The organism is Xylanibacter brevis P6B11 (assembly GCF_000621825.1).
GTDB lineage: Bacteria > Bacteroidota > Bacteroidia > Bacteroidales > Bacteroidaceae > Prevotella > Prevotella brevis.
In genome coordinates this window covers 288,358-346,028 of record NZ_JHXG01000003.1, presented here as the reverse complement: position 1 = coordinate 346,028, position 57,671 = coordinate 288,358, and the positions used below count along the sequence as shown (strand labels likewise).

General features: G+C 51.3%; 41 protein-coding genes and 1 pseudogene (2 of these 42 only partly in view). 29 read left to right on the top strand and 13 right to left on the bottom strand.

The window, feature by feature from the left end; genetic code table 11:
* The 3 genes from T496_RS0101445 to nagB form a co-directional block, all read left to right on the top strand.
* Positions 1 to 1,352: the 3' portion of a fumarate hydratase gene (locus T496_RS0101445; RefSeq protein ID WP_027449169.1), read on the top strand. It extends 298 nt beyond the left edge of the window; 1,352 of the gene's 1,650 nt are visible here — the last part of the coding sequence; its start codon lies off the left edge, out of view; its stop codon occupies positions 1,350 to 1,352.
* A 93-nt stretch (positions 1,353 to 1,445) separates the two neighbouring features.
* On the top strand, positions 1,446 to 2,927 hold the full coding sequence (locus tag T496_RS0101440) for a M6 family metalloprotease domain-containing protein (RefSeq protein ID WP_027449168.1): 1,482 nt from the start codon (positions 1,446 to 1,448) through the stop codon (positions 2,925 to 2,927).
* 24 nt (positions 2,928 to 2,951) lie between these two features.
* Positions 2,952 to 3,746, top strand: a complete 795-nt coding sequence (nagB, locus tag T496_RS0101435) for a glucosamine-6-phosphate deaminase (protein ID WP_027449167.1) — start codon at positions 2,952 to 2,954, stop codon at positions 3,744 to 3,746.
* Between the two features lie 27 nt (positions 3,747 to 3,773).
* On the opposite strand, the gene T496_RS0101430 is transcribed toward nagB, so the two are convergent.
* The 3 genes from T496_RS0101430 to clpB form a co-directional block, all read right to left on the bottom strand.
* Positions 3,774 to 5,102 carry an inositol-3-phosphate synthase gene (locus T496_RS0101430; RefSeq protein ID WP_027449166.1) on the bottom strand — a complete coding sequence of 443 codons (1,329 nt, stop codon included), beginning with the start codon at positions 5,100 to 5,102 and terminating at the stop codon, positions 3,774 to 3,776.
* A gap of 48 nt (positions 5,103 to 5,150) precedes the next feature.
* Positions 5,151 to 7,739 carry a DUF5686 family protein gene (locus tag T496_RS0101425; RefSeq protein ID WP_044110324.1) on the bottom strand — a complete coding sequence of 863 codons (2,589 nt, stop codon included), beginning with the start codon at positions 7,737 to 7,739 and terminating at the stop codon, positions 5,151 to 5,153.
* A 126-nt stretch (positions 7,740 to 7,865) separates the two neighbouring features.
* Positions 7,866 to 10,373 (bottom strand): ATP-dependent chaperone ClpB, encoded by a 2,508-nt coding sequence (clpB, locus tag T496_RS0101420; RefSeq protein ID WP_027449164.1) that lies wholly within the window; start codon positions 10,371 to 10,373, stop codon positions 7,866 to 7,868.
* Between the two features lie 229 nt (positions 10,374 to 10,602).
* Between clpB and T496_RS0101415 the strand changes: the two genes are divergently transcribed.
* The 6 genes and pseudogenes from T496_RS0101415 to T496_RS13155 all read left to right on the top strand — a co-directional run.
* On the top strand, positions 10,603 to 16,029 hold the full coding sequence (locus tag T496_RS0101415; protein WP_027449163.1) for an alpha-2-macroglobulin family protein: 5,427 nt from the start codon (positions 10,603 to 10,605) through the stop codon (positions 16,027 to 16,029).
* Entirely contained in the window at positions 16,026 to 17,102 is a 1,077-nt protein-coding gene (locus T496_RS0101410) for a DUF1573 domain-containing protein (RefSeq protein ID WP_027449162.1), read from the top strand. The genes T496_RS0101415 and T496_RS0101410 overlap by 4 nt, the downstream gene beginning before the upstream one ends.
* A gap of 8 nt (positions 17,103 to 17,110) precedes the next feature.
* Positions 17,111 to 18,211 (top strand): methylmalonyl Co-A mutase-associated GTPase MeaB, encoded by a 1,101-nt coding sequence (meaB, locus tag T496_RS0101405; protein ID WP_027449161.1) that lies wholly within the window; start codon positions 17,111 to 17,113, stop codon positions 18,209 to 18,211.
* Between the two features lie 6 nt (positions 18,212 to 18,217).
* Positions 18,218 to 19,069 carry a 4-hydroxy-3-methylbut-2-enyl diphosphate reductase gene (locus T496_RS0101400; protein ID WP_027449160.1) on the top strand — a complete coding sequence of 284 codons (852 nt, stop codon included), beginning with the start codon at positions 18,218 to 18,220 and terminating at the stop codon, positions 19,067 to 19,069.
* A gap of 12 nt (positions 19,070 to 19,081) precedes the next feature.
* Positions 19,082 to 22,096 carry a PEP/pyruvate-binding domain-containing protein gene (locus T496_RS0101395; protein WP_027449159.1) on the top strand — a complete coding sequence of 1,005 codons (3,015 nt, stop codon included), beginning with the start codon at positions 19,082 to 19,084 and terminating at the stop codon, positions 22,094 to 22,096.
* Positions 22,097 to 22,122: 26 nt separating this feature from the next.
* A pseudogene (locus tag T496_RS13155) lies at positions 22,123 to 23,262 on the top strand (PIG-L family deacetylase); the annotation flags it as partial.
* Positions 23,263 to 24,057: 795 nt separating this feature from the next.
* Here the strand turns inward: T496_RS13155 and T496_RS0101385 are convergent.
* On the bottom strand, positions 24,058 to 24,327 hold the full coding sequence (locus tag T496_RS0101385; RefSeq protein WP_027449158.1) for a TIGR03905 family TSCPD domain-containing protein: 270 nt from the start codon (positions 24,325 to 24,327) through the stop codon (positions 24,058 to 24,060).
* Between the two features lie 153 nt (positions 24,328 to 24,480).
* Between T496_RS0101385 and era the strand changes: the two genes are divergently transcribed.
* The 6 genes from era (at position 24,481) to nadD (ending at position 29,891) form a co-directional block, all read left to right on the top strand.
* Positions 24,481 to 25,365, top strand: coding sequence for a GTPase Era (gene era / locus T496_RS0101380; RefSeq protein ID WP_027449157.1), 885 nt, complete (start codon positions 24,481 to 24,483; stop codon positions 25,363 to 25,365).
* A 157-nt stretch (positions 25,366 to 25,522) separates the two neighbouring features.
* The gene (der, locus tag T496_RS0101375) at positions 25,523 to 26,836 is read left to right on the top strand and encodes a ribosome biogenesis GTPase Der (RefSeq protein ID WP_027449156.1); all 1,314 of its coding nucleotides are present in this window, start codon (positions 25,523 to 25,525) and stop codon (positions 26,834 to 26,836) included.
* Between the two features lie 6 nt (positions 26,837 to 26,842).
* Complete coding sequence (locus tag T496_RS0101370; protein ID WP_027449155.1) at positions 26,843 to 27,235, top strand: hypothetical protein; 393 nt, start codon at positions 26,843 to 26,845, stop codon at positions 27,233 to 27,235.
* A gap of 25 nt (positions 27,236 to 27,260) precedes the next feature.
* Positions 27,261 to 28,136, top strand: coding sequence for a YicC/YloC family endoribonuclease (locus tag T496_RS0101365; protein ID WP_027449154.1), 876 nt, complete (start codon positions 27,261 to 27,263; stop codon positions 28,134 to 28,136).
* A gap of 77 nt (positions 28,137 to 28,213) precedes the next feature.
* Entirely contained in the window at positions 28,214 to 29,233 is a 1,020-nt protein-coding gene (gene gmk, locus T496_RS14605) for a guanylate kinase (protein WP_081783494.1), read from the top strand.
* Positions 29,234 to 29,270: 37 nt separating this feature from the next.
* Positions 29,271 to 29,891, top strand: coding sequence for a nicotinate (nicotinamide) nucleotide adenylyltransferase (gene nadD / locus T496_RS0101355; RefSeq protein WP_044110320.1), 621 nt, complete (start codon positions 29,271 to 29,273; stop codon positions 29,889 to 29,891).
* A gap of 10 nt (positions 29,892 to 29,901) precedes the next feature.
* Here nadD and T496_RS0101350 read toward each other — a convergent pair whose 3' ends face one another.
* Positions 29,902 to 30,933 carry a hypothetical protein gene (locus tag T496_RS0101350; RefSeq protein ID WP_027449151.1) on the bottom strand — a complete coding sequence of 344 codons (1,032 nt, stop codon included), beginning with the start codon at positions 30,931 to 30,933 and terminating at the stop codon, positions 29,902 to 29,904.
* A 115-nt stretch (positions 30,934 to 31,048) separates the two neighbouring features.
* Here T496_RS0101350 and T496_RS0101345 point away from each other — a divergent pair, with 115 nt between their 5' ends.
* Positions 31,049 to 32,338, top strand: a complete 1,290-nt coding sequence (locus tag T496_RS0101345; RefSeq protein ID WP_027449150.1) for a CDP-glycerol glycerophosphotransferase family protein — start codon at positions 31,049 to 31,051, stop codon at positions 32,336 to 32,338.
* Positions 32,339 to 32,390: 52 nt separating this feature from the next.
* On the opposite strand, the gene T496_RS0101340 is transcribed toward T496_RS0101345, so the two are convergent.
* From T496_RS0101340 to T496_RS0101320, 5 genes are all read right to left on the bottom strand, one after another.
* The gene (locus T496_RS0101340) at positions 32,391 to 33,515 is read right to left on the bottom strand and encodes an acyltransferase family protein (protein WP_081783493.1); all 1,125 of its coding nucleotides are present in this window, start codon (positions 33,513 to 33,515) and stop codon (positions 32,391 to 32,393) included.
* The gene (locus tag T496_RS0101335) at positions 33,499 to 34,959 is read right to left on the bottom strand and encodes a lipopolysaccharide biosynthesis protein (RefSeq protein ID WP_316928890.1); all 1,461 of its coding nucleotides are present in this window, start codon (positions 34,957 to 34,959) and stop codon (positions 33,499 to 33,501) included. Before T496_RS0101335 ends, T496_RS0101340 begins: the two co-directional genes overlap by 17 nt.
* The gene (locus T496_RS0101330; protein ID WP_027449147.1) at positions 34,959 to 35,927 is read right to left on the bottom strand and encodes an ornithine cyclodeaminase family protein; all 969 of its coding nucleotides are present in this window, start codon (positions 35,925 to 35,927) and stop codon (positions 34,959 to 34,961) included. Before T496_RS0101330 ends, T496_RS0101335 begins: the two co-directional genes overlap by 1 nt.
* Before the next feature lie 20 nt (positions 35,928 to 35,947).
* Positions 35,948 to 38,014 carry a methionine--tRNA ligase gene (gene metG, locus T496_RS0101325; RefSeq protein WP_027449146.1) on the bottom strand — a complete coding sequence of 689 codons (2,067 nt, stop codon included), beginning with the start codon at positions 38,012 to 38,014 and terminating at the stop codon, positions 35,948 to 35,950.
* A 520-nt stretch (positions 38,015 to 38,534) separates the two neighbouring features.
* Positions 38,535 to 39,227: an HAD family hydrolase gene (locus tag T496_RS0101320; protein WP_027449145.1), complete on the bottom strand. Its 693-nt coding sequence runs from the start codon at positions 39,225 to 39,227 to the stop codon at positions 38,535 to 38,537.
* Positions 39,228 to 39,436: 209 nt separating this feature from the next.
* On the opposite strand from T496_RS0101320, the gene T496_RS0101315 reads away from it, so the two are divergent.
* Genes T496_RS0101315 through T496_RS0101300 form a run of 4 tightly spaced genes read left to right on the top strand, consistent with a single transcriptional unit; the run spans position 39,437 to position 44,449 of the window.
* Positions 39,437 to 41,041, top strand: coding sequence for a thiamine pyrophosphate-dependent enzyme (locus T496_RS0101315; RefSeq protein WP_027449144.1), 1,605 nt, complete (start codon positions 39,437 to 39,439; stop codon positions 41,039 to 41,041).
* The gene (locus T496_RS0101310; RefSeq protein ID WP_027449143.1) at positions 41,038 to 41,610 is read left to right on the top strand and encodes an indolepyruvate oxidoreductase subunit beta; all 573 of its coding nucleotides are present in this window, start codon (positions 41,038 to 41,040) and stop codon (positions 41,608 to 41,610) included. The genes T496_RS0101315 and T496_RS0101310 overlap by 4 nt, the downstream gene beginning before the upstream one ends.
* Before the next feature lie 26 nt (positions 41,611 to 41,636).
* Positions 41,637 to 43,133, top strand: coding sequence for a sensor histidine kinase (locus T496_RS0101305; protein ID WP_231477971.1), 1,497 nt, complete (start codon positions 41,637 to 41,639; stop codon positions 43,131 to 43,133).
* Positions 43,134 to 43,135: 2 nt separating this feature from the next.
* Positions 43,136 to 44,449 carry an aminotransferase class I/II-fold pyridoxal phosphate-dependent enzyme gene (locus tag T496_RS0101300; protein ID WP_027449141.1) on the top strand — a complete coding sequence of 438 codons (1,314 nt, stop codon included), beginning with the start codon at positions 43,136 to 43,138 and terminating at the stop codon, positions 44,447 to 44,449.
* A 79-nt stretch (positions 44,450 to 44,528) separates the two neighbouring features.
* On the opposite strand, the gene T496_RS0101295 is transcribed toward T496_RS0101300, so the two are convergent.
* Positions 44,529 to 46,685: an acetate--CoA ligase family protein gene (locus T496_RS0101295; RefSeq protein ID WP_027449140.1), complete on the bottom strand. Its 2,157-nt coding sequence runs from the start codon at positions 46,683 to 46,685 to the stop codon at positions 44,529 to 44,531.
* A gap of 126 nt (positions 46,686 to 46,811) precedes the next feature.
* Between T496_RS0101295 and T496_RS0101290 the strand changes: the two genes are divergently transcribed.
* The 6 genes from T496_RS0101290 to T496_RS0101265 all read left to right on the top strand — a co-directional run bounded on the left by T496_RS0101290 (position 46,812) and on the right by T496_RS0101265 (position 52,577).
* Positions 46,812 to 48,119 (top strand): phenylacetate--CoA ligase family protein, encoded by a 1,308-nt coding sequence (locus T496_RS0101290; protein ID WP_027449139.1) that lies wholly within the window; start codon positions 46,812 to 46,814, stop codon positions 48,117 to 48,119.
* Between the two features lie 104 nt (positions 48,120 to 48,223).
* Positions 48,224 to 49,537: a phenylacetate--CoA ligase family protein gene (locus T496_RS0101285; protein WP_027449138.1), complete on the top strand. Its 1,314-nt coding sequence runs from the start codon at positions 48,224 to 48,226 to the stop codon at positions 49,535 to 49,537.
* A 52-nt stretch (positions 49,538 to 49,589) separates the two neighbouring features.
* Positions 49,590 to 50,018, top strand: a complete 429-nt coding sequence (locus T496_RS0101280; protein WP_027449137.1) for an amino acid-binding protein — start codon at positions 49,590 to 49,592, stop codon at positions 50,016 to 50,018.
* A gap of 218 nt (positions 50,019 to 50,236) precedes the next feature.
* On the top strand, positions 50,237 to 50,599 hold the full coding sequence (locus T496_RS0101275; protein ID WP_027449136.1) for a 6-pyruvoyl trahydropterin synthase family protein: 363 nt from the start codon (positions 50,237 to 50,239) through the stop codon (positions 50,597 to 50,599).
* Complete coding sequence (locus T496_RS0101270) at positions 50,599 to 51,189, top strand: 7-carboxy-7-deazaguanine synthase QueE (protein WP_027449135.1); 591 nt, start codon at positions 50,599 to 50,601, stop codon at positions 51,187 to 51,189. The genes T496_RS0101275 and T496_RS0101270 overlap by 1 nt, the downstream gene beginning before the upstream one ends.
* Before the next feature lie 5 nt (positions 51,190 to 51,194).
* A complete protein-coding gene (locus T496_RS0101265; protein WP_027449134.1) occupies positions 51,195 to 52,577 on the top strand; it encodes an alanine/glycine:cation symporter family protein in 1,383 nt (460 codons plus the stop codon).
* Here the strand turns inward: T496_RS0101265 and T496_RS0101260 are convergent.
* Together T496_RS0101260 and T496_RS0101255 are read right to left on the bottom strand one after the other, a co-directional pair.
* A complete protein-coding gene (locus T496_RS0101260) occupies positions 52,550 to 53,545 on the bottom strand; it encodes a YqiA/YcfP family alpha/beta fold hydrolase (protein ID WP_027449133.1) in 996 nt (331 codons plus the stop codon). The genes T496_RS0101265 and T496_RS0101260 overlap by 28 nt on opposite strands.
* A gap of 277 nt (positions 53,546 to 53,822) precedes the next feature.
* The gene (locus tag T496_RS0101255) at positions 53,823 to 54,287 is read right to left on the bottom strand and encodes an Lrp/AsnC family transcriptional regulator (protein ID WP_027449132.1); all 465 of its coding nucleotides are present in this window, start codon (positions 54,285 to 54,287) and stop codon (positions 53,823 to 53,825) included.
* A 205-nt stretch (positions 54,288 to 54,492) separates the two neighbouring features.
* Between T496_RS0101255 and T496_RS0101250 the strand changes: the two genes are divergently transcribed.
* From T496_RS0101250 to T496_RS0101240, 3 genes are all read left to right on the top strand, one after another.
* The gene (locus T496_RS0101250) at positions 54,493 to 55,782 is read left to right on the top strand and encodes an O-acetylhomoserine aminocarboxypropyltransferase/cysteine synthase family protein (RefSeq protein WP_027449131.1); all 1,290 of its coding nucleotides are present in this window, start codon (positions 54,493 to 54,495) and stop codon (positions 55,780 to 55,782) included.
* A gap of 143 nt (positions 55,783 to 55,925) precedes the next feature.
* Complete coding sequence (locus tag T496_RS0101245; RefSeq protein ID WP_027449130.1) at positions 55,926 to 56,567, top strand: response regulator transcription factor; 642 nt, start codon at positions 55,926 to 55,928, stop codon at positions 56,565 to 56,567.
* 59 nt (positions 56,568 to 56,626) lie between these two features.
* Positions 56,627 to 57,671: the 5' portion of a trans-sulfuration enzyme family protein gene (locus T496_RS0101240; RefSeq protein WP_027449129.1), read on the top strand. 125 nt of this gene lie beyond the right edge of the window; the window shows 1,045 of its 1,170 coding nt (coding positions 1-1,045); the start codon lies at positions 56,627 to 56,629; its stop codon lies off the right edge, out of view.

The window sequence follows — 57,671 nt, the reverse complement described above, 5'->3', positions numbered from 1 at the left end:
AGGGCGTTCTGCCTTTCTGTCAGGACACGGGTACTGCTATTATCCACGGTGAGAAGGGTCAGCAGGTATGGACTGGCTTTGAAGACGAAGAGGCACTGAGCCTGGGTGTGTTCAACACCTTCACACAGGACAACCTGCGCTACTCGCAGAATGCGCCTCTGAACATGTATGACGAGGTGAACACCCGTTGCAACCTGCCCGCACAGATTGACATCGAAGCCACTGAGGGTGCTGAATACAAGTTCGTGATGGTGGCAAAAGGTGGTGGCTCGGCCAACAAGACCTACTTCTACCCCATGACCAAGGCTACCATTCAAAATGAAGGCACACTGATTCCCTTCCTGGTAGAGAAGATGAAGTCACTGGGCACAGCTGCTTGTCCTCCTTATCACATCGCATTTGTAATCGGTGGTACATCGGCTGAGAAGAACTTGCTGACGGTGAAGCTGGCTTCTATCAAGTACTACGACTCACTGCCTACTACAGGTGATGAGACAGGTCGCGCCTTCCGCGATATTGACTTGGAGAAGAAGTTGCTGGAAGAGGCCCACAAGATTGGACTCGGCGCACAGTTTGGCGGTAAGTATCTGGCTCACGACATCCGCGTGGTTCGTCTGCCCCGTCACGGTGCAAGCTGTCCTATCGGTATGGGTGTATCTTGCTCGGCAGACCGCAACATCAAGGCAAAGATCAACAAGGACGGTATCTGGCTGGAGAAGATGGACTCTAACCCCTGCGAACTGATTCCTGCAGAATATGCTAAGCCTGGTGAGGGTTCTAAGGGTATCGAGATTGACCTGAATGAGGGTATCGACGCTGTACGCAAGGAACTGTCTAAGTATCCTGTCAGCACTCGTGTTAACCTGAAGGGTACCATCATCGTGGCTCGCGATATTGCCCACGCTAAACTGAAGGCTCGTCTGGATGCTGGCGAAGGCATGCCCGAATACTTCAAGAAGTATCCCGTGCTCTATGCTGGTCCTGCTAAGACACCAGAGGGTTATCCCTGTGGTTCGATGGGCCCAACAACTGCCAACCGCATGGATCCATACGTTGACGAGTTCCAGGACAATGGTGCATCGCTGGTAATGATTGCCAAGGGCAACCGCTCACAGGTGGTTACCGATGCCTGCAAGAAGCACGGCGGTTTCTATCTAGGTACCATCGGTGGCGTGGCTGCCGTTCTCTCGCAGAGTTCTATCAAAAGCATCGAATGCGTAGAGTATCCCGAGTTGGGAATGGAGGCTATCTGGAAGATCGACGTAGAAGACTTCCCCGCATTCATCCTTGTAGATGATAAGGGCAACGACTTCTTCCAGACACTGAAGCCCTGGACACCCTGTCAGAAATAATATCAAGCTCACATGAAAAGGATTCCCGCCTTTTTGATAGGGGCAATTTTTCCCCTTCTTCTCACGGCGCAGAACGTTGAGAGAGGTGGCTGTATGCCAGACTTCGATACAGAAGCAACGCATCAGCATCGTGCAAGAAAGAAGCTTCCTCCTATCAAAAAGGATTGGGATTCCACTCGTGTGTATAAACACCCGGTAGTGCTTTTATCCTTCAAAGGAGACTCTACCTACTTCACTAAAAATCACACCAAAGCCTATTACGACTCGCTTTTTAATGCTCATGGCTTCAACGAGCGTGATGGCAAAGGTTGTATTGCCGACTATTTCCGTGAACAGTCGAATGGCTTATTAAACCTAAAATTCGATGTCTTTGGTCCTTATGAGGTTTCACAGAAAGCACAACGCAGAAAGAACCCGACAGAAAACACCAAAGACTATAATAAAGAAGCCTTAGGAGAAGCCCTGAATGCTTTTGTGGCAGAGAATGCAGACTTGGATTTTAGTCAATATGACTGGAACGGCGACAAGAGCATAGAGCAAGTCATCTTTGTATATGCAGGCACCAGTGGCAATATCAATAGTCCCTTATGCTGGGGCCACATCTGGCCACACACCAGCTTTTTAGACACCACCATTACCACAAAAAGCGGCTATCAACTTTCAGACTATACTTGCAGCGGAGAGATATGGCCTAACAACGCTTCTTACGGCTTAGGCACTATTTGTCATGAATACAGCCACTTTTTGGGATTACCCGACCTTTACCCTGTGAATGGTTGGCGGTATTCTGCCGTCGATGAATGGGACCTGATGGACGGTGGCAACTTCACAAACTACGGATGGTGCCCGCCCAACTACTCTCCCATACAGAAGATGCTGCTGGGATGGGCTAAGCCTATTGAGTTGACCAATCCGACAAGCATCGTCAACCTGAAACCTGTTTCGCAAGGTGGCGAATTCTACAAGATCAGCCATTCGGACGACGAATTCTACCTGTTGGAAAACAGACAATGGGATGGTTGGGATGCTGCTTTGCCAGGAAAAGGATTGGTGATCTATCACGTCTATTACCTTCCCAACGAATGGGCAGGAAATACCGTAAACAACACGGAAGGCCAACTGCACTACGAGCTGGTAAATGCCGACGATCTGGACTTCAGCGAATGGGAACAATTGCTGAAACAAAGAGATTGGAGCGCTTATCAGAATAGCCGCAGGCGAAACAATTATCACCTTAGCTCTTCTGCCTACCCCTGTATCACAGATTCTATTTCTTTGAGGAACGACAGCCTGACAAATACGTCGGTGCCCGCCAGCGTGATGATTACCAGAAATGCTGCAGGCGAGAACCTACTGTCTAAGCCTATTACGGATATACGAATGACGGAAGATGGCCTCATCTCTTTCAACTTCATGGGAGGTGATCCCGAAATACTGGAAGTAAAGCACCCATTTAACAATCGTAAAGTGGCACTTTACTATCAATTAGACGGCACTTTACGCCATGAAAATAGCAAGAAAGGGATTTATATCCTAAGAAGAGAAGACGGAAAAATGATTAAATTCGTAAAATAGCAACCAAACAAAACTGTAAAAATCATGAGATTAATTATTGAACCTAATTATGATTTGATGTCACAATGGGCAGCAAATCATGTGATTGAGAGAATTAACGCTGCTAACCCTACAAAAGAAAAGCCTTTTGTATTAGGACTTCCTACCGGTTCTTCGCCTATCGGCATGTATAGAGCCTTGGTAAAAGCCTATCTGGATGAAAGAGTATCGTTCAAGAACGTGGTGACATTCAACATGGACGAATATGTAGGTCTGCCTGAGGATCACCCCGAAAGCTATCACTCATTCATGTTCAGCAACCTCTTTGATCACATCGACTGTCCCAAAGAGAATATCCATATTCTGAATGGTAACGCCAAGGATTTGGAGGCCGAGTGCGCACACTATGAGCAGATGATTGAGGAAGCTGGCGGCATTGACCTCTTCCTGGGTGGTATTGGTCCCGACGGACACATTGCCTTCAACGAGCCTGGCTCAAGCTTGACCAGCCGCACACGCCAGAAGACACTGACCACCGATACCATCATTGCCAACAGTCGTTTCTTTGACAACGACATCAACAAGGTGCCTAAGACCGCTCTGACCGTAGGTGTTGGAACTGTGATGGCTGCCAAGGAAGTGATGATCCTGGTAAACGGTCATGCTAAATGTCGCGCTCTGCAGGCAGCTGTAGAAGGAAGTGTAAACCACATGTGGACCATCAGTGCTCTGCAGATGCACCAGCACGGCATCATCGTGGCAGATGATGCTGCCTGCGAAGAACTGAAGGTGGGCACCTACCGTTACTTCAAGGATATTGAAAAAAATAACCTGCTGTAATCAAACAGCAGGTTATTAAGATAGAAATTAGTCGAGCTCTTCGTCAGCCTCGTAGCCTCCCATTTCGCGGATGGCATTTTTCAGCATCGTATATTGCTGATAGAGGTGGTTGACGGGGAGCTCGCCTTTTGTATAGTCGTGCATAGGGCTCTTCAGGAAGAAGCTGAGGAAGCGCTGTATGCCATAACGACCGGCACGAGCAGCCAAGTCACTCAGCAGACAGAGGTCCAGACAGAGTGGTGCGGCCAAGATAGAGTCGCGGCAGAGGAAGTTGATCTTGATCTGCATGGGATAGCCCATCCAGCCAAAGATATCAATATTATCCCATCCTTCCTTATTGTCGTTGCGAGGGGGATAATAGTTGATGCGCACCTTATGATAATACTGTGTGTCCTCATCGTTGCCATGACCATAGAGGTCGGGCTGCAAATCAGGACGCAGGATGGTCTCGAGGGTTGACAACTTGGAAACCTCTTTCGTACGGAAGTTAGCAGGCTCGTCGAGCACCAGACCATCGCGGTTGCCCAGGATATTGGTAGAGAACCAACCATTCAAGCCCAGGCAACGTGTGCCAATAATGGGCGAGAAGCCACTCTTCACCAATGTCTGACCTGTCTTAAAGTCCTTACCGGCAATAGGCATCTTTGTCTTTTCAGCCAACTCCCACATAGCAGGAATATCGACAGTGGTGTTGGGAGCACCCATGATGAAGGGAGCACCCTCGGTAAGGGCAGCATAGGCATAACACATAGAGGGAGCCACATGCTCGCGATCGTCGGCCTTCATAGCCTTCTCGAGTGCTTCAAGTGTACCATGTACAGGCTCATAAACAGGCACATAGATCTCGGTAGAAGCAGCCCAGAGCACTACGATACGTGCGCAGTTGTTGGCAGCCTTGAAGTTGCGGATATCCTCACGCAACTGCTCTACCATCTCCCAACGTGTCTTGCAGTCCTTCACGTTGTCACCATCTAGTCTTTTAGCATAGTTCTTGTCGAAAGCGGCAGGCATGGGAACGATCTTCTCCAGTTCCTCATGTACCGGCATGATGTCCTTTTCCTTGAGCACCTCGCAATACATAGCACTCTGGAAAGCATTCTGAGGATAGACATCCCAACAGCCAAACACAATATCATCGAGCTTGGCCATTGGCACGATCTCATCATACTTCAAGTACTTTGCATCTGCACCACGGCCCACGCGCATCTTGTCATACTGCGTCATAGAACCAATGGGCTTAGTCAGGCCTTTACGAGCCATCAGAACACCAGTCATGAAAGTTGTGGCGACAGCACCATTACCCACAACCATGATGCCGAGTTTACCCTCGGCTGGTTTTACAGTTGATTGTTTCATTGTTTTAATTTGTATTGGTTAAATAAACATTACTTACTATTATCTATCTTAGAATGACGCCCTAAACGTAAATTTCACAATCTGCTTATGAGCGGTGGGCAACTCATTATAGCTGAGTCGGCGAATATACTCCACATGGAGGAGTTTGAAAATGTTGTGTATGCCTACAGATACCTCCCAGTAAGGACGGCTCTTATCCATCACATGACTACCCTCGGGGAACATCATCAGGACATCGCTCGACTGGTTCTCTGCCAAGAATGGATTGTTTTTATCCGACAAGCTTCCCCACAACATCTTGGCGCTGATAAACTCGCGCCATTTCAGACGCTTGAGGAAAGGAATGCGGTTAAACAGTTTGCCGTTAAGGTCCCAGTCGGCCATCACAGAGATGTAACGGTCGTTCAGGAACTCCATATTATTAATCAGGTTGAAAGTCTCGTCCTCGAGCACATAGCCTAAGTTAGCCACAGGCATAATCAGCAAGGGATAAGGCACCTGATTCCACTGGGCACCAAACTTGGTTCTGACACCAAACTTACCCCAGTTCATGGGCAGCCAGAAGCGTTTGTAGAACTCACCCTCAGTGAAGTTATAACGATACTGTCCACCCAGCACGCCATCGAAACCCATGGTATGCTGCAAGCGGAACACTGGTGCGTCAAGTGAGAGCGGCCAACGGTGCTGTTTGGTATTGATGAAGGTCTCGCCAGGAGCCAGTCGGAATCCCACAGTAGCTTCGGTATAGCGCATAGACTGATGGCTCAGTCCCGTCATCTTGGGCTGCTCATAATACGTTGTAGGATTAGCCATGTCATGGAGCGTCGTAAAAGACAAGTTGCCAATAGGCTGCAACTTTTCAGTTTTCACATTACCAAAGAGCTTCAGTCCCCACTCCATCTCATAGTCAATACCAAGCTGCTGTCTGTTATAGAGGAACATCTTGTCCATCTCGGCAAACTTCAACGAGGTGAACAGGTTATCTTTATCCGTCTGAATAAACTTATCACTAGCCAGCATCACGTCGCGCATGGACTCTACGTATAATGCCTTACGCGGGAACTCGCGAGGCAGATAGCCAGGACGGTTGAACGTATAAGTGAGCTGTGCATCATAGTAGTTCTGATTCGACTCCATACCACGGGCATAATAGCCTTTCAAGAACAGATGCGGATGCAGGTTTGCCGTTGTCTGGGCCGAAGCACGCAAGCGCCACTTATCAAAGAAATTCTGGGAAACGATCGTATTGATAGGTCCGATATCCACCTTCGATGGATGGTCCTTAGTGCCAGTATCTACGAAGTTCTCTACAAGAGCTCTCAAAGCAAAGATGGCATACTTGAATCCTTTGATCTGCTGCAGGTTCTTCACAAAACTATCCATTGAGCTTTCACTCTTTGTCAGTTCTACCTGTCGATATTTAGCCCAGAAATCATCATCTTGCATCTCGGCATAGGCATCCTTTAGCACCTTCTTCTTACCTCTCAACAACTGGCGCGGCACCTCTGTGAAATCATAGTCACTATGGCGTGTCGTACGCACCACAATGAACTTCGACAATAGCTTAGAGAGATAGAGTTCCACCATCATGTCATCTACCGTCAGGACCCAGTCGCCATTAGGTTGCTTGGTGTATTCCTGAATGCTCTGCATGTTCTCCACCCAGTTCACACTGGTAGTCTTCGGAATGGTCAGCTCGCAACGCTTCACCTGATAACTGGAGTCATCAAGCACATACAAACGACCACGAAAACCAAAGTCCTGCTGATTGTTGGGGGTAAAGTCAAGCATGATACAACGATCAGTGCCTACCATCGTAGTATCCGAGATATAATAACGATAAAATGCTATAGCGTCTTTTCCTATAGGACTAGTAAACGGATATTGGAACAGACGGATATCATCCTCGTAGATGTCGATATCCGTAAAACATTCGGCCATTACCTGATTGATAATATCGCCCGTCTGGAAAAGGTCGTTGACACCCGTTGACGTCTCACCTTTGATGATACTTTTCTCTGTATGCGGGTCGCGACGATAGATCTCCTGCGTTACCTTTTCTTCTACCGACAGTGGCAATATGAGCTTATTGTTATAGGAGCTCACCTCCACCTGATTAAGCAACCAGGGATGACGCTGAAACAGTTTCGACTCGAGGGTATCCAACTTCAGATCGTTCAGTCCGAACATAATCTTCTGATAGTTGTTATACTGATAATAGTCATGATTCTTTAGATCGGTCTTCTTCCTTGCTGCAATCACTTTCTTCATCAGTTCTACAGCAGGGTTGTTCTTACGACTGTACTTCGATCTTTTCTTCGAACTGACCTTCACTTCCTGAAGCACCTTCGAGTTGGGTTTCAAACGAACCACCAGATTTGCAGGTGTCTTACTATCTATATTTATCACCTTGGGGCTATAGCCAACAGCGCTGACCGTCAATCGCCATCCATGATGACGTTCAATCTTAAAATATCCTAAGCTATCAGCGCGAACAGCCACCTTGTTGCTGCGATAAATGATGCTAGCCATTGAAACAGGCTTACCATTACCGGCATCTATTACGTGTCCCGTAATCTGAGCCTGTGCTTCAACAGCTACCATCAGCATCAGCAGTATTAGCAAGATGGCTGACATTCTTAATCTTTGTGTTATCCTTCTCATATGATGCGGCAAAGTTAGCAATTAATTTGCTTTGCGCAAAACTTTTCCGTCACGGAAAGTGTTCTTTTTTACTTTTTTCAGAAAACCAAACGTCTTTTTTTAGTTATGGAACACCAATCCATCTCCAAACTCATCGACCACAATCGGTTTTTCTCGGTCTATTTCCTCTGCCAGAATCTTCTTCGACAGGTCGTTGAGCAGATACTGTTGGATAGCTCGCTTCACGGGTCGTGCTCCAAAGTCGGGATCGTAGCCCTCTTCCGCTAGCCATGCCACAGCATGATCGCTGACTTGCAACTGGAAACCTTGTGGCTCCAACATCTTCTGTACACGTCCTAGTTGCAGACGAACCACCTGAGCTATCTCTTCTTTTGACAGCTGCTGGAAGGTGATGATCTCGTCAATACGATTCAGGAACTCGGGACGCATGTTCAGTCGGAGCTGCTCGCGCGAAGCATTACTTGTCATTATGATAATGGTGTTCTTGAAATCGGCCGTACGTCCCTTGTTATCCGTCAGACGACCGTCGTCCAGCACCTGCAACAAGATGTTGAACACATCGGGATGTGCCTTCTCTATCTCGTCGAAGAGCACCACACTATAAGGCTTGCGACGCACAGCCTCCGTCAGTTGTCCACCCTCATCATAACCAATGTATCCCGGAGGCGCACCAATGAGTCGGCTGACCGTATGTTTCTCCTGATACTCAGACATGTCGATACGCGTCATCATCGTCTCATCATTGAACAGGTATTCTGCCAGTGCCTTTGCCAGCTCCGTCTTACCAACACCCGTGGTACCAAGGAAGATGAATGAAGCAATCGGTCGCTTGGGATCTTGCAGTCCTGCACGTGAACGACGCACAGCATCACTCACGGCCGTGATAGCCTTCTCCTGACCAATCACACGTTTATGCAGTTCCTCCTCCAGATGCAACAGTTTCTCGCGTTCGCTCTGCATCATGCGGGTCACGGGGATGCCCGTCCAACGGCTCACCACCTCAGCTATATCATCGGCCGTAACCTCTTCACGCACCAGCGAGTTACCGCCTTGTGCGCTGGACAGCTGATTTTGAATAGCCTTGATATCATCCTCCAGAACCTTCAGTTTCGAATAGCGGATCTCTGCCACCTTACCATAGTCGCCCTCGCGCTCAGCACGCTCAGCCTCCAACTTCAGGTTCTCCATTTCCTGTTTATCCTGTTGGATCTTATTAATAAGTTGGCGTTCGCCTTCCCACTTGGCACGGAATTGCGTCTCTTGCTCTTTCAGTTCTGCAATCTCTTTATCCAACTGAGCGATCTTAGGCTGATCGCCCTCACGTTTGATCGCTTCCCGCTCTATCTCCAACTGAGCCAAACGACGCATAATCTCGTCCAGTTCCTCAGGCACCGAGTCGCGCTCCATACGCAACTTGGCAGCAGCCTCATCCATCAAGTCGATAGCCTTATCCGGCAGGAAACGCTCTGTGATATAGCGTTCCGACAGTTGTACGGCTGCAATACAAGCATCATCCTGTATTCTCACCTTGTGATGATTCTCGTAGCGCTCTTTCAGACCACGCAGAATAGAGATGGCCGAGAGTTCATCCGGCTCATCCACCATCACCGTCTGGAAACGACGCTCCAGCGCTTTGTCCTTCTCAAAATACTTCTGATACTCATTGAGCGTCGTAGCACCGATAGAACGCAGTTCACCTCGTGCCAACGCAGGTTTCAGAATGTTAGCAGCATCCATCGCGCCTTCACCCTTTCCTGCACCTACCAAGGTGTGTATCTCATCGATAAACAGGATGATGCGGCCCTCAGAAGCCGTGACCTCATTGACAACACTCTTCAGGCGTTCCTCGAACTCACCCTTATACTTCGCGCCAGCCACCAGAGCACCCATGTCAAGCGAGAAGAGCTGCTTGTCTTTCAAGTTCTCTGGCACGTCACCACGTACAATACGCTGAGCCAGTCCTTCCACAATAGCCGTTTTACCCGTACCAGGTTCACCTATTAAAATAGGATTATTCTTCGTACGACGTGAGAGGATCTGCAGCACACGACGGATTTCATCATCACGACCAATCACTGGGTCGAGCTTTCCTGCACGGGCCAGGTCCACCAGGTTCTTGGCGTACTTCTCCAACGACTGATAGTTATCATCTGCACTCTGGCTTTGCACCTTCTGTCCACGACGTAGTTCCAGAATGGCCTGACGCATGTCTTTCTCATTAGCACCGGTATCTTTCAGCATACGACTCACCGTTGAGTTAACGACAAGCAGTGCCAATAGAATGGGTTCACAAGACACATACTCGTCGCCCATCTCCTTAGAAAGATCTTCCGCCTTCTGCAAAACCTTCTGGCTGTCGTTCGACAAATAGGGCTCCCCGCCCTGCACACGTGCCAGGTGCTGGAGCTCTTGCGAAACCAGCACGTCTAACTGCTGCACATTGATACCCAACTTCTGGAACACGAAGTTGGTGATGTCTTGCGCCTTATCCATCAGTGCCTTCAACAAGTGAACAGGCTCAATGGACTGTTGACTGTTCTTGCGAGCTATGTTCACAGCCTGCTGAATAGTCTCCTGCGCTTTGATTGTAAACTTTTCAAATGTCATAATATTCTCCTTTCCAATTATTTAATTCGTTCTACCCAAGTTCCTCAAACTGTATGCCCAAGCCCAAACACAGACAAAACGACAATCATGTATGACAATTTGTCACCACCAGACAAGCGCCCTCAGCAGCCAAGCACTCGTCTTATTTCGTTAAACTTTCTTTTTTTAACGCTACATTCCCCCCGTGTATCAATATTTATTTGTAACTTTGCTCAAAATGTGAGCTCCAATGAAGAAGTATATAATGATTACAGCCATCCTGCTGATGGCATCAACCACCTTATTGTATGGTCAATCCAAATTGACCTATGCTAATCTTTGGAAACAGGCCAACGATGCTGAAGAAAAAGATTTGCCTCGCACACAGATCACCATTCTTAAAAAAATTGCCCATAAAGCAGAGAAAGAAAAGAACTACGGCCAACTGCTGAAAGCCGAACTTTCAGAAGCCAAAGCCATCACCACCATCTCTGTTGACTCACTGAAGTCTGCCGTTGAACGCTTGGAGCAACGCGAGCAGAAGGCAGAAGGCAAGTGGGCGCTTCAAGCCGTCTATGATGCTGTACTCACAACGATATATGAAAACAATGCGCAGTCTTTCGACGATGCCAGACAACAAGCCGCGAGCTATCGCGAGAAGGCACTTTCCCACCCAGACGTTTTAGCCGCCACAAAGACAACAGACTATACGCCTTTTGTCATCAAAGGGAAAGATAGCCATTTCTTCAACGACGATCTGCTGAGTATCATTGGCTACGAAACCGGTCAGACCAAGAAACTTCACAAATACTATCTGACCACGTCCAACCGCGAGGCACAGCTTCTCACGGCCATCGTCGACGCCACCCCCCGGCAGCTCGACTCGCTCATGACCTGCTATGGCGACCTGGACGTTTGCGGCGAAGCAGCCATCAGCCGCTATGAGAAGATGTCGTATGCCGATGTCGCCGAGCGCATTGCCTTCATCGACAATGCGCTGCAGCGCTGGGGCAATTGGCCACGCATGAACGAATTGCGCAATGCCCGCATGCGACTGGTCCAGGAACGGTTCTCCGTCAGTATCGGCAAGCACATCACCATCCCTGACCATGAGCAGAAGATTGCCATCCAAAATCTGAGAGGCATCAACCAGCTGTCGATGCAGATCTACAAGGTGAAAGCCGATGGAAACATCACGTTGAATCCCAACAATGTCGGTGACTATGAGAAACTTAAGCCACTTCTCACCACAACACCTTTCAGTTGTAAGCGTCAGTATTCAGACTGGAAAGGATACGAGCTACTTAACGACTCCCTCACACTTCCTGGTCTGCCAGCAGGCATCTATCTGCTTGAGTTCACATCGCGTCCCACTACATCTACCGCACGATTTCTCTATTTCGTCAGCAACGTCCGTTTGCTTTCGCAAAGCCAGCCCAACAACTACACGCGCTATGTGGTTGTCAACGCCACCACGGGCCAACCTATAGCTGGTGCTTCTGTCCGTCTGACTACAAATGACAAGGTCACCACACTCACCACTGGCGCAAAGGGTGAATGTTTCTATCAGTTCAAGGACGATCAGCGCGCAGAAGCATATGCTTCGACTAAGGACGACCCATTCTTTCCAAGTTCTTACTCCTACCGTCTTTATTCCTCCAAGAAAGAAACACGCGACATCAACTTTGTCGAGATCATGACCGACCGGGCCATCTATCGTCCTGGTCAGAAAGTTCACATGGCTGCCATTGCCTATCTCACCACTAAAGACAACGCCCACCGTGTGCTAAGCGGCAAGAAGCTCACAGCCTCTTTATATGATGCCAACAGCACCCTTTTGGAGGAGAAACAACTTCTCACCGATTCGTTTGGCACCGTCAGCACCGAATTTGCCCTGCCCACCAAGGGCATGACAGGTCATTATCACTTGCGTGTTGACGGCAAGAACCATTACTTCCGCGTGGAAGAATACAAGCGCCCCACGTTCCTGGTCGAGTTTCCCAAGGTGGAGCAAGACTACAAAGCTGGCGATACACTTACCATCAACGCATCGGCCAAGAACTATGCCGGCATACCTGTTCAAAACGCCAAGGTGACCTATCGCGTAGAGCGTCGTCGTGCCTGGTGGTGGTTTGCCAACATGCGCTATTGGGACACCCTGTGGTTTGGCAACCAACTGCAAGACGAGACCATCGCCACGGGCAAGGCCACGACCGATACCAACGGCCAGTTCGAGGTCAAGCTACCACTGACGATGCCCGAAACCGAGCATCCTTTCTTCTGCAACTTCATTGTGACTGCCGACGTCACAGACATGGCTGGCGAGACACGCCACGGCGAACTCACGGTTCCTCTTGGCAATCGCAAGACTGCACTGAGCATTGACGTGGAAGACAAGATGCTGGCCGAGAAGATGACACTGCCCACATTACACCTCAGAAATGCTGCTGGCAACGACCTTATACGCAAGGTTCGCTACCAGTTGGATGGCGGAAAATGGAGAACCATAGAGACCCGTGCAGCTATCAACCTGCCCCACCTGAAGAGCGGTAAGCACACACTCAAGGCTGAATACGAAGATGAGGTCGTTGAAAAGTCGTTCGTCATCTTCTCACTCAACGATACGAAGCCGGCAGAAGAGACCGACGACTGGTTCTACCTCTCCGACGAACGTTTCCCGAATGACGGCACGCCCGTTACCCTCCAGATAGGCTCTTCTGCCAAGGATGTACACATCATCTACACCATTGCAGCAGGCGACGCCATCATCGAGCAAGGCTCTGTTGACAAGTCCAACGAGCTTATCAACCGCAAGCTGACCTACAAGCCCACTTATGGCGATGGTCTATCCCTGAGCTACGCATGGGCCAAGGAGGGACGCGTTTACACTCACAGTTTCACCATCCTCCGCCCGATGGAAGACAAGAAACTGAAACTGCACTGGGAGACGTTCCGCGACAGGCTCACACCTGGTCAGCAAGAGGAATGGACCCTGAAGGTTGACCCTGTCACAGCGGGAGGTACCCAGCTCATGGCCACCCTGTTCGACAAGAGTCTCGACCAGCTCACCAAGCACGAATGGAGCTTCGAGCCCTTCACCAGTTTCTCTGTGCCATTCCTAAGCTGGAACTATAAGGAGGGATATAATGCTCAGAGATTTGCCACACGCAAGCTCACCCTTCTGAAAGTAGAGGATCTCAAGTTGAGTCATTTCGACAACTCATGCTATCCCAGCATGTGGTATCCTCACGCCACGACCGTGACAAGACGTGGATTAAATCTGGCCGAAGTTCCTGTCAAAAGGACTAATGCCGACTCCAAAGTATATGCATGCCTTGAGGCTTCCGATGCTCTAATAGGCTCTTTCGGCAATGTTATTACCACCGGAAGTGCTGGTTTAAAGAAAAATACTGCCAACAATGCACAGTCAGCACAGGCCACAAGCGCTACCCCTCAAGTTTCCATGCGTGAAAACCTGCAGGAGACGGCCTTCTTCTATCCACAGATGCTGGCAGATGCTGATGGTCGCATCTCTATGAAGTTCACTTTGCCCGAGAGTCTCACCTCCTGGCGCTTCATCGGACTGGCTCATACCAAAGATATGAAATATGGACTGCTGGAGGGTGAAGCCGTGGCTAAGAAGGATGTGATGATCCAGCCCAACCTGCCCCGCTTCATTCGCATGGGCGACGAGGCCACCATCAGCGCACGCATCTTCAACACCAGCGACCACGCTGTAGAGGGCACCGCCCAACTGGAATTGCTCGATCCCGAAACGATGCAAGTTCTGCACGCCGACAGCCGTACCACTTTGGTTACGGCAAACTCCACCTTTGCCGTAACTTTCCCTTATGTTTGCCGTAACCAAAGTCAGGGTTTGGTAGTAGCAAAGTTATCCTTTGCCGGCGAAGGCTTCAGCGACGGCGAACAGCACTACCTTCCCATCCTGTCCGACAAAGAGCAGATGACCGTCACCATCCCATTCACACAGACGGTTCCTGGCACCAAGACCATCGACCTGGCTGCCATGATCCCTGCCGATGCCACACATCCCCGACTCACGTTCGAATACACCAATAATCCTGCATGGCTCATGATCCAGGCCCTGCCCACCGTGGCTCATGCCGACGACCAGTGCGCCATCTGCCAGGCTGCTGCGCTCTACTCTAATACCGTGGGACGCCACATCCTGGAGCAGAACCCGCAGGCCAAGCACCTCATCGAGGCCTGGAAGCAAGAGACTACCGACGAGACATCGCTGATGAGCGCTCTCGAGAAAAACGAAGAACTGAAGGATCTGCTACTCAGCGAGACGCCCTGGATGGCTGATGCCCGCCATGAGACCGAGCAGAAGCGCCAGCTCTCCGACTTCTTCGACAACTCACTGATGAACGCCCGCATCGCATCGGCCACCAGACAGCTCGACATGCTACAGCAGTTTGATGGTTCATGGAGCTGGTGGCCTGGCATGAGTGGGTCGTTCTTCATCACCGTTGAGGTCAGCGAGATGCTGGTACGCCTGAACCAGATGGCAGGCGAGCAGGAAGATGTCAAGAAGATGCTGAAAGCCTCGTTCTCTTTCATGGATCAGGAAATCATCAAGATGGTCAAGGAGATGAAGCAAGACGAGAAGAAGGGTCATCGCCAGTCGTTCCCCTCCTACAAGGCGCTGCAGTATCTATACATGTCGAAGCTCAGCGGCAGAACGCTCTCTGCCAAGGTCAGCGAGGCACAAAGCTACCTCAAGAAACTACTGAAGAAAGACATCAAGCGCCAAACCATCTACGAGAAAGCGCTCACCGCCATCAGCCTCGAGTCGCCTGCTTACCTCAAGAGTATCAAGGAGCACACGGTATACAAGGAGGACATGGGACGCTACTTCGACACGCCACGCGCCACCTACTCTTGGCGCGACTATCGCATTCCCACCCAGGTGGCTGTCATCGAAGCCCTGCAACGCCTGACGCCTGCCGACACGACGACGATCGACGAGATGCGCCGCTGGCTCCTGCAGCAGAAGCGTACACAGGCTTGGGACACACCTATCAACAGCGTCAATGCCATCCATGCCTTCTTAGGTCAGCAGTCTTCACAGACCTTACAGGGCAACCAGCGTTCTCAGACCGTCTTAAAAGTAGATAATCAGCTCATCGACATGCCAAAGGCCACCGCTGGTCTGGGCTACGTCAAGAGCACACAGGACTATCAGGGTGCTAAGACCTTCACCGCCGAAAAGACCACCACTGGCACCAGTTGGGGAGCCGTCTATGCACAGTTCTTGCAGCCTGCTGCCAACATCCAGTCGGAGGGCAGCGAGATCAGCGTGAAGCGCGAGATCATCGCCGACCAGCCCCTGAAGGTGGGCAACCGCGTAAAAGTGCGCATCATCATCAAGACTGAGCGCGATCTGGACTTCGTCGAGGTCATCGACAAGCGTGCCGCCTGCATGGAGCCCGTCAACCAACTGAGTGGCTACCGCAATGGCTACTACTGCGCACCCAAAGACAATGCCACCTATTATTATTTCGACCGTCTGCCCAAGGGCAAGCGCGTCATCGAGACAGAATACTATATCGACCGCCCCGGCACCTACGAGACAGGCGCGCTCACCGCTGGCTGTGCCTATGCTCCCGAGTTCCGCGGCCAAACAGCATCAGAAACAATCATCGTAAAATGAAAAAGATACTGACTCTCACCTTGTTTTGCCTGACTGCATTCACCATTCAGGCACAGAAGCTGACCATCAGCAAGCAAACGATAGACGTAGGCAAGACGGCCTACGAAGTCCCCATCACCGGCACCTTTGAGCTGAAGAACAGAGGTCCCAGGAGCATCGTCATCACCAATGTCAAAGCCGACTGTGGCTGCACCAAGACGGAATGGCCCAAGAGGAGCATCTCTTCGGGCGAGAAGTTCACCATCTCGATGACCTACGATGCCCGCATGCTGGGACATTTCAACAAGCAGATCGCCGTTTATTGCCGCACCAGCGGTCGCACGTCGAAGACGGAGATAAAACCTGTCTATCTGAAGATGAAAGGTGTGGTCCTGGCCGAGGCTTCTACCGAGAACATGGCCGAGAAATATCCCTACGACCTGAATGGACTGCGCGCAGACATCAACAATCTGGAGTTCGACGATGTGAACAAGGGCGATGTGCGCCAGGCTGAGTTCAACATCTACAACAACACCAGCTCGGTCATCACACCCAACATGCTACATCTGCCTCCCTACCTCGCGGCAAAGGCCATCCCCGAGAAGCTGAGCCCTTATCGCACGGGTAAGATGATTGTAACGCTGAATAGCCAGAAGGTCTATGGCATGGGACTCACCCAGACATCCATCTATCTGGCCAGCACTCTGGGCGAGTCTATCCGTTCCGAGATTGAGATTCCCGTATCGGTGGTGTTGCTGCCCGACATGTCTAAGTTCGACGGCAACAACAAGCAGTTTGCGCCCAAGATGCAGCTGTCATCCAGCGAACTGTCACTGGATGCCAAGCACAAGAGCGGCGTCATCACCATCACCAACCAGGGACGCACCCCACTCAAGATTTCGTCCATGCAGCTCTTCACCAAGGGTGTGAAAGTGCAACTCAACAAGAGCGAGCTGCAACCTGGCGAGGTAGCCACCCTGAAAGCCAAGGTCTATCCTAACGACCTGAAGAAGGTGCGCTCTAAGCCACGTATTCTCATGATTACCAATGATCCTGACCATGCGAAAGTGGTCATCAGCATCAACTACAAATAAAGAAGACTATGGAGCACCCCGAGAACAGTTCTGAATATGCAGGTCTGCAGGTGAACAGCGGTGTGGAGCAACCCTCCATCATCAATCCTTACCTGAAGCGCAACCGCATACGCCGTCGTGAACTCACGGCCGACGAGATGGTGGAGGGCATCCTGAAAGGCGATGTCACCATTCTTTCGCAGGCTGTCACGCTGATAGAGAGCACCAACCCCGCCCACCAAGCTAAGGCTCAGGAGGTGATCAACAAATGTCTGCCCTACAGCGGCAAGTCGGTGCGCATCGGCATCAGTGGCGTTCCCGGCGCCGGCAAGTCCACCTCTATTGATGAGTTTGGCATCCACCTGCTGAAAGAGAAAGGCGGTCGCCTGGCCGTACTGGCTATCGACCCTTCTTCCGAACGAACCAAGGGAAGCATCCTGGGCGACAAGACCCGCATGGAGAAGTTGGCCGTACATCCCGACTCCTTCATTCGCCCTAGCCCATCGGCAGGGTCACTGGGTGGCGTAGCGCGTAAGACGCGCGAGACTATCATCCTCTGCGAGGCCGCCGGCTTCGACAAGATTTTCGTCGAGACCGTGGGCGTAGGACAGAGCGAGACAGCCTGTCACTCGATGGTCGATTTCTTCCTGCTCATCCAGGTGGCTGGCACTGGCGACGAGCTGCAAGGCATCAAGCGAGGCATCATGGAAATCAGCGATGGTATTGTCATCAACAAATGTGACGGCGACAATGTGGACCGCTGTCAAATGGCAGCCACCAACTTCCTCAACGCGCTGCACTTCTTCCCCATGCCCGAAAGCGGTTGGACGCCCAAGGTGCTGTGCTACAGTGGCTTCTATGGCACTGGTGTCAAGGAGGTCTGGGACATGATCTACGAGTATTTCGCCTTTGTGAAGCAGAATGGCTATTTCGACCATCGCCGCAACGAGCAGGCTAAATACTGGATGTACGAGAGCATCAACGAACATCTGCGCCTGAGTTTCTACAACAATCCGCAGATCAAAGCACAACTCAACGCTGCCGAGCAGACGGTACTGGCCGGGCAGAAGACGTCATTCGTTGCCGCCCAGGATCTGCTCGACGATTATTTTAAATTGCTAAAACAGTAAAGCTTAATGTTACAAGTTGAAATAGATGAAGGCAGTGGCTTCTGCTTCGGAGTGACCACCGCCATCAAGAAAGCTGAGGAGGAACTGAAAAAAGGCAAGACGCTCTACTGCCTGGGCGACATTGTCCATAATGGCATGGAGTGCGAACGACTGAAACAGATGGGCCTCATCACCATCACGCACGAGGATATGAAGCAGCTGCACGACGTGAAAGTACTATTGCGTGCGCATGGCGAGCCCCCCGCCACCTACGAACTGGCGCGCCAGAACAACATCGAGATCATCGATGCCACCTGCCCAGTGGTACTGAAGTTACAGAACCGCATCAAGCAGCAGTACGACACGGCCAAGAGCCAGATTGTCATCTTCGGCAAGAAAGGTCATGCCGAGGTGCTTGGACTTGTCGGTCAGACCGAGGGCTCGGCCATCGTCATCGAGAACTTTGAAGAGGTGAAACAGCTTGACTTCACGCACGACATCTATCTGTATAGTCAGACCACCAAGTCGCTCGACGAGTTTCATCGCATCATCGAGTATATCCAGGCGCATATCTCGCCCGAGGCCACCTTTAAGAGCTTCGACACGATTTGCCGCTCGGTGGCCAACCGCATGCCCAACATATCGCAGTTTGCCACCCGCCACGACCTGATTCTCTTTGTCTGCGGGCGCAAGAGTTCTAATGGCAAAGTGCTGTTCAACGAGTGTCTGCGCGTGAACCCCAACTCGCACCTTATCGAAGGACCTGAAGAGATCAACTCCGAATGGCTGAAAGACATCGAGACCATTGGCATCTGTGGTGCCACCAGCACACCTAAGTGGCTCATGGAACAGTGCCGCGATGCCCTGCTAAAACTATAAATACGACTCATTATGGCTAACATACCACAAGAATTCAATTCTTTCTACCTGAAGGATGTATCGTTCATCAACCTGATGACTCGCCGTATCTTCAACGTACTCATCGTGGCTAACCCTTATGATGCCTTCATGCTGGAAGACGACGGGCGCGTCGATGAGAAAGTGTTCGACGAATATACCGAACTGGGCATGCGCTACCCACCCACCTTCACGCAGGTTTCTACCACCGAAGAGGCCAATGAGGTGCTGAAGACCACCGACATCGACCTGGTGATTTGCATGCCTGGTAATGCCGACAACGATGCCTTCACCGTGGCTCGCGAGGTGAAACAGGTTCACCCGCAGATTCCTTGCGTGGTGCTGACGCCTTTCTCACACGGCATCACACGCCGCATGCAAGACGAGGATATGTCTATCTTCGACTACGTGTTCTGCTGGTTGGGCAACACCAACCTCATCCTCTCCATCATCAAACTGATTGAGGACCAGATGAACATTGACCACGACATCCGCGAGGCCGATGTGCAGATGATTCTGCTGGTGGAGGACAATATTCGTTTCTACTCGTCTATCCTGCCCAACCTCTACAACTATATCCTAGCACAGAGCAAGCGTTTCTCGACCGAGGCACTGAACCCTCATGCTGCGGCCCAGCGCAAACGCGGACGCCCCAAGGTGGTGCTGGCCACCAACTACGAGGAGGCCATGTCTTTCTACCTGAAGTATAAAGACAACGTGCAGGGCGTCATCAGCGATACCCGCTTTCCCATGAAAGCATCGGTGAACCGCCTCTCGCACATGGAAGAGGGCGACCCCGAGGCCGGACTGAAACTGTTTCGCGAGATTCGCAAGCACGACGAGTTCGTGCCATTGATTCTGCAGAGCTCAGAGACCGTCAACAAGCAGAAGGCTGAGGCCGAGGGCTATGACTTCATAGACAAGAACTCTAAGAAGTTCAATGTGGATCTGCGCAATCTGCTGGAGGAGCATCTGGGCTTTGGCGACTTCATCTTCCGCGACCCGGAAACCAAAGAGGAGGTGATGCGCGTGCGCTCATTGAAAGAGTTGCAAGACAACATCTTCAAGATTCCTCACGACTCGCTGATGCACCACATCCGCCGCAACCACATGAGTCGCTGGTTGTGTGCACGTGCCATCTTCCCTGTATCGCAATTTCTGAAGCACGTCACCTGGCACAAGTTGCAGGATGTTGATGCCCACCGTCAGATCATCTTCGATGCCATCGTGCAGTATCGCAAGATGAAGAACATTGGCGTGGTGGCCGTCTTCGACCGTGCTAAGTTCGACCGCTATGCCCACTTTGCCCGCATCGGCGATGGTTCGCTGGGCGGAAAAGGTCGTGGTTTGGCTTTTCTCGACAATATTATCAAGCGCCATCCCGAGCTCAACAAGTTCGAGAATGCACCTGTACAGATTCCGAAGACGGTGGTGCTCTGCACCGACTTCTTCGACGAGTTCATGGACTCCAACAATCTGTGGAGCATTGCCCTGAGCGATGCCCCCGACGATGTCATCCTTCAACACTTCCTGAAGGCGCAGTTGCCCGATGCACTGATAGAGGACTTCTTCATCTTCTTCGAAGCCATCAAGAAGCCTATCGCTATCCGTTCGTCATCGCTGCTCGAAGACTCTCACTACCAGCCTTTCGCTGGTATCTATTCCACCTATATGATTCCCTGGCTCGACGACAAGTACGAGATGCTGAGCATGCTGGCATGCGCCATTAAGAGTGTCTATGCCTCGGTTTACTATCGCGACTCGAAAGCCTATATGACGGCCACGCAGAACGTCATCGACCAGGAAAAAATGGCAGTCATCATCCAGGAGGTGGTGGGCCAACAGTATGGCGACCTCTACTACCCCACCTTCTCAGGTGTGCTGCGCTCGCTGAACTACTACCCCATTGGCGACGAGACGGCCGAAGAGGGCATTGCTTCACTGGCGCTGGGACTGGGAAAATACATCGTGGATGGCGGACAGACGCTGCGTGTATCGCCCTATCATCCGCATCAGATTCTGCAGACCAGCGAGATGGAGACGGCGCTACGCGACACGCAGACACGCTTCTATGCGCTCGACATGTCGCACGTAGGCACCGACTTCAAGGTCGACGACGGATTCAACATCAAGAGCCTGCGCGTGAAACAGGCCGACCAGGACGGTTCGCTGCGCTACATCGCTTCTACGTTCGACCCTATGGACCAGATCATCCGTCCTGGCATCTACGAGGGCGGACGCAAGGTCATCACCTTCGACGGTGTGCTGCAGCAGGGTGTATTCCCACTGCCCGAGATTCTGCAACTGGCTCAGAAGTTCGGTGCCGAGGAGATGCGTCGCCCCGTAGAGATTGAGTTTGCTTGCAATCTGGACACCACTTCCACCAATCCTTCGGGCGGTGCTACTGGTTCGTTCTATCTGCTTCAGATTCGTCCTATCGTTGACTCTAAGCAGGTGCTTGACGAAGACCTGCAGAAGATTTCCGACGAGCAGTGCCTCATGCGTTCTCACAACTCGTTGGGACACGGCATCTCCGAAGATGTGGTCGATGTGGTTTACGTCAAAACCGACGAGAACTTCACGGCCTCTAACAACCCGATGATTGCTTGCGACATTGAGAAGATCAACCGCAAGTTCCTGGACGAAGGCAAGAACTACATTCTGATTGGTCCAGGTCGCTGGGGCTCCAGCGACTACTGGCTGGGCATCCCCGTGAAGTGGCCGCATATCTCTGCCGCTCGCGTCATTGTAGAGGCGGGCTTGAAGAACTATCATGTGGACCCCTCGCAGGGCACTCACTTCTTCCAGAACCTCACCTCTTTTGGTGTGGGCTACTTCACCATCAACACCTACACAGGCGATGGTGTGCTGCAAAAAGACATCCTCGATGCTATGCCTGCCGTCGAAGAGACCGAATACGTGCGCCACGTGCGCTTTGACCGGCCGCTGAAGATCATGATGGACGGCAAGAAGCAGCAGGGCGTCGTCCTGTTACCTGAAGAAAACTAAAAACAATACCTATGTTGAATCTCAATCTAACTACTACTATTCAGATGCCCGACCACGCCTTGCGTCGGGCCGTCATCGAGCTATGCCGCAAGGTGGGGAAACCCGTGCTGAAGCTATCGACAAAAGACTATGAAGACAACGGACTGGGGCACCTGGTGCAACAGTTCGACGGACAGGCCGGACTGGTCAACATCGCCGTGTTCAACGAGCTGCAGCACACCATCACCGGATGGCCTGGCGGCAAACCGAATGCCGACGACAGCACACGCCCTGAGCGGGCACTGCCCTACCCCAAGCGCGTCATCGTGTTCTCGCCGCATCCCGACGATGATGTCATCTCGATGGGTGGCACCATCCGCCGACTGATACAGCAGCATCATGATGTACACATTGCTTATCAGACCAGTGGCAACATTGCCGTGGCCGACGAGGAGGTGCGCCTCTACATGCACTTCATCAACGGTTTCAATAAGCTCTTTGCCAACGATAGCGACGAGGTCATCAAGAGCTACTATCGCAACATCATGGGCTATATCAAGCAGAAGAGCGAGGGCGACCTCGACACGGCTGCTGTGCTCACCGTCAAGAAGTTGATACGCCGTGGCGAGGCACGCAATGCCTGTGGCTACAACGGCATCACCAAAGACCACACACACTTCCTCGACCTGCCTTTCTATGAGAGTGGAAAGATAGAAAAGTTGCCCGTCACCGAGCGCGACGTGCACATCGTACAGAAGCTCATTGCCGACATCCAGCCACACCAGATCTACGTGGCTGCCGACCTGGCCGACCCACATGGCACCCACCGCAAGTGTACCAACGTGGTGCTGGCCGCCATCGACCAGGAGAGACAGGCTGGTGCTGCCTGGCTCAACGACTGTCGCATCTGGATGTATCGTGGTGCGTGGGCAGAATGGGACGTGGCCGACATTGAGATGTGTGTGCCCATGTCGCCTGAGGAACTGCGCGAGAAGCGCAATGCCATTCTGCGCCATCAGAGTCAGATGGAGAGTGCCCCCTTCCTGGGCAACGACGAGCGCCTGTTCTGGCAGCGAGCCGAAGACCGCAACCGCGACACCGCCCGCCGCTACGACGAATTGGGCCTTGCCTGCTACGAAGCCATGGAGGCATTTGTGGAATATCACTTTCCATCCGGATCCAAGTAAAAATCATCTACGGAATTTGGCACTTTAAGATAATTGTCCTATCATTGAACTTGCATTTACAGTTACTTTTCGTAGGATATATGACAAAAAAGAGTTGCACATCAATGCAACTCTTTTTTTATGGAGTAGTGTCGATAAAGGCTTGCTCCTCTCGGATTTACCGGATAGTCAAAAAAGGAAACTTTTGACGTTGCAAAGATAAGAACAATTTCTATAAGTTCCAAATTTTTGCTGTTCTTTTTATTTTTTGTTATTCTTTTTACGCAGAGAATAAAGCATCAACACATAACAATAGTGGCACTTTTGCATGCTAAGAGTGGCACTATTGATGCTTAATACTGGGGCTTTCTAGTTGCGGAAGCGATTGTTTGAATTTGATTCTAGGGGCTAGAAACGGTATTTCTAGGGGCTAGAATGAGGGCGTCCAGGGGCTAGAATGGATGTATCTAGGGGCTAGAATCGACATTTCTAGGGGCTAGAACGAGGACAATAGTGCCACTTTTGCACGTCAAGAGTGGCACTATTGATGTGCAAAAGTGGCGCTTTCTGCTTGCAAAAGTTACTGTTTTGATTTGAATCTAGAGTTTAGAAAGGAGGTTTCTAGACTCTAGAATGCACGTTTCTAGACTCTAGATGAGGGCTGTCTAAAGTCTAGAAATGACAATTCTAGACTCTAGAACGGAAACAAGAGCGCCACTATCGCACGTCGAGAGTGCCACTACTACACGTCGAGAGTACCACTATTGGCTGTTCAAACGGCGTGGATGAAGTAAGAAAAAGGGCTAACAAATATCGTTATGCCAAAGGAGCAGCCTTGAGTTGTTCCAGCGCACGACAGAGCTGATCGGGGCACGAGGTGCTGCGCGCACCGCAATGGATGCCATTGAGCTTGCTGATGACATCGTCGATGTGCTGACCGGTGACCAACTTGCTGACGCCCTGCAGGTTGCCATTGCAACCACCCACAAAGAACACCTGCTGGATGATATTGTTCTCATCGGCTGTGACGTCAATCAGTTTTGAACAGGTGCCCTGTGTCTCGTAGAGGATATGTTTTGTTTTCATTGATATGCTGTTTGGTGATTCTTTTGATAATCAAGTTTGCCGGTGCAAAGGTACAAAATAAAACGGAAGAAAGGCGATTATTGTGAAAAAGGATGCACATAATTTGCATATTACAAGAAAAATACCGAAATTTGCAACACTTAAACAGATGATATGAAACATAAAGCAGGATTTGTAAACATTGTAGGAAACCCCAACGTGGGTAAGTCGACACTGATGAACCAGCTGGTGGGTGAGCGCATCAGCATCGCCACCTTTAAGGCACAAACCACACGCCACCGCATTATGGGTATTGTGAACACCGACGACATGCAGATTGTGTTTTCTGACACCCCCGGTGTGCTGAAACCCAACTACAAGTTGCAAGAGTCGATGCTGGCTTTCTCGGAGAGTGCGCTGACCGATGCCGACGTGCTGCTCTATGTGACCGACGTGGTGGAAAACCCCGAGAAGAACATGGACTTCCTGGAGAAGGTGCAGAAGATGACCATCCCCGTGATTCTGCTGATCAACAAGATTGACGAGAGCGACCAGAAGACGCTAGGCGACATTGTCACGAAGTGGCACTCGCTACTGCCCAACGCAGAGATTCTGCCCATCTCGGCCAAGAACAAGTTCGGCACCGACATCCTGCTGAAGCGCATCCAGGAGTTGCTGCCCGAGAGTCCGGCCTTCTTCGACAAAGACCAGTTGACCGACAAGCCAGCCCGCTTCTTTGTCAGCGAGATTATCCGCGAGAAGATTCTGCTGTACTACGACAAGGAGATACCCTACTCGGTGGAGGTGGTGGTGGAGCGTTTCAAGGAAGACGACCGACAGATACACATCAACGCCGTGATCTACGTGGAGCGCGACTCGCAGAAGGGCATCATCATTGGCCATCAAGGGGTGGCACTGAAGAAGGTATCTACAGAAGCCCGCAAGACGCTGGAGAAGTTCTTCGACAAACATATCTTCCTGGAGATTTTCGTCAAGGTTGATAAGGACTGGCGCTCGTCGAAAAAAGAACTCGACAATTTTGGCTATAATCCTGATTAACAATAAGAAATATTCTGAAGCACGATGTGTTTCGGAATATTTTTCGTAACTTTAGCTTCACTGAACTTACTCAGCACTCGGAAATGAAAAGAAAAGCTTGCTTTCCTTTTGCGTTTCACTCGTTTTTTCGTAACTTTGCACCCAAATAATACGTATTATGGGAAATTTAGTAGCAATTGTAGGACGTCCCAATGTGGGAAAGTCCACGTTATTCAATAGACTGACTAACAGCCGACAGGCTATTGTGAGCGACGAAGCTGGTACCACACGCGACCGTCAGTATGGTAAGTGTGAGTGGTGCGGACGCGAGTTCTCGGTAGTAGATACCGGCGGTTGGGTAGTCAACAGCGATGACGTTTTTGAAGAAGAGATTCGCAAGCAGGTGCTGGTGGCCACAGAAGAGGCCGACCTGGTGCTGTTCCTTTGCGACATCAAGAACGGTGTGACAGACTGGGACATGGATGTGGCTCAGATTCTGCGCCGTGCCAAGCTGCCAGTGATACTGGTGGCCAACAAGGCCGACGATGGTAAAGACCTGTACGGCCAGTACGACTTCTACAAGTTGGGACTGGGCGATCCCTACTGCATCAGCGCTGCCACAGGTAGCGGTACGGGCGACCTGCTGGACAAGGTGCTGGAGGCACTGCCCGAGAAGCAGAAGGACGAGGCTGAAGACGGCATCCCCCGCTTTGCGGTGGTTGGTCGTCCAAACGCTGGTAAGTCGAGCATCATCAACGCCTTTATCGGCGAGGACCGTCACATCGTGACCGACATTGCCGGCACGACACGTGACTCTATCTATACTCGTTACGACAAGTTCGGATTCGACTTCTACCTGGTGGACACCGCCGGTATCCGTCGTAAGAACAAGGTGTCGGAAGACTTGGAGTTCTACAGCGTCATGCGCTCTTTCCGCGCCATCGAAAACAGCGATGTGTGCATCCTGATGATCGATGCCACACGCGGCATCGAGGCTCAGGACATGAACATCTTCCAGCTGATTCAGAAGAACAACAAGAGCTTGGTAGTGGTGGTCAACAAGTGGGACCTGGTGGAAGAGAAGTCACAGGTGGTCATCGACACCTTCGAGCAGGCCATCCGCAAGCGCATGGCTCCATTCGTTGATTTCCCCATCATCTTTGCCTCGGCACTGACCAAGCAGCGCATCTTCAAGGTGCTGGAAACTGCTAAGGAGGTTTACCTGAACCGCAAGGTGAAGATTGGCACCTCGAAGCTGAACGAGGTGATGCTGCCCATCGTGGAAGCAACACCCCCACCCTCAATCAAGGGTAAGTATATCAAGATTAAGTACGTATCGCAGGTGCCCGACACACAGATACCTACGTTTATCTTCTACGCCAACCTGCCACAGTACATCAAGGAGCCCTACAAGCGCTTCCTGGAGAACAAGATTCGTGAGAACTGGACGCTGACAGGTTCGCCTATCAACGTGTTTGTGCGACAGAAATAAAAGCCGATGAAGAAGACCATTTTTGCAATTGCCACACTGGTGCTGGTCTTCGCAGGCTGCAGCAAAGAGCTGACGCCAGAGGAGAAAGCGCAGGAGGCAGCACTGGCCTACTATAACAGTCTGCTGGCAGGCGACTACGCAGCATTCCTGGGCGGACGTGCCTTCACAGACAGTCTGCCCGACAGCTATCGCGAAGGACTGCTGAAGATCTACCAGCAGTTTCTGGTCAGACAACAGGAGGAGCATGGCGGCGTGGTCAGCATCGAGGCAAACCGCGCCTGCATGGACTCTACGCTGAATGTCATGCAGGTATTCATGAACCTCAACTTCGCCGACTCTACCAAGGAAGAGATTGTTGTCCAGATGATAGAGCACGAGGGAGAGTGGAAGATGAAATAAGAATATTTTTTAGCAATAAAGGATAATGATACAATCAATGACGGGCTACGGCAAGGCAGTCGTAGCATTCAAAGACAAAAAAATCACTGCCGAAATAAAATCACTCAACTCCAAGCAATTGGATTTGACCACACGCATCACCCCACTCTATCGCGAGAAGGAGATGGAGATACGCCAGATGATTGCCGCCCAGCTGGAACGCGGTAAGGTGGACTTCGCACTCTGGATAGAGAAAAATGCTGGCGTAGATGCCACACCTATCAACACTGCACTGGTGGAGAACTACTACCACCAGCTGAAGAGCGTGGCTGAGAAGGTGGGCATACCCGAACCAACCGACTGGCTCTACACGCTGACCCGCATGCCCGACGTGCTGACAAAGACCGAACAGGAGGTGCTCAGCGATGAGGAATGGGTGGCTGCACGCCAAGCCGTAGAGAGTGCCATTACTGCACTGGTGGACTTCCGCAAGCAGGAGGGTGCCGCACTGGAGAAGAAGTTCACCGAGAAGGTGGACAACATCGAGCGTCTGCTGGCAGAGATTGAGCCCTACGAGAAGAGCCGCGTAGAGAAGATTCGTCAGCGCATCGTGGAAGGCCTGCAGCAGATTCCCGGCGTGGAGTACGACAAGAACCGTCTGGAACAGGAGCTCATCTACTATATTGAGAAGCTGGACATCAGTGAAGAGAAGCAGCGCCTGACCAACCACCTGAAATACTTCCGCGAGACCATGGCTAACGGTCATGGTCAGGGCAAGAAGCTGGGCTTCATTGCTCAGGAGATGGGTCGCGAGATCAACACCACTGGTTCGAAGTCTAATCAGGCCGAGATGCAAAACATCGTGGTACAGATGAAAGACGAGCTGGAGCAGATCAAGGAACAGGTGCTGAACGCGCTGTAAGAAGCGGGGCCTCCCCCAACCCCTCCGAAGGAGGGGATCTATAACTCCCATGGACCATCAGAAAGTTTCATATAGAAATGGGGAAAGACATTTGTTACGGATACGAAACAGCAGGACTTGGCTATGATCTCCTGCGTCGATTCTCTAAAGACAATCGACGATACATGACTCCAGCAGAGTCGGCATTATGGGAGGTGCTACGCGGAAAACAGTTCGGCTATCGATTCAGACGACAACATCCTATTGGTGAGTATATTCCCGATTTCGTTTGCCTACCTAAACGACTGGTGATAGAAGTAGATGGAGGATATCATTATATCGGTGACCAACTGTTAAGCGACCAAGAACGTACTGATTATCTGAATCAGCGTGGATTTGAAGTGCTTCGTCTTACCAACGATGAAGTGATAGGCAACACAGAAAATGTAATCAAAAAGATTAGAGAAATAATGGATAGTCAACCAACAATAACGACAAACAATAACGCGACAGCCACTCCCCTCCCTCGGAGGGGTCGGGGGAGGCTCCTAATTGTCTCTGCCCCCTCCGGCAGCGGCAAATCAACCATCGTGCAGTGGCTGATGAAGGAGCATCCTGAGCTGAAATTGTATTTTTCAATCTCTTGCACCTCGCGTGCACCTCGTGGCACTGAGCAGAATGGTGTGGAATACTTCTTCCTGACACCCGAGGAGTTTAAGGCGAAGATTCAGAACGATGAGTTTCTGGAGTATGAAGAGGTTTATCAAGATCGCTTCTACGGCACCTTGAAGCAGCAGGTGGAGCGCCAACGCGAGGCCGGACAGAACGTGGTGTTCGACGTTGACGTGAAAGGTGGCATCAACATCAAGAAGTTCTATGGCGAAGAGGCACTCAGCCTGTTCATTCAGCCACCCTCGGTAGAGGAACTGCGCCGCCGCCTGGAAGGTCGTGCCACGGATACACCCGAGGCTATTGCCGAACGACTGGCAAAGGCAGAATACGAAATGACGTTTGCGCCCCAGTTTGACCATATCATCGTGAACGACGACCTGGAAAAGGCCAAGCAGGAGACACTGGAAATCATAGCAAGATTCCTAAACGCGCCCGAGCTCATCTAAGAGGAGGGAGTGTAAACAGAATCAGGGGCTTGAGGAAATGGAAAGCGAAAATTACACATACCCGCAAGGCGCTCCCCTCCTTGGGAGGGGCCGGGGGAGGTCCATCGGCCTCTTCGGCGGTTCATTCAACCCCATACACATAGGCCATATCTCGTTAGCCAAACAGCTGAAGCAACTGGCTGGACTCGACGAGATATGGTTTATGGTTTCTCCACAAAACCCACTGAAGGAAAGCAGCGACCTGCTCGACGAAAAGCTGCGCTTTGAAATGACAGAAGTAGCCCTTCTCGGTGAAGAAGGACTTAAGGCCTGCGACTATGAGTTCCACATGCCCAGGCCTTCTTACACATGGAACACACTGCAACGACTACATGAAGACTTCCCCAATGACACCTTTATATTATTAATAGGTGGCGACAACTGGCAGAACTTCTCGAGATGGTATCACGCCGACGACATCCTGAAGCACCATCAACTGGTGGTCTATCCCCGCAGGGGCAGCACCATTGCCGAGGTGCCACAGAACGTGAAGGTGGTGGACACGGAACTGCTGGACATCAGCAGCACCGAGATACGCCAGCGAGTGAAAGCCGGCAAGAGCATAGCAGGGATGATACCAACGGCCATTGAACCATTGGTAGCACGCTATTACAAATAAAGCAAAGGGATTAGTCGAACTTAGAATGCCCCGTCCAGATTTTTACGCGGTTGGCGATTGCCTCCACGATGCGACGCAGGTTGCCATGACGCAGATTCAGCCATAGTTCCTCCACAGAGCGCCACATCTTCACCCAAGGATGTCCCCACGCCATGATGCGGAAAGCACGTTGCTTATACTCCACATTCTCGATGACATACTTAGGATGGCGCAACGGGAACGTCAGCTCGTGATGGCGCATGGTGAAGATGCGTCGCAGTCCGCTCGGAATGGTATCGTTACTACCGGAATAATGTGTACCCTCGTCTGTAGCGCCAGCATTAGAAATCATGTTCACACGAGGTATGATGCTCAGGCCGGAGTTGAAGAACATAGACGCGTGGAAGAGGGTCTCGTAGTAGGCCTTGCCAAGAGAACGGTGATAGCGGCAGAACTTCACGAAGTCTTTCTGATACTTTCTCTCCTTGATGAGTGCCTCCAGCTGGTGCATGTTGTATGCATCATCCAGGAAGGCATAATGCTCGTCGTCCCACTGGTCAACAACACGGCGCCAGGTGGCCCAGCCGTTGATGCTGAACGTGGTGGTGAAGAAATAGTCGTAGGGCATGTCGGGTGTGCGCTCGTCGTAGTTCATACCCGTGATGATGCTGATGCGCTGGTCATTCTCGTAGCGATCGAGCATCTCTTTGCAAAAGGGGAAAAACGAGAGTGAAGGACAGTCGTCGTCCTCAAACTTGATACACTTGTCATAGAGCGAGAAGGCCCATTTCACCGACAGATAGTTGGAGGGATCGCATCCGCGGTTCACCTCGCTATAGTTTCGATGCACCTTGCAGTGCCAGTCTATCTGCGCATCGGCCACAATCTCCCTGCACTGCATCATCTTCTCCATATCAGCCTCGTTGCGCGGACCGTCCTGATACAGCAATAGCTTGGAAGGGCGTGCCTTCTTAATCTGTTCGAACAGGCGCTGAAGCATGTCGGGTCTGTTGAAAAACAGAACCAGCACTGCAATATCAGTCTTGGCTGAATAGTACTCCATGATATTTCTGTAAAAATTAGTAGGTGCAAAAGTACAAATAAAATTTTGAACTTCAAACAAATTATAGTACTTTTGCACACCAAACCGCATCAATAAAGATTCAAAAAACTTCCTTATGGCAACATCGTTCAGAGACAAACTGACCATCCTTGGCCAATACGTAGAAGAGTACTGGTTGGAGCATTGGGGCTTCAAAGTGATGCCCGCCAGACAGAAACGATTCATCAAGAAGCTGCAGAAGCGACAGACCATCCGTGTGGCTTTCTTCGTCACCGACATCGCCATGTGGAAGTATCAGGGACTGTACCGCCAACTGGAGGCCGACAAGCGATTTGAACTGCACATCATCCTGTCGCCAGCCATCTATCATGAATACAAGCAGAAGCTGAGCAACCTGCAGAAGATGCGCACTTTCTTCACTGAGCAACACATGCCTTTCCACGACTGGCGACTGGAAGACAACGAGCCACCCATGGACGTGAGACGCGACATCGACCCCGACATCGTGCTCTACACGCAACCCTACCATGGCGTGTTCCATCCCAAGCACTGCTTCCTGCAGTTCACCGACCGTCTGATTGCATATTATCCCTATTGCTATCTGCAGGCATCAACAGCCTATAACTACGATGGACCTTTCCAGAACATTGCATGGAAATTGTTCTACTTCGACCGCTATAGTCTGCAAGATGCTCAGCACTTTGCGAAGAACAAAGCACGCAATGCGGTGGTTACGGGCTATCCAAGTTCGGATATTTTCACGCAAGACGCCCCCTCCACGGCCTGGCACGACGAGCATCATCAGCGTAAGCATCTGATCTGGGCGCCACATTTCACCCTGGCAAATGCCGGAACCTCGTTCTCACGATCAAACTTCCTGAATCTTTGCGACTTCATGGTGGAACTGGCCGAGCGCAACCAGGACCGACTGCAGATAGCGTTCAAGCCTCATCCCAGTCTCTATCGCGAGCTTTGCAAACATCCGGAATGGGGACAGGAGCGTGCAGATGCCTACTACCAGAAATGGGCCACGATGCCCAACACGCAGTTGGAAACTGGCGACTTCGTGGATCTCTTCCGCGGTTCAGACGCCATGGTCCATGACAGCGGTTCGTTTGTCATTGACTATCTGTACTTCAACAAGCCCGTCATGTTTATCAGCAGGGACGTCAGCCTGATTAAGAGAGAGGTGAGCAAGCTCAGCCAAATGGCCTACGACGAGCATTACATCGGAAAAGATCAAAACGACATTCAAAGATTCGTTGAAGAGGTGGTGCTGGCTGGCAACGACACCAAACGAGAGGAACGTACAGAGTTCCTGCAAAAGACGCTGCTCCCAGGCAACGGCAAGAGCGTTGCAGAGAATACCTATGAAGAAATCATTCGTTCGCTGGGACTTCAATAGGCGGCGAATGATGCTTCGTCTTTTTTCCTTTTGGGGTTTCCTATTGCCTTCCTTAACGATTACCAGTGAGCAGACGAAGGAAGCCTGGCGTAAGCTTCTGCATCAGCCAATAAGCACCCACGCTGATAGCATAGATAACAACGGGAACCAACAAATACTGGAAGAGCAGCAGGTCGGCAGGAAGATGCTTGAAGACAGCCTTTACCACGAAGAAAGCCAACGGCAATGAGAACTCAATGTGCAAGGCATATACAAAGAAGCTGCTGTCATTGAGTATCTTTGGGAACCGGAAATCGGGACGATGCTGTAGCAACTTGTGAGCCAAACAAAAGGCTGTTGCCATGCCTGAAAGCGCATAAAGCGTGATCAGCTGGAAACCCCAGAAATGCTCGTAGCTTCCCACAGCCGTGAGGAATAGCAGCAAACCAACGGTCAACAGGTAGTTGAGCTTTCTCAACACCTTATTCTCTATATACAGATTGTGCTTGTTCATGCTCCAATAGCCACCCAACACGAAGTAAAGACATTGCACACGCAACGTCATGTAGGGCCACACCCTGAAGCACAACAGCAAAAGAAGGAGCATGGCGCCATACTTTCCCGTGCGCTTCAAGAACCAATAGAAGACTGGCGAAAGCAGAACAATCAATATCAAGTCTCGCACATACCAAAAGGTGCCTAATACAGGACCATTGAGGAGCAAGGGCATGCCAAGTAGATTGGGATATTCGGCATGGTGCGAGGTGTAATCCCAGAAGATGTGTCCCCACGGGATGTTGTTCCAATAGTCAACAGCCTTTGTGGGAAGACTGGTTCCCCCAAGACTCTCGCCATAGAACACGAGCATCGTCAGAGGAATACACAACAGATTCCACAAGACGAAAGGCACGAAGAGCGTGTGGAAACGACTCTTCAACTTGCGCTTGTAAGTGGAAAGGTCGAGCTTCTCCAACTGATAAAAGAACAGATAGCCTGAGATAAAAAAGAATGTGGGCACGGCTATCTGGGCAACACCATCACTCAGGAACACCTTGACCAAGCTGCAAACATCCGCCATCGTGAGATGCGACCAATCTGAGACGTGCGTCACTTCGCCTCGCGAGTGTATCACTACGACCAGAAAGGTCAATGGGAAACGCAGTATGGATATGATCTTGGAGTTAATGGTTGGCATCATTCTTTCTTATCTTTTGTAACACGAACTGCTGGCACTCGTCCAGTATCTTCACCTTTGCGATGCGCATCACGGCATAGTATAATAGTGCAGCAATCAAGATGCGACTCGACAACAGCAGATAATCATTCTCAAGACCACACGTCAGCAGATAAGTAAGTCCCATCACGCCAAAAGCCGAGAGGGCAAAAGGTGCAAAGTCGGCAAAGAACGACGTCCAGCGATAGCCCGTCAGTCGCTTCAGGAAGAAGAACCAGATGGGCACCCACAGCAGATTGACAGCCACGAACACACAAACCATCACCCTGAGACCGTAGGGCCAGAGCGTATAGAGCAGTGCCAACTGAGCCAATCCCAACAGACAGGTATTCACCATATAGATGTTGCTCTTGCCACGCGCCACGATGGCATCCTGCATCAGTGTGACAAGCGGAACAAAGGCACAACTGAGACAAAGGTAGGGCAAAAGCTGAGCAGACTGCTCCCACTTCTGACCAATGGTGATCATGATAAACTCGTGAGACACCAATGCGAAACCGAACAAAACGGGGAATGAGATAAAGGCCGTGAAGCGCATCATCTTGCGCAGCACCCGCAACTGTCGTTCGCGCTCGTCCTGCAAACCGGCCAGCACGGGCACATCTACCTGCTTGAGCATGCCTTGCAACAGCAACATGCTCATGGAGCTCCACTTATAAGCCTGACTATAATCGCCCGTCTCCTCTTTAGTGAAATAGCGCCCCAGCAAGATACTCATGATATTGGCGTTGACCTGCATGAGAATGGCCGAGAGCATGATATTCACACTGAAGGGGAACATACGCTTCACGGGACCGAAGTCGATATGCAGCGTTGGGCGCCAAGGACTGTAATACCACAGAAGCAGGGTGTTGATGAGTATCAACGTCAAGCTCTGCGTAGCCAGCGACCAATAGGAGCAATGACAGTAGGCCATCACAACACCAATGACGCATGATGCCAATGTAGCTATCATCGTACATTTGGCCACCTCCTTGATCTTCAGGTTTTTCGTGAGATAGGCCGACTGAGCCATTCCCCAACTAGAGAACACAAAGCCCAGGAAAGCATAGCGACAAAGCAACACCAGTTCGGGCTTATGATAGAAGTCAGCAATGAAAGGCGCAGAGAAAAAGAGGATCGCATAGAGTATCAATCCGGCAAAAACATTGAACCAGAACACCGAGTTGTAATCCTCGTGCTGCGGATTCTTTGTCTTCAGCAAAGCCGTCTTGAAGCCGCTGGACTGCAGTTCTGTGGCTATCACCGAGAAGATGGCAATCATGGCAATCATACCATAGTCACCACGATCCAGCTTTCGGGCAAGGATGATGCCGAACACCAATGCCAACACCTGCTGAACGCCATTGCTCAGCCCACCCCAGAATAGACCTTTAGCAGTTTTCTCTTTCAGCGTCTCAGCCATCATTAAACCCAGATTTTCTTATCTTGAATTGACAATTCAAAGCCTACAGAGTGACCTTTTATACGTTCATAAATCTTTGTCGCAAAGACAATATCATGAAGTGCCATGCCGTAATTATAGCTAATGATTCGCTCTTCATCGTCAGCACGTCCTATGATCTTTCCCTCCAAGACCTCTTTTAATTCTGCATATTGACGAAATCTACTAAAGTACTTGAACTTTTGTATTTGCTCCGTATCATCTCCAAATACCTTATCAAAGAAAAGATCGCAATTCTGGAAGCCACGTGTATGCACAGGAACAAGTGTCAAGCCTGGCTTAAACCACGCATCATCGGGGAAAAGCAATTCTGTAGCCACAGTGACACACGATAAAAGTACGTCGGCTTCAGATAAGAATGTCCGTCTATCATCAATGATTTCAAAAGACACATTCTTAAAAGACTTAAAGCGATCAACAAACAAGTCCGCCTGATTCTTATAGCGCATCAGGCGGAACTTGATTGGTCTTTCCCTATTATCATCTATCAGACATAATGCCACAGCACGAGCAATATTGCCCAATCCCATCACTGAGTAGGTGTCAACTCCCTTGCGCTGCAGTTGTCTGACAGCCAATGCTGCTACAGCCCCGGTACGCATCGCTGTTATCCAGTTACCATCGATAAGCGCCAGGAGTTGTCCTGTTGCAGCCTCATATAGGTAAATGATACTCTGCAAGGTGGGTGTTTGTCCCTCAATACGATTTACCACTTTAATTCCAAAATATCTATTTCCGCCCTCATCAGGAAGCAAACAAGGCATAGACGTGATAAAATCAGAACGCTGAGGCACAACACTCAGTTTAGCTGGCATTTGGGCTTTATCCTTGATGAGGAAAGCATACTTAGCCCATTCGATACAATCTGAAGGAGAAATGCCTAATTGCTCGATTTGAGGTTGTTGTATGTTTGTTACCCAAATATTCTTCATTTACTCGCAGTTTCTCTTATTTATCCCACCTGACTACCAGGTTTCACATCTTTTGTTGTGGTTACAACGCTCAGACTCTCGTCGGCATCAACGGCAGAAAGAATCATGCCCTGGCTCTCGATGCCCATCATGGTGCGAGGAGCAAAGTTGGCCACGAAGAGAATGCGCTTTCCAATCAGTTCTTCGGGGTTCTCGTAGAAGGCGGCAATGCCCGAGCAAATGGTGCGATCGGTGCCTGAACCATCATCAATGGTGAACTGCAACAGCTTCTTCGACTTCTTCACCTTCTGACAATCCTTCACCAGACCTACACGAATATCAAGCTTCTCGAAGTCCTCGAACGATACGGTATCCTTGATAGGAGCGGCCTTATAAGCAGCTGCCTGGTTTGCCTTCTTGGTAGCCTCCAACTTGTCGAGCTGCTTCTGGATGACCTCATCCTCGATCTTCTCGAACAGCAGTGCAGGCTCGCCCAATTGGTGTCCAGCCTCCAGGAGGTTGGTGCTGCCCAACTGCTCCCACTCGAAGTTGTCGATGTTCAGCATCTCGCGCAGTTTCTTGCTGCTGAAAGGTAAGAATGGTTCGAAGGCAATAGCCAGGTTGGCGGTGAGCTGCAAGCAGATGTTCAGGATGGTCTCGCAGCGCTTGGGATCGGTCTTCCATACCTTCCAAGGCTCGCACTCGGTGATGTAGCGGTTGCCTATACGAGCCAGGTTCATGGCCTCAAACTGGGCATCACGGAACTTAAACTGCTCCAGCAGTGCCTCTACCTTGGCCTTCACGTCCTTAAACTCCTCGAGGGCCTGCTTATCCACCTCCTGCAGTTCGCCACAAGCAGGAACGACACCGTTCCAATACTTCTTGGTGAGCTGAAGTGCACGGTTGACGAAGTTACCATAAACAGCAACGAGTTCGTTGTTATTGCGATCCTGGAAGTCCTTCCAGGTGAAGTTATTGTCCTTGGTCTCAGGTGCATTGGCAGTCAGCACATAGCGCAGCACATCCTGTTTGCCAGGCATATCTACCAGATACTCGTGGAGCCATACAGCCCAGTTGCGCGAAGTAGAGATCTTGTCGTTTTCCAGATTCAGGAACTCGTTGGCAGGCACATTGTCGGGCATGATATACTTGCCGTGGGCCTTCATCATCACAGGGAAGATGATGCAGTGGAACACGATGTTGTCCTTACCAATGAAGTGCACCAGACGGGTGTCCTCATCCTGCCACCACTTCTCCCAGTTGCCCCACTTCTCGGGCTCCTTCTCGCAGAGTTCCTTAGTGTTTGACACATAGCCGATAGGTGCATCAAACCATACGTAGAGCACCTTGCCTTCTGCATCCTTCACAGGCACAGGAATACCCCAATCCAGGTCGCGAGTCATGGCACGTGGCTGCAGGTCCATATCCAGCCAGCTCTTGCACTGACCGTAAACGTTGGGGCGCCACTCCTTGTGCTCCTCCAGAATCCACTGCTTCAACCAGTCCTGATACTCGTTCAAGGGCAGATACCAGTTCTTGGTCTTTTTCAGCACAGGTGTAGAACCAGAGATGGTTGACTTAGGATTGATGAGTTCTGTGGGCGAAAGGTCGCGGCCGCACTTCTCGCACTGGTCGCCATAAGCTCCCTGCGCATGACAGTGGGGGCACTCGCCAGTCACATAGCGGTCGGCCAGGAATTGCTTAGCCTCCTCGTCGTAGAGCTGCTCGGTTGTTTCCTCGGTCAACTTGCCCTCGTCATAGAGTTTCTTGAACCACTCTGCAGCAAACTTATGATGTGTCTCTGAGGTGGTGCGGCTATAGATATCGAACGAGATACCAAACTCCTCGAACGAGTCCTTAATCATCTTGTGATAGCGATCTACCACATCCTGAGGTGTGATACCCTCCTTGCGGGCACGTACTGTGATGGGCACACCGTGCTCATCGCTACCTCCGATAAACAGTACGTCGCGCTTCTTCAGGCGAAGATAGCGCACATAAATATCAGCAGGCACATACACACCGGCCAAGTGTCCGATATGCACGCCACCATTAGCATAGGGCAGCGCCGACGTCACCGTCGTACGCTTATAATTCTTGTTTTCCATCTTTGTTAAATACGTATTTATTCTTATTTTGGCCACAAAGGTACAAAAAACCCCACAGATGGCAAAATATCTGTGGGATTTCTTGTATTAAAATACAAATACAAAGCGTATGGAGAGGGGTGCGGCGTTGCCGCAAGATGAGAGATGAGAGATGTGCGGCGTTGCCGCAAGATGAGAGATGAGAGGTGAGAGGTGAGAAGGGAAAAGCACTCGTTTTGTAGAGCAAGAGTAGCATTTTTAATGGTCAATAGTTAATGAGCAATGAAGCAAGAGTGGCAGTATGGTGTTGAATCTAGAGTCTAGAACGGTGCAATCTAGAGTCTAGAATCGATCAATCTAGAGTCTGGAATGAGGAGTTCTAGAGTCTAGATGCGGAGTAAAAGTGCCACTATTAGAAAGCAAAAGGGCCACTATTGGAGAGCAAAAGGGCCACTCTTAGTCAGCAAAAGGGCCACTCTTGATCAGCCGTAGGGCCTGAATAGGTCGTTCGGTTAGCTCAAATGAAATGCTGATGGCAGTTTTAAAGGTAGCGCAGAATATCGCTGAAGTGTTCCACTTTGATCAGTCGTTCGTGGTCAATATCGTCGAAATGCTCCAATTGCCACGTCACATGAAAGGGGATATGGATGCCCCAGGCACCAATAGCCAGCGCTGGCGCGATGTCGCTCTTCAGCGAGTTGCCAATCATGAGTAGTTCTGAGGGATGGATATGCTGGTGTTCACACAGCGCCAGAAACTCGCGTTGGGTCTTATCGGAAGTGATCTCCACATCGTCAAAGTATTTCAGCAGTCCCGAACGCTTCAGTTTGTTCTCCTGATCCTGCAGTTCGCCCTTGGTGAAGCACACCAACTTATAGGGACTATCCTGCAGTTTCTCGAGCGTTTCGGCCACGCCTTTCAGTGGTGTTGCAGGCAGACGTAGCAATGACTTACAATCCTTCAACAGATTGTTCAGTTCGTCTATCGACAGATGAGAGCCGCCCACACGCATGGCCGTCTCCAGGATGCTGATAGTAAAGGCCTTACAGCCATAGCCCATATCCGCCATATTGGCCGACTCTGTCTTAAAAAGCTCACGTTTAGGATCCTCACAATAAGGCGCTATCAGACGATACAGGTGCTTTTCCACCTCGTCGAAAAAGCCCTGACAGTCCCACAACGTATCGTCGGCATCTATCGCCACCACTTTTATCTCATTGCCTCTCATATCCATAAAGCATTGGTTTTCCATGCTAATAGTAACGCTTTTAGAATGTAATAGCTTTACTCCTGCACTGGAAAAGTTATTGTTTTGCAGTTGCAAAGTTACAGAATAAATATGAATTACTCCCCGCCCTTAAGCAAAAAAAGCATTTTATCTTGGCTGTTATAAAAAAAATGTCTATATTTGCAGTCATTAAATTACACAACTTAATAAGAATCATGGCAAACAAGAAACTTTTACTAGGCGACGAGGCCATAGCGCTGGGAGCTATCCACGCAGGTCTCTCTGGCGTTTATGCATATCCGGGTACGCCCTCGACCGAAATCACTGAGTTTATACAGAACAATCCATTAGCACAGGAACGCGGCATCCACAGTCGCTGGAGCACCAACGAGAAGACAGCCATGGAGGCTGCACTGGGCATGTCGTTCATGGGCAAACGAGCACTGGTATGCATGAAGCACGTGGGACTGAACGTCTGTGCCGACCCGTTTGTCAACAGCGGTATGACGGGTGTCAACGGCGGCGTCATCGTTCTGGTAGCCGACGACCCCTCGATGCACTCTTCGCAAGACGAGCAAGACTCGCGCTTTTATGGAAAGTTTGCCCTGATTCCCACTTTCGAGCCCTCTAATCAGCAGGAAGCCTACGACATGATGGCACGCGCCTTTGAGTACAGCGAGCAGCAGAAATTGCCTGTGCTGATGCGTGTCACCACCCGCATGGCCCACTCTCGTGCAGTGGTCGAGGTGGCTAGCGAGGCTCGCCCTGAAAACGAGATGAACTACGATGCCATCGCTTCCAACTGGGTATTGCTGCCTGCCAACGCCCGCAAGCGCAACGACGTGGTGACGGCTCAGCAGGCCACTCTCGAGGAAGACGCTGCCAACTCACCATATAATATATACGTAGAGGGTCACGACCGCAAGCTGGGTGTCATTGCCAGCGGCATCGGTTTCAACTATGTCAACGAGTGTTTCCCTGAGGGAAGCCCCTACCCCATCCTGAAGATCTCACAGTATCCCCTGCCCAAGAAGCTGGTGCGCCGCCTGATGGACGAGTGCCAGGAGGTGCTGATTGTAGAGGAAGGACAGCCATTCATCGAGGATATGGTGCGTGGCGTGGCTGATATGAAGAACGTTCATGGCAAGTTGGACGGCACGCTCCCCCGCACGGGCGAGCTGACACCCGACATCGTGAAGAAGGCGCTGGGCATGGAGATTGGCGAATGCTTCGATCCATGTGCCGACGTTGCCCCACGCCCACCTGCACTCTGTCAGGGTTGTGGCCACCGCGATGTGTATGCAGCCCTCAACGAAGTGCTGAAGGAATACGAGAACCCGCGCGTCTTTGGCGACATTGGCTGCTACACGCTGGGCTTCCTGCCCCCCTTCCGTGCCATCCATTCGTGTGTAGATATGGGTGCTTCAATCACCATGGCCAAAGGTGCTGCCGACGCAGGTCAGTGGCCAGCCGTAGCCATCATTGGCGACTCTACCTTCACGCACAGCGGCATGACGGGCCTGCTGGATGCCATCAACGAGAATGCCAACATCACCGTCATCATCTCAGACAATCTCACCACAGGCATGACTGGTGGACAAGACTCTGCCGGCACCAATAAGTTTGAGGCCATCTGCCGCGGTCTTGGTCTTTCCGACGAGCACCTGAAGGTGGTGGTTCCCCTGCCCAAGAACATGCCAGAGATTACACAGATCATCCGCGACGAGATCAACTACAAGGGAACGAGCGTCATCATTCCCCGTCGCGAATGCATGCAAACACTACAACGTCACTTGAAACAAAAGAAAGCACAGAAATGAAAACAGATATCATCCTTTGCGGCGTAGGCGGACAAGGCATCCTCTCTATCGCCACCATCATTGGCGAAGCCGCCATGAACGAGAACCTCTATATCAAACAGGCCGAGGTACACGGCATGAGCCAGCGCGGCGGCGACGTACAGTCGAACCTGCGCATATCCAGCAATCCTATCCATAGCGACCTGATAGCTAAAGGCAGTGCCGACGTTATCATATCGATGGAGCCCATGGAAGCATTGCGCTATCTGCCCTATCTGAAAAAGGACGGATGGATCATCACCTCTGCTACTCCTTTTGTCAACATCCCCAACTATCCCGATATGGCCACCATCGAAGGCGACCTGGCCAAGTTGCCCCACGTCATCAGCCTCAACATTGAGCAGATGGCTAAGGACAATGGCGTGCCCCGCTCGGCCAACGTCATCCTGCTGGGTGCTGCCCAGAAGGCATTAGGCATCGAGTACCAGAAGTTGGAAGATGCCATCCGCCGCGTGTTTGGTCGTAAAGGCGAAGCCATCGTCGAGGCCAACATCAAGGCTCTGGCACTGGGACGTGAAGCTCAGAAATAACAATAAGAACAAAAAGAACTAATAACATGATGAAAAGATTTTATGTATTCATAATGGCCATTCTCACCTGTAGCATCATCGCGTTTGCACAGGACAAGAGTGAGTACCACCAGCGTGCCCTCGAAGAAGAAGGCACCAACATAACAGCCGCGCGCTCTTCCTACATCAAGGCCTTCCGCGACTATGCCAGCAAAGGTCAACTGAAGTCGGGCGTGGAGTGTGGCGTCAAGGCCGCATCGCTGTACTACAAAGAGAACGCTTTCAAAGAAGCCTTCGAGTTGCTGCGCGACATCGATGCAACGATCAGTAATGCCAGCGCCAACGAACAGACTAAGGCTGGCATGCGCTACCTCACCTCGAAGGAGCGCATGCAGATGTACGTCAGAATGCGTCGCAGCGCCAGCGCGATGGACCATATCAAGAACATGGAGGTCTATGCAGCCAGGGCCAACGACGAGAGCTTGAAGAACGACCTGCTCTACAACAAGACCATCTACTATTACACCTTCGGACAGAACGAGCTGGGCGATGCCATGTTCACACAGATGTCGAAGAAGCTCACCGCCCAGAAGGAGTACGACAAGGTGGACGAAGCCTACAAGATGCTGATTGCCAACGGCCGTCGCAGCAACAGTGCCAGCTTGGTGGCCGAGTCTTATCGCAGCTATATGGTGTGGAAAGACTCTGTCAGCGCCCTGAAGACTGCCGAGGAGATTGACTCGCTGAAACAGCAGATAGCCGACAACGAGGCCTCTATTGCCGACAAAGACAGCACGCTGTCCCTGCGCATGGGCTTCATCATTGCCCTCATCGTGGTCGTCGTAGCACTGGTCATCGCACTGGCCGTGGGCGGCATCACCCTCATGCGCTTCATCCTGCTCACCCGCAAGCAGAAGAAGACCATCAAGTTGGCCAACGAGAATAATGCGCTGAAGGCTAAGTTCATCAGCAACATCTCGGCCCAGCTGGAACCCACACTGCGCAAGATTGACGGACAACAGCCAGAGATCAAGGCTCTGCTCGAGTTCTCTTCGCACATTCAGACACTCTCAGACATCGAGAACTCGATGGACGAGGAAGTAGAACTGGAGGAGACCGCGCTGACCCAATACTGTGAGGCACTGATGGATGAGATTCGCGACAAGGTGCGCAAGGACGTAGAACTGACCGTCAACGTGCCCAAGATGTTTGCCAACATCAATCGCGCCTACGTCTCTCACATCATTTTCCACCTGCTGAGCAATGCCGCTGAGCACACCCCAGAGGGCGGACATATCACCCTCGAGTTCAAGAAGCGCAGCGTGCATAAGTTCCAGTTCCTGGTATCCAACACCGGCGAGAGCATCCCCGAAGAGCAGCGCGACGAGCTCTTCAAGCCTTTCCGTGAAGTCCGCGACCTCACCACAGGCGACGGTCTGGGACTGCCTATCTGCAAGCAGATGGCACTGAAGATGAAGGGCGACCTGGAAATTGACCCACAGTTCACTAAGGGCACACGCTTCGTGCTCGACCTGTTTGCATGATTATGAAACCAACACCAATAAAGAAAGAAATCGTTGACGCACTGATTGCCAAGATGGGCATTCAGGACTTTGCTAAAGCTACCATCCGCGAAGTGAAGCAGGTGGCAGCCACCGCCGAGAAAGATAGCGGCGTGGAGTATATCAAGATGGAGATGGGCATCCCCGGTCTGCCTGCCGCCAAGGTGGGTGTCGAGGCTCAGATCAAAGCCCTACAGAGCGGCATTGCTCACTCTTATCCCGACATTCAGGGCTATCCCGAACTGAAGAAGCAGGCCTCGCGCTTTGTGAAAGCCTTCATCGGCGTGGACATTGCCGCCGAGGGTTGCGTACCCGTTTGCGGCTCTATGCAGGGCACCTTTGCTTCGTTCCTCACCTGTTCGCAGGCCAACAAGCAGAAAGACACCGTCCTGTTTATCGACCCGGGCTTCCCTGTGCAGAAGATGCAGCTACAGGTGCAAGGCGTGAAGTACGAGACGTTCGACGTCTATGACTTCCGCGGCGATAAGTTGCAAGCCAAACTCGAGAGCTATCTCAGCAAGGGTAACATCTGCGCTATTGTCTATTCCAATCCCAACAACCCCTCTTGGGTCTGCCTGACAGAGAGCGAGTTGCAAACCATTGGCACACTGGCCACCAAGTATGATGCCATTGTGATGGAAGACCTGGCCTACTTCGCCATGGACTTCCGCGAGGACCTGAGCGTACCCTTCCAGCCACCCTATCAGCCCACCGTGGCCCGTTACACCGACAACTACATGTTGCTGATCAGCGGTTCTAAGGCATTCAGCTATGCTGGTGAGCGCATCGGTGTGGTTTGCATCAGCGACCAGCTTTTCCATCGCCACTTCCCCGACCTGGCAGCACGCTATGAAGGTCTGCCCTTCGGTCTGGTATTCTCTACCCGCATGCTTTACGCACTGAGTAGTGGCACCAGCCATTCGGCTCAGTATGCACTGGCCGAGATGTTCCGTGCCGCTTGTGATGGTGAGTACCACTTCCGCGACGAAGTCAAGGTCTATGGCGAGCGTGCCCATAAGTTGAAAGAGATCTTCCTGCGTCACGGGTTCCACGTGGTTTACGACCGCGACCTGGATCGTCCCGTGGCCGATGGCTTCTATTTCACCATTGGCTATAAAGGCATGACCAGCGGCCAACTGGCCCGCGAGCTGATGTACTATGGTGTGTCGGCCATCTGCCTTGTCACCACGGGTTCGCATCAGGAAGGTCTGCGTGTCTGCACTTCGTTCATCGAAGATCATCAGTATGCACAGTTGGATGAGCGCATGAAGATCTTTGCAGAAAACAATCCCGCATAATTCATCAATCGTATAAAAACAAAGATAGCTACCATCTTGCGGATGATAGCTATCTTTGTTTTTTATATAGACGTCTTTTCTATTTCTCAACCAGAATGCGGGCATCGACGGCAGTCACATCATTTTCGTCGGCCAACAGCGGGTTGATATCCATCTCTTTGATCTCTGTGGCAAAGCGAAGCAAGGTGCTCAGGCGCACGATAATCTCGGCATACTTTCGCTCGTTGATGCCTTTTTGTCCGCGTGTACCTTTTAATATCTTATATGCACGCAGCGAGTGAATCATGGAGTAGGCCTCCTCATAGGACAAAGGCGCCAATCCTGACGACACATCCTTCAGCACCTCCACAAAAATGCCACCCAGGCCGCAGAGCACCACATGACCGAAACGCGGTTCGTATTTAGCGCCAATAAACAGTTCGCGGCCCTTTAGCATCTTCTGAACCATCACGGCCGTTGCCCCAGGTATCTGCATCATTCGCTCGAACTCGGCCACCAACACCTCCTTTGAACGGATGTTCAGCGACACGCCGCCCACATCACTCTTATGGACAGGACCTACCACCTTGACCACCACGGGGAAGCCACACCTCTCGGCAAAGGCCACCACCTGTTCCTTGTTGTCACTCACAAACTCGGGCACCGTAGGAATGCCGGCAGCTGAAAGGAGGGCATTAACAATCGAAGGAGAGACCCACCCCTTTACCCCTCCCTGTGATGGAGGGGAATATATAGTCTTATCGTCAGTTTTCTCAGTAGAAGAACTATCCTCTCCCCTCCCTTCAGGGAGGGGTTGGGGGTGGGTCTGAATACCATCAATGATTCTCCTTATCTGCGGCACATCCACACCGTTCACCACCACGTTCTGTTCGGCGGGTGCCGGTGTCTTCATGACCTGTGTCAGTGCAGTAGCCAGCGTCACCTCATCGCAGAAGTTCACATGACCACGTTTCAAGAACTCCTGCACCTCGGGACCTGCCGTGCTCAGACTGGGCAGAATGGGGAAAATAGGTTTCTTGCATTCCATAATCTTCTTATGCAGCACATCATAGACCTCGAAGATCTTGACCAGTCCCGGTGTACCGAAAATAACCATGATAGCATCGATGTCGGCCATCTTCTCGCAATAGTCAATGGCTATGCCAAGATGCTCGGCCGTACCTGTAGCCAGAATATCGATGGGGTTCGACACACTACTGCCTGGCAGAAGCTTCGATTTCAGTTCCTCGGCCACAGGACCAGTCAGCGGTGGCACGTTCATGCCTCCTTTTGCCAGTGCATCGGTGAGCATCACACCTGGACCTCCGGCGTGCGTCACGATGGCGAAGTTATTGCCCGTGAAGCGGGGCAACGTGAAGATACAGCCCACGGTGGTCAGTTCTTCACGCGAGAAGCAACGCACGATGCCGGCCTTGCGGAACAGAGCCTCAACAGCCGAGTCACTCGAAGCAATGGCGCCCGTGTGGCTGCTGGCCGCACGGCTTCCTGCCGTCGAAGAACCGGCTTTGATAGCTGCAATTCTGCAGCCCTTCTTAATCAAGGACGTAGCATGATAAAGCAACTTATCTGGATCGGTAATATTCTCGATATAGAGCAGTTTGACGTGGGAGTCGTTTTCAGCATCGAAATGCTCGTCCATATATTCCAGTACGCTCTCGATACCTATTTGTTTACCATTGCCTATAGACCACACGCTGTTGAACTGCAGGCCTTTGCTGACAGCACTCTCCAGAATAAACACTGCCGTAGCACCCGACCCCGAGATGAAGTCCACGCCCTTGGCATTCAGGTGAGGAATAGGTTTGGTGAATACGGAGTGATGCCAACGCGTAAGCAGACCTATACAGTTAGGGCCTATCAGCGCACAATCATACTGCTGGCAAGTGTCCAGGATGCGTTTTTCCAGCTGTGCACCCTCTTGTGTCTCCTCGCTAAAACCGGCCGATATGATAATAAAGGCACGTACCTGCTTCTCGCGGGCCAACAGTTCCACATAGTCTGGACAGAACTTGGCAGCCACTACCAGGATAGCCAGGTCGGTGGGCGGCAGTTCCTTGGGGTCGTGGAAAGCCTTGATACCCTGCACCTCGTCCTCTTTGGGGTTCACTACGCGCAGCGTACCTTCAAATCCTCCACTCAACAAATTTCGCACCACGGCACCACCGGGTTTATGCACATTGTTAGATCCACCAATCACCACAATGCTCTCTGGTTTTAGTAGTTGTCTGTTTATCATAGCTTTTTTGTATTTTGTTGCAAAAATAATACAATTTAAGGAGAAGACAATAAGTTTCGTGACTATTTTTTGGCGAAAAGCAATAAATATTGTACTTTTGCAACACACAAACCTAAAAACTTAGACATGATTTGGAATCCCAACAAAGAATGCATGAGCCGCGATGAAATGAGCGCTCTGCAAGGTAAACGACTTCACAAGATTGTGGAGTACGTGTACCACAATGTACCCTTTTATCGTAACAAACTTCAGGCTTTGGACATCCGCCCCGACGACATCCAAACCATCGAAGATATCAAGAAGTTGCCCTTTACCACCAAACAGGACTTGCGCGACAACTATCCCTTTGGTCTGCAGGCAGCACCTCAGAGCGAGATCATCCGCGTGCATGCCTCTTCGGGCACCACTGGCAATCCCACCATCGTGGGTTACACCCGCAAGGACATCGGTATCTGGAGCGAGACCATGGCCCGCTGTCTCACAGCTTTTGGCGTGACCCGCGACGACATTTTCTCTGTGGCCTACGGCTACGGACTGTTCACTGGCGGTCTGGGTGCGCACTACGGTGTGGAGCATATGGGAGCCTCTGTCATTCCCGCAGGAACGGGCAACACCGAGAAGCACCTGAAGCTGATTCGCGACCTGGGTATCACGGGCATTGCCTGTACGCCGTCTTACGCCCTCTATCTGGCTGAGACCATGGAGAAGATGGGCATCAAGAAGGAAGACATCCGTTTGAAGATTGGTGCCTTCGGTGCTGAGCCATGGACCGAGCAGATGCGACAGGAGATTGAGGCGCGTCTGGGACTGAAGGGTTATAACATCTATGGACTGAGCGAGATCATGGGTCCTAGCGTGAGCTACGAGTGTGAGATGCAACACGGCAGCCACATCAACGAAGACCACTTCTATCCTGAAATCATCGACCCCGTAACCCTCGAGCCCCTGCCCAACGGCGAGACCGGCGAACTGGTGTTCACCACGCTGACCAAGGAGGGCATGCCACTGCTGCGCTACCGCACCCGCGACCTCTGTTCGCTGTTGCCCGGCGTCTGCGAATGTGGTCGCACCAACATCCGTATGGGCCGCATCGAAGGTCGTTCAGACGACATGCTCATCATCCGCGGTATCAACGTCTTCCCCTCACAGGTGGAGAGCGTCATTCTCTCTATGCCAGAGTTTGCGCCACGCTACATGCTGGTGGTGGACCGCGTCAACAACCTCGACACGCTGCAGGTACAGGTAGAGCTGCGCCAGGAATACTTCACCGCCACCTTCGATACGCCCGCTGCCGTTGCCGAACTCGAGAAGAAGCTCAGCAACAAGTTGAAGAGCGTGCTCAGCATCGTAGCCAAGGTACAACTGAAAGCCCCCAACACCATTGAGCGCAGTCAGGGCAAGAGCGCACACGTGATTGACAACCGAAAACTGTAGAAAAACAACCTTTCCCCCACCCCTCACCGCGAGGGGTGGGAGTTATTTCTGAAACCTTTATAAACTATTTCAAATATTACTCAATGAAACAAGATAATAACATAATGCCAGAGAGCCCCTACTTCAATCCAGAACGCGAGACCATGACACGCCAGCAGATTGAGGCCTTCCAGTTGGAGCGTCTCAAAGAGACTGTGCACCACTGCATGAGCAACGCGTTCTATCAGAAGAAATTCAAGGAGGCAGGCATCACGCCCGACGACATACAGTCGCTGGCCGACATTCGCAAACTGCCTTTTACCACCAAACAAGACCTGCGCGACACCTATCCTTTTGGTATGAGTTGCGTGCCCCTGCGCGACTGCGTGCGGCTGCACTCATCCAGCGGCACCACCGGCAATCCTACCGTGATACTGCACACGCAAAAGGACCTCGACGAGTGGGCCAACCAGGTGGCACGCAACCTGTGGATGGTGGGTCTGCGCCCCGACGATGTATTCCAGAACTCATCGGGCTATGGCATGTTCACCGGCGGACTGGGTTTCCAGTATGGCGCCGAGCGCCTGGGCATGCTCACCGTTCCCGCTGCTGCCGGCAACTCTCTGCGCCAGATTAAGTTCATCAAGGACTTTGGCACCACGGCCATCCATGCCGTACCCTCATACGTAACCCGCCTCTACGAGGTGATGCAGGAGCAGGGCGTTGACCCGCGTCGCGACACCAAACTGAAGGTGCTGGCCATCGGTGCCGAGCCTCACAGCGAGGAACAGCGTAAGCGCATCGAGGAGATGATGGGTGTGAAAGCCTACAACTCGTTTGGCATGAGTGAGATGTGTGGACCTGGTGTGGGCTTCGAATGTCCCGAGCAGAATGGTCTGCACTTCTGGGAAGACTACTACATCGTAGAGATTGTCAACCCCGAGACCCTGGAGCCTGTGCCCGATGGCGAGATTGGCGAACTGATACTCACCACCCTATGTCGCGAGGCCATGCCGCTGTTGCGCTACCGCACCCGCGACCTCACCCGCGTGCTGGGACGCAGCTGTCCCTGCGGTCGCAACCATGTACGCCTGGACCGCATGCGCGGACGTTCCGACGATATGATGGTGCTGCGCGGTGTCAACATCTTCCCCATCCAGATTGAGAAGATCTTGATGCAGTTCAAAGAACTGGGCAACAACTATCTCATCACCCTGACCACCGACGACAACAACGACAACATGACCGTAGAGGTGGAGCTGGCCGACATGTTCACCGACGACTACAGTCGCTTGCAGCAGCTCAACAAGGACATCACCCGTGCCTTGAAGGACGAGATACTGCTCACGCCACGTGTCAAACTGGTGCCCCGCGGCACACTGCCCGTCAGCGAAGGTAAAGCCGTGCGCGTGGTAGATAAGCGCAAGGTGTACCAGTAAGCTATAGAGACAACAATAAAGAAACAGCATAACCAAGTAAAATACTAGTATTATGACAATTAACCAACTATCCATCTTCATTGAGAACCGTTCGGGCACACTCGTTAAAGTTCTCGACCTGCTGAAGCAGTCAAACATCCAGATCATTGCTTCCACCATTGCCGACACGGCAGAGTATGGCATCTATCGCATCATCTGCAGCGAACCTGCACGCGCCTATGAGGAGCTGAAGAATGCAGGCGTGGCCGTAGCCCTATCAAAGGTGTTCGCCATCCAGCTGGACAACGAGCCCGGTCGTGCTGCCGACGCCGTCAAGACATTCAGCGATGCAGGTCTGGGCATCACCTACCTCTATTCATTCCTGTTGGCAGGTAAGGGCATCCTGATTTTCCGCACCGACGACACCGACAAGGCGAAGGAGGTCATCAAGTCAAACGGACTGAACTATATCTGCGAGAAAGACTTCGCATCGATCATCTAAACACCTTCTGAAGGTGTCATCAATAAAGGCCAGAATTCCATGAATTTTGGCCTTTATTTGTTTTATGCTTGCCAAAAAATCTTATAGCGGTTTTGGCACTGTCAGATAATTGTGCTACCTTTGCAGCGCAATATTGCAAGACAACTGAAAAAAAATAACGAGCTTTTTTCCCTACCCACTGGGCGAAAGCCATGATGGTGGAAGCTTTTTAAACTATGATTTATTGTATATCAAAGAAAATGGACGTGGCTGGTAGCCACCAACTATCATTATCGTACGACAGCAAGTGCAGCCGCTTGCACGGTCACAACTGGACAATCACCGTTTTTCTGGCCTCGGAAGATGTCAATGCCGACGGCATGGTGATTGACTATTCACACATCAAGAAAGCCATTCACGGCTATCTGGACCACGGCAATCTCAACGACCTGTTGCCCTTCAACCCCACGGCCGAGAATATCGCCGCCTGGGTGGTGAAGCAGTTTCCCCAGTGCTATAAAGCCATCGTAGAAGAGTCGTTTGGCAACGTAGCACAAGCCTACGACAATGATTTTCCCATCGACGCCCGCTATCTGCTGTGATGTATAGAGTCAACGAAATATTCTATACCCTTCAGGGTGAGGGCCGACACACCGGACGTGCCGCGGTCTTTGTACGCTTCAGCGGTTGCAACCTGCGCTGTCCTTTCTGCGACACTGACTTCAGCCACTATCAACCGATGACGGCCGACGAGATTATCGAGGCCATCAGTCAGTGGCGCTCGTGCGGCTTTGTCGTTCTCACAGGTGGCGAGCCATCGCTGCAGGTCGATGATGCACTGATAGAAAAGCTGCATCAGGCCGGTTTCTATGTAGCCATAGAGACCAACGGTACTCACACGCTGCCAGTCAGCATCGACTGGATCACATGGTCGCCTAAAGATCAGTTTGCCGACCATGTGCCAGCACCCCAACTAAACAAGATTAACGAAGTGAAAGTAGTGTTCGACGGTCTACACGATCCCGAACGATATGCCAGTGAAGCTAAAGATGCCTACCTGTGTCTGCAACCTTGCGACACTGGCGACAACACAAGAAACCAACAACTTACTGAACAATGCGTGACATACATCCAGCAGCACCCGCACTGGCACCTGTCACTGCAGACGCATAAACTGATAAACATACCCTAAAGACAATGGACGCAATCAACGAGTTCTTTACCGCTATGGGCGCTTTCCTCTGGGGATGGCCCATGATCATACTACTGCTAGGTACACATATCTTTCTGACATTCAGACTGCGCATACCGCAGCGCAAGATACTGACGGGCATCTGCATGTCACTGCGCAAAGACAAAGGAGCCACCGGCGACGTCAGCCAGTTTGGTGCATTGGCAACAGCCATGGCTGCCACTATTGGAACGGGAAACATCGTGGGCGTGGCCACTGCTGTAGCCCTGGGCGGTCCGGGTGCAGTGTTGTGGTGCTGGTTGACGGGCATCTTTGGCATGGCCACGAAATATGCTGAAGGACTGTTGGCCGTCGAGTACCGCGTCAAGGCAGAAGACGGTCACTACTATGGTGGACCGATGTATGCCCTGGAGCGTGGTCTTGGCATGAAATGGCTGGCTATCCTGTTTGCCGTATTCACCGCCCTGGCCTCGTTTGGCATCGGTTGTACGGTGCAGGCCAACTCCATTGCCCTGCTCACCAACGAGACTTTTGGCATCCCCACCTGGGCTATTGGCATCTCCGTCTGCGTGCTCACGGCCTCGGTCATCCTTGGCGGTGTGAAGTCCATCTCAAAGGTATGCACCATCTTGGTGCCTTTCATGGCTATCCTCTATGTCTTAGGGTGCATCATCATTCTCTGTATGAACAGCTCCTATGTGTGGCCTGCCATCCAACTCATCGTTCGTTCCGCCTTTAACCCCGAGGCTGCCGGCAGTGGCTTTGTGGGTGCTTCGGTCATGATGGCCGCCCGCTATGGCATTGCCCGCGGTCTATTCTCCAACGAGAGCGGTATGGGTTCGGCACCTATTGTGGCTGCAGCCGCCCAGACACGCAACCCCGTACGTCAGGCCCTGGTGTCAAGCACTGGTACTTTCTGGGACACGGTCGTCATCTGTGCCATGACCGGCATCGTACTGGTCAGCAGCATCCTGGCCTATCCCGAGATCACCTATAGCGACGGTGCTGCCCTGACAAAAGTAGCTTTTTCAAAGATTCCATACGTAGGAGCGCCCATACTCACCTTCGGCATTATCACCTTCGCGTTCAGCACCATCCTAGGATGGAGCTATTATGGTGAAAGTGCCGTGAACTATATTGAGAAAAAGAAGGCTAATCGTTTCTATCGCATCCTCTACATCGTGATGCTTTTCTTTGGCTGCATCATCAACCTCGACATCATATGGAACATTGCCGACTGCATGAATGCACTGATGACCATCCCCAACCTCATCGCACTATTGTTGCTCAGCGGTGTGGCGGCCAAAGAAACAAAACGCTATCTTTGGGAGAACAAGTTGGACGAAGAGATGGAAGACACCTACTGTCCGCCCAACAACGAGAAATAGTCCAGCACGGCCTCCCACGTCTTGAACGTATCCGAACCAAACTCCAGACGGGTGGCCATTGAATCGCGAGTCATCGTCTTCTCAATCAGGTAGTCGCCATACAGCAAGTGTCGCTGATTGGTGAAGATGGTGTGTCCCCATGCCATCACATCGAAATACTCGCGGAGCCATGCCACCACCTCGGCATAGTCGGCAGGACAAGACGAGGCCGAAGGTGCTACAAAGTACACCTGATAGTTCTCTACCAGTTGGCGCACCGTCTTCTGACTGCTGCTTGTAGGCTTCTTATAGTCATCCCACAAGCATTCCACACCTATATATACGATAGGACGCTCGCGTTTCTCCTGGCGGTCGTCGATCCATCGAATCACCGGCACTACCGAGTGCATGAACGAACGGTCGTCCATGCGGTGTTCGCCATGAAAGTGGATGGCGTTGGGATAGTGCTGCTGAAACATATCGAAAGTGTCCACCACCTCGTCGCGGTCGCCAAAAAGACCATATACGCGCACCCGCTCTTCGTCATCAACATGGGCAAAGCGCTGCTCGGAAACGGTGCGATAGGCTTTCACCAATGCTTTATCTACATAAAACTGATTCACACCATCAAGACGCGGATTCTGGAACATCTGTGTGCCCGTCATGCCGTGAGCCTGCATCGTGTCGGCTATGTTCATGGCCGGATTCATGCAGATGCGGTCGAAGCCAGCAAGCTGCTCGGTGTACATACCGCCCATCGACGTACCCAGGATGAGCGCTGGCTGCTCGTCCTTGCACAACTGCTTCAGCAGCGTCATAGCCTCAAAGGGATCTACGGGCAGATCGGGTGCCACCACTTTAGCATTGGGGAACACCGTACGCAGACGCGTCACCGTGCCCGACTGACCACTGGAGCCAAAGCCATGCACATACATCAACGTTTTACCACTGAGCAGTTCGGGGTATTGCTTCACATAAGGGTTTTCCATATCCTAACATTTAATCTTGATGATTTATCTCTATTCGTATTTGTTTTGCAAAGGTAATATTTTTCATTGATAACACCAAAACTATAGCATAGCGCTTCCGATTCACTTGACTTATATCAATTAAATAACAAATCAATAACTTTTTTGATTGTTTTCGTTGCGGATTGAAACTTTTTACCCTACCTTTGCATCGTGTTTTTCATAGTATTAGATTTAAGGTTAACAAAGGTTGGGTCACAGCGGTGACCCTTTTTTTATGTTTTTTAGCTTTAAAAGTTTAAATATTGATACCATAAGTCTGCTTTACTTCGCTCATCACAAACGTGCTTTCAATAGCACCCACATGGTCGATGTCGCCCAACTTGGTGAGCACAAACTCCTGATACTGTTTCATATCACGCGCACGTACTTTTAATAAATAGTCGTACGAGCCTGAGGTGTTGTAGCATTCCGTCACTTCGGGTATGCGCTGTATGCGACGCACGAAGGCATCAGCGATCTCGTGGTTGATCTGCTGCAACTTCACCTTGCAGAACACCTGCAAGCCCTGCCCCAACTTCTCGGGGTCGAGCACTGCCACATACTTTTTGATGTAGCCCTTCTTCTCCAGTCGTTTTTGGCGCTCAAAGACCGGCGTAGGCGTCAGATGCACGGCTTCTGCCAGTTCTTTTGTGGTCAATTTCGCGTTTTTTTGCAGCGTTTTCAGTATCTGCAGGTCGGTTTCATCTAGTATTTCTGCCATTTTTTAGAGTTTTATTCTGTTTGAAGTATCAAATAAGCCGTTTCTCGGAATTTTATTCTTTTACAAATGCAAAATTAGTAATATCTTCTGGATTCTACAAGAAATTTGGTTGTTTTTTCCAAACATAGTACCTTTGCAACGTCAAAAGGACAAAACAAAAAATGAAATCATAAACAATAACCAAATAAAAGAAAGGAAAAAGATTATGGCACAGAAGAATTATCGATTTGAGACTTTGCAACTCCACGTAGGTCAGGAACAGGCCGATCCCGCAACCGACGCACGCGCCGTGCCCATCTACCAGACCACCTCTTATGTGTTCCGCAACTCACAGCATGCTGCAGACCGCTTCGGTCTTCGCGATGCAGGCAACATCTACGGTCGCCTGACCAACTCCACCCAGGGTGTGTTCGAAGACCGTGTGGCAGCCCTTGAAGGCGGTGTAGCCGGTTTGGCTGTAGCTTCTGGCGCCGCTGCCATCACCTATGCGCTGCAGAACATCGTGCAGGCTGGCGATCACATCGTGGCTGCCGACAACCTGTATGGTGGTTCTTACAACCTGATCACCCACACGCTGGCCACACAGGGCATCAGCAATACCATTATCAACGTCAACGACCTTGCTGCTCTCGAGGCCGCTATCAAACCCAACACAAAAGTAGTATATGCCGAGACATTCGGCAACCCCAACAGTGATGTGCTCGACCTTGAAGGCGTAGCCGCTGTAGCCCATAAGCACGGCATCCCCTTCATCGTTGACAACACATTCGGAACGCCATACCTTATCCGTCCGCTGGAACATGGAGCCGATATCGTAGTACATTCGGCTACCAAGTTCCTTGGCGGTCATGGCACCTCGCTGGGCGGTGTGATTGTAGATGGTGGTAAATTTGACTGGAAAGCTAATCCCGACAAGTTCCCCACACTGGCTAAACCCGATCCCTCTTACCACGGCATCGTATTTGCCGATGCAGTAGGTGCCGCAGCCTATGTGACGCGTATTCGTGCCGTCATTCTGCGTGACACGGGTGCAGCCATCTCTCCTTTCAACGCATTCATTCTGTTGCAGGGCGTAGAGACTCTGAGTCTGCGCGTAGAGCGCCATGTAGAGAATGCCTTGAAGGTTGTTGACTTCCTGGCCAACCACCCCAAGGTGGCTAAGGTGAACCACCCCGCACTGGCAAGCCATCGCGACCATGCCTTGTACAACAAGTACTTCCCCAATGGTGCAGGCAGCATCTTCACCTTCGAGATCAAGGGCGGACAGGAAGAGGCGTGGAAGTTTATCGATGCGCTGCAGATCTTCTCGCTGCTGGCTAACGTGGCCGACGTGAAGAGCCTGGTGATTCATCCCTACACCACCACCCACTCGCAGTTGTCGCCCGAGGAACTGGCTGAGCAGCACATCACACCTGCAACGATCCGTCTGAGCATCGGTACAGAGCATATCGATGATATTCTGGACGACTTGAAGCAGGCTCTCGACAAGATCTAATCTTGCCATATCCTCAGTGTGCACGAATTTTACGGATGTTGTTCATTTACATGACAGATTCGTATAATTCGTGTCATTGATGATGAGAAGTTAGAAAAAAGTAGTAGCTTTGCAGTCGGAAAGAATAAATAGATTAATCATCCATGAAGTATATCTTAGCAGACAATCAGGAGTTGACGCGCTTCGCATTGGAGAGCCTACTCACAAAAGATAATGAGAACACGGTGTATAAAGCATCAGACAAGGCTGGACTTGTGGCATTGCTGAAGGAACACGAGTGCGCCACTGTACTGCTCGATTACACCATGTTTGACTTCACCGACGAAGATCAGCTGCTGATAGTGGCCGAACGTTTCTCGCTGTCTGAATGGATCCTGATCAGTGACGAGCTGACCTCCAGGTTCATGCGTCGTGTCATCTATTCGTCGCACCAGTTCAGCATCGTTTTCAAGGATGGTTCACTGCAGGAGTTGCGCGACGCGCTGCAATCCGTGAGTCACCACCAGCGCTTCATCAGTCAGCGTGCCCTTGAAGCCATCATCAGTCAGCAACAGGAGGAAGAAGAACAACCCAGTCTGCTGACAGCTACCGAGACAGAGATTGTGAAAGCCATCGCTCAGGGCAAGACCACCAAGGAGATTGCCACCGAGCGCTTCTCAAGTGTCCACACCATCACCACCCATCGCAAGAACATCTTCCGCAAGTTGGGCGTCAACACAGCCCACGAGGTGGTCAAATATGCTCTGCGAGCCGGACTGATCGACTCGTCAGAGTTCTACATCTAAACATCAACCATACACATACACACACAAACGCAAATACAAAACGGTTTAAATAGGTAAGGATGAAGAAACAAACTATTGCGATTAACAACCCATTCGTACGGCCAGATGCTTACGGAGCGCTGGCCGTACCTGTGTATAATAATGTGGCATTCGAATTCGACGATGCCTCCGTGATGGCCGATGCCTTCTGCAATCGCATCAAGGCACCCGACTACGCACGTGTGGAAAACCCCACGGTGACCAACTTCGAAGATCGTGTGAGAGCGCTGACGGGAGCTGTCCACGTCACGGCCTTCAACTCGGGCATGGCTGCCATCAGCAACACACTGCTGGCCGTAGCCGAACAGCAGAAGAACATCGTGTCGTCACACCATCTGTTTGGCAATACACTGGCTCTGCTCATTAATACGCTGAAGCGCTTTGGCGTAGAGGCACGACTGCGCGACCTCACCAATCTGGAGGCCGTGGCCGACGCCATTGACGAACAGACCTCTGCGGTATTCCTGGAGGTGGTCACCAACCCCCAACTGGAAGTGGCCGACCTGAAAGCCATCGCCGAGATTGCCCACAAGAAAGGCGTTCCCGTGATTGCCGACTCTACGGTGATCCCATTTACAGAAACGCACCTGAAAGAACTGGGCATCGACATCGAAGTGGTGTCGAGCACCAAGTATCTGTCGGGAGGTGGCACCTCGCTAGGTGGACTTGTCATTGACTATGGCACCTTTCCTGAAATCAACAAGCGCGTGAAGTACGACCTACTCTTCAACCTGGGTGCCTACATGACGCCGCAGGCTGCCTATATGCAGACACTCGGACTGGAAACACTGGATGTGCGCTATCAGCGTCAGGCCAGCAATGCTCTATGGTTAGCACAAGAGCTGAGCCGCGTGGTGAAGGTCAACTACATCGGTCTTGAAGACAATGCCTATCATGCGTTGGCCCGACAGCAGTTTGGAGCTACTTCCGGAGCGATGTTCACCATCGACCTCGAGTCGAAAGAGGCGTGTTTCCACTTCCTAAACCGGTTAAAGCTGGTGCATCGTGCCACAAACCTATTTGACAGTCGCACGCTAGCCATCCACCCGGCCTCAACCATTTTTG

Bases quoted from the DNA above. Each gene is read 5' to 3' on its own strand.
- T496_RS0101440 (WP_027449168.1), top strand. From the start codon at position 1,446: ATGCCAGACTTCGATACAGAAGCAACGCATCAGCATCGTGCAAGAAAG.
- nagB (WP_027449167.1), top strand. From the start codon at position 2,952: ATGAGATTAATTATTGAACCTAATTATGATTTGATGTCACAATGGGCA.
- T496_RS0101430 (WP_027449166.1), bottom strand. From the start codon at position 5,102: ATGAAACAATCAACTGTAAAACCAGCCGAGGGTAAACTCGGCATCATG.
- T496_RS0101425 (WP_044110324.1), bottom strand. From the start codon at position 7,739: ATGTCAGCCATCTTGCTAATACTGCTGATGCTGATGGTAGCTGTTGAA.
- clpB (WP_027449164.1), bottom strand. From the start codon at position 10,373: ATGACATTTGAAAAGTTTACAATCAAAGCGCAGGAGACTATTCAGCAG.
- T496_RS0101415 (WP_027449163.1), top strand. From the start codon at position 10,603: ATGAAGAAGTATATAATGATTACAGCCATCCTGCTGATGGCATCAACC.
- T496_RS0101410 (WP_027449162.1), top strand. From the start codon at position 16,026: ATGAAAAAGATACTGACTCTCACCTTGTTTTGCCTGACTGCATTCACC.
- meaB (WP_027449161.1), top strand. From the start codon at position 17,111: ATGGAGCACCCCGAGAACAGTTCTGAATATGCAGGTCTGCAGGTGAAC.
- T496_RS0101400 (WP_027449160.1), top strand. From the start codon at position 18,218: ATGTTACAAGTTGAAATAGATGAAGGCAGTGGCTTCTGCTTCGGAGTG.
- T496_RS0101395 (WP_027449159.1), top strand. From the start codon at position 19,082: ATGGCTAACATACCACAAGAATTCAATTCTTTCTACCTGAAGGATGTA.
- T496_RS0101385 (WP_027449158.1), bottom strand. From the start codon at position 24,327: ATGAAAACAAAACATATCCTCTACGAGACACAGGGCACCTGTTCAAAA.
- era (WP_027449157.1), top strand. From the start codon at position 24,481: ATGAAACATAAAGCAGGATTTGTAAACATTGTAGGAAACCCCAACGTG.
- der (WP_027449156.1), top strand. From the start codon at position 25,523: ATGGGAAATTTAGTAGCAATTGTAGGACGTCCCAATGTGGGAAAGTCC.
- T496_RS0101370 (WP_027449155.1), top strand. From the start codon at position 26,843: ATGAAGAAGACCATTTTTGCAATTGCCACACTGGTGCTGGTCTTCGCA.
- T496_RS0101365 (WP_027449154.1), top strand. From the start codon at position 27,261: ATGATACAATCAATGACGGGCTACGGCAAGGCAGTCGTAGCATTCAAA.
- gmk (WP_081783494.1), top strand. From the start codon at position 28,214: ATGGGGAAAGACATTTGTTACGGATACGAAACAGCAGGACTTGGCTAT.
- nadD (WP_044110320.1), top strand. From the start codon at position 29,271: ATGGAAAGCGAAAATTACACATACCCGCAAGGCGCTCCCCTCCTTGGG.
- T496_RS0101350 (WP_027449151.1), bottom strand. From the start codon at position 30,933: ATGGAGTACTATTCAGCCAAGACTGATATTGCAGTGCTGGTTCTGTTT.
- T496_RS0101345 (WP_027449150.1), top strand. From the start codon at position 31,049: ATGGCAACATCGTTCAGAGACAAACTGACCATCCTTGGCCAATACGTA.
- T496_RS0101340 (WP_081783493.1), bottom strand. From the start codon at position 33,515: ATGATGCCAACCATTAACTCCAAGATCATATCCATACTGCGTTTCCCA.
- T496_RS0101335 (WP_316928890.1), bottom strand. From the start codon at position 34,959: ATGATGGCTGAGACGCTGAAAGAGAAAACTGCTAAAGGTCTATTCTGG.
- T496_RS0101330 (WP_027449147.1), bottom strand. From the start codon at position 35,927: ATGAAGAATATTTGGGTAACAAACATACAACAACCTCAAATCGAGCAA.
- metG (WP_027449146.1), bottom strand. From the start codon at position 38,014: ATGGAAAACAAGAATTATAAGCGTACGACGGTGACGTCGGCGCTGCCC.
- T496_RS0101320 (WP_027449145.1), bottom strand. From the start codon at position 39,227: ATGGATATGAGAGGCAATGAGATAAAAGTGGTGGCGATAGATGCCGAC.
- T496_RS0101315 (WP_027449144.1), top strand. From the start codon at position 39,437: ATGGCAAACAAGAAACTTTTACTAGGCGACGAGGCCATAGCGCTGGGA.
- T496_RS0101310 (WP_027449143.1), top strand. From the start codon at position 41,038: ATGAAAACAGATATCATCCTTTGCGGCGTAGGCGGACAAGGCATCCTC.
- T496_RS0101305 (WP_231477971.1), top strand. From the start codon at position 41,637: ATGATGAAAAGATTTTATGTATTCATAATGGCCATTCTCACCTGTAGC.
- T496_RS0101300 (WP_027449141.1), top strand. From the start codon at position 43,136: ATGAAACCAACACCAATAAAGAAAGAAATCGTTGACGCACTGATTGCC.
- T496_RS0101295 (WP_027449140.1), bottom strand. From the start codon at position 46,685: ATGATAAACAGACAACTACTAAAACCAGAGAGCATTGTGGTGATTGGT.
- T496_RS0101290 (WP_027449139.1), top strand. From the start codon at position 46,812: ATGATTTGGAATCCCAACAAAGAATGCATGAGCCGCGATGAAATGAGC.
- T496_RS0101285 (WP_027449138.1), top strand. From the start codon at position 48,224: ATGCCAGAGAGCCCCTACTTCAATCCAGAACGCGAGACCATGACACGC.
- T496_RS0101280 (WP_027449137.1), top strand. From the start codon at position 49,590: ATGACAATTAACCAACTATCCATCTTCATTGAGAACCGTTCGGGCACA.
- T496_RS0101270 (WP_027449135.1), top strand. From the start codon at position 50,599: ATGTATAGAGTCAACGAAATATTCTATACCCTTCAGGGTGAGGGCCGA.
- T496_RS0101265 (WP_027449134.1), top strand. From the start codon at position 51,195: ATGGACGCAATCAACGAGTTCTTTACCGCTATGGGCGCTTTCCTCTGG.
- T496_RS0101260 (WP_027449133.1), bottom strand. From the start codon at position 53,545: ATGGAAAACCCTTATGTGAAGCAATACCCCGAACTGCTCAGTGGTAAA.
- T496_RS0101255 (WP_027449132.1), bottom strand. From the start codon at position 54,287: ATGGCAGAAATACTAGATGAAACCGACCTGCAGATACTGAAAACGCTG.
- T496_RS0101250 (WP_027449131.1), top strand. From the start codon at position 54,493: ATGGCACAGAAGAATTATCGATTTGAGACTTTGCAACTCCACGTAGGT.
- T496_RS0101245 (WP_027449130.1), top strand. From the start codon at position 55,926: ATGAAGTATATCTTAGCAGACAATCAGGAGTTGACGCGCTTCGCATTG.